We start from the raw sequence: 57671 nt of genomic DNA, 5'->3' as shown, positions 1-57671 counted from the left end.
GCGCGGCGCCACCGTTGACGCGGAGGCGCGCACCGCGCTCGTGCTCGGCGGCTCGCAGTGGAACGACGTGCTCGCCGTCGCTGCGCCGCACGGGCTCACCGCCCTGCACGGCAGCGCCGGCGACGTCTCCGTCGTCGGCTACGCCCTCAGCGGCGGCCTGTCGTTCTACGGCCGCGCCCACGGGCTCGCGGTCGGCAGCGTCCGGGACGTGCAGCTCGTCACCGCCGACGGCACCCTCGTGCGCGCGAGCGCCATGGAGAACCCCGACCTCTTCTGGGCTGTCCGGGGCGGCTCAGGCGCGTTCGGCATCGTCGTCTCCCTCGAGATCGACCTCCTCCCGTATGCCGACGTGTTTGCGGGCATGCTGCTCTGGGACGCCGCGCGCGCGAGCGAGGTCGCGCACGCCTGGGCCCGATGGACGACGGAGCTGCCCGAGAGCGTCAGCACATCGCTGCGCCTCATGCACTTCCCGCCGATCCCCGAGCTTCCGCCGTTCCTCAGCGGTCGGTCCGTGCTCGTGATCGACGGCGCGATCCTCGAGGCGGATGCGGCGGCCGCGGCGATCCTGGACCCCCTCCGTGCCCTCGGGCCCGAGATCGACACGTTCGCCCGGATCCCATCAGCGGCTCTCGTCGCGGTGCACATGGATCCCCCCGAGCCGTCGCCGGCGGTCTCGGGACACGCGATGCTCCGGGCGGTCCCCGCGGAGGCGATCGACGCCTTCGTCTCGGCGGCCGCGACCCAGGGGCCCACGGTGTCCGAGCTGCGGCACGTGGGGGGTGCCGCAGCTCGGCGACCCGACGGCGGGGGAGCGGTCGCGTCGATCAAGGCGGACTACCTCGTCGGCGGCGTCGGCATGGTCCCGGTGCCGGAGCTCGCGGTGCCCGCGGCCGCCGCCGTGCAGAGGCTCGTCGCGGCGCTCGCGCCGTGGCACGCCGACGCGTGCGCGCTCACGTTCATCGACGGCGGCGAGGTGGACCGCGCCCTCGGCTTCGGCGCGTCGGCCGATCGCCTCCGCGATCTGAAGCACCGGTACGACCCTGACGGGCTCTTCGTCGCCGCCCACCCGGTCGGGTAGCGTGCACCCATGTCGTCCGTGATCGCCACCATGTCCATCTCCCTCGACGGCATCGGCGCCGGTGCGGACCAGACCGAGCAGCGGCCGATGGGCGACATCCCCGACGGCTCGCTGCACCGCTGGATGATGGAGACGCCGGAGGAGAGCCCCGAGGAGATCGACGCGATCGTCTCGGCGGGCGCCTACATCATGGGACGCAACATGTTCGGACCCGTCCGCGGCGAGTGGTCCGGCGACTGGCGCGGATGGTGGGGGCCGAACCCGCCGTATCACCGGCCCGTCTTCGTCCTCACCCACCACCCGCGCGAGCCGCTCGAGATGGACGGCGGCACCACCTTCCACTTCGTCACCGACGGCATCGAGGCCGCGCTCGAGCGGGCGCGCGCTGCCGCCGGAGATCTGCCGGTGCACGTCGCGGGCGGAGTCTCGACCACCAACGCCTATCTGAAGGCCGGGCTCATCGACGAGCTGTCCCTGCAGATCGCCCCCGTGGTGCTGGGCCGTGGTCTCCGGCTGCTCGATGGCGTCGGCCCGATCGAGCTCGAGCCGGTGTCGGCGCGCGCCGTCTCGCTCGCCACGCATGTGCGCTTCCGCGTCCTGCGGTGATCTGCGCGGGTTAGCCTGAGGGTTCCCCACCGTCTGGAGAGCCGTGCCCCGCACCATCGTCATCACCGGAGCCAGTGACGGCATCGGCGCCGCATCCGCTCGCCAGCTGCACGACGCGGGGGAGCAGGTCGTCATCGTCGGCCGCAACCAGGAGAAGACGGATGCGGTCGCGCGCAGCCTCGGCGCGGAATCGCTCACCGCGGACTTCAGCGACCTGGCGCAGGTGCGGGAGCTGGCCGCGACGCTGCGCGACCGGTACCCGCGCATCGATGTGCTCGCGAACAACGCCGGCGGCATCTTCGGCGACCGCGTCCTCACGGGCGACGGATTCGAGACGACGTTCCAGGTCAACCACCTGGCCCCGTTCCTGCTCACGAACCTGCTGCTCGACCGGCTCGTCGACAGCGGCGCCACGGTGATCCAGACCTCCAGCGCCGCGGCGCGCCTCTTCGCCCGGTTCGACATCGACGATCTGCAGGGGGAGCGCCGCTACTCGGCGGGTGCCGCATACGGCAACGCCAAGCTCGCGAACGTGCTGTTCACGAAGGAGCTGCAGCGGCGGTTCGACGGGCTGAACCCGGTCGCCTTCCATCCCGGGGTCATCGGGAGCGGGTTCTCGGCGGTGCCGGGAACGGCGATGCACTGGTTCTACTCGAGCCCGCTGACCAGCCCGATGCGCGAGTCGAACGAGGTCGGCGGGTCGCGGCTGACCTGGCTGGCACTCGGCACTCCTGGCGTGGACTGGGAGCCGGGGGAGTTCTACGCGAAGAACCGTGTCGCGCGCACCAATCGGCTCGCCGCCGACCCGGTCATCGCGAAGAAGCTGTGGGACCGCAGCGCGGAGATGGTCGGGCTGTAGCGCCGGGCACAGGTCAGACGAAGCGGACCCAGTTCGCTCCGTTGCCGGTCTCCGCCCGCTGGAGCAGCTCGAGCCGGTCGCCGTCCACCGCGTAGAGCGAGACCGTCGTCGACGTCTCACCCGCCGCGACGAGATGCGCGCCGTCCGGGCTCACCGCGAACCCGCGCGGCTGCGGCTCGGTCACGGTGAAGCGCTCCGCCGCCGACACGGAGCCGTCCTCGGCCACCGCCACCGCGCCGAGGGTGCTCTCGGTGCGCTCCGATGCCCACAGGCGGCGACCGTTGTCGGCGAGGTGCAGGTCGGCGCCCCAGATGAAGTGGTTCGCCCGGGGATCCGCGCCGAACTCGCTGTGCCCCAGGTTCTTCGACGGGTCAACCGCGCTCGCCGCGCCGCGGAGCGTGAGGGCGCCCGTCTTGGTGTCGCGCGCGAAGTGCAGGACCTCGCCGGAGAACTCGGTGAGCACGTACACGGCGTCCTGCGCGTCGTTGAGGACGAGGTGCCTGGGACCGCTGCCCCCGGGTGCGGCGACGGTCGCCGGCTCGAGGGGGACCAGGCCGAGGTCGTCGCCGAGCGCGTACTGGGCGACGAGGTCCGCGCCCAGCGAGACGAAGTACGCGAAGCGCCCGTCGGCGCTCGGAAGCACCGAGTGGAGGTTCGGGAACGCGATCCGCGACACCGGCTCGCCCACGACGCCGTCGATCACGGGGGAGCTGATCCCGTACCCGCCGCCGTACGAGGCGCCGAGCAGGGCGCGGCCGTCCCTGGCCAGCGCGAGGTAGTTCATGCCGCCACCGGGCAGATCGAGGCGGGAGCGCGCGGTGAGCCGACCCGTCTCCCGATCGAGGGAGAGCGTCAGGATGCCGGCGGGCTCGCCCTTCACGCCGGCGTAGACCAGATCACGGGCGGCATCGACGGCGAACGTCGAGCAGCCGGTGAGGCCGTCGGTGACGGCCAGTCGCCGAAGGGCGCCGTCGGCGAAGCGGAACGTGGTCAGGGTGCCGTCAGCGGCATTGGCGACGAGGACGAGCGCGGTATCAGTCACCCTCCGATCGTAGGCGGGCAGGTCACCCGGTGCGCGGGCGAGAGCGTCGCCGCCGGGGCTACGCTTGCGAGCATGCACCGGATCTTCAGCATGAGCGTCGCCAGGGTCTACCCCCTCTACGTCACGAAGCTGGAGAAGAAGGGGCGCACCACCGCCGAGCTCGACCAGGTGATCGAGTGGCTGACCGGCTTCGACGAGGCTGATCTGCGTCAGCACCTCGCCGAGGAGACCACCTTCGAGGACTTCTTCGACGAGGCGACGCTCAACCCGAACGCGCCGCTCATCACGGGCGTGATCTGCGGCATGCGGGTGGAGGAGATCGAGGATCCGCTGATGCAGAAGATCCGCTACCTCGACAAGCTCGTCGATGAGCTCGCGCGCGGCAAGGCCATGGAGAAGGTGCTGCGCACCGCATGACCGCGGATGCCCGGGAACAGCTCGCCGCCGTCGCGCGCGGCGACGGCGAGCATGGATTCGAGCGGGTCGCCGACCTGCCGACCTCTCCGGATGCCCGGCCCGCGGCGGTGCTCATCCTCTTCGGCGTGCTCGATGCGCTTCCGAGCGACCACGACGCCCGCACCAGCGCCGTGTCGGCGGACCTCGACGTCCTGCTGCTCGCACGAGCGGCGACCCTGCGCGCCCACCCCGGACAGGTGGCGTTCCCCGGCGGACGCGTCGATCCGGGTGACGACGGGCCGATCGGCGCGGCGCTGCGCGAAGCGCGAGAGGAGACGGGCCTCGATCCGGCCGGCGTCGACGTGCTCGGGACGCTCGAGAACATCCCGCTCGCCTTCTCGCGTCACCTGGTGACGCCCGTGCTCGGATGGTGGCAGCATCCGTCTCCCGTTCGCGTGGTCGACGAGGCCGAGTCGGCCGATGTGTTCCGCGCCCCGGTCGCCGATCTGCTCGACCCGGCGAATCGCGGCGTGACGGTGATCCGGCGGGACGGGCAGGAATGGCGCGGCCCCGGCTTCCTCGTGCGGCACGCGACCGGCGAGCACCTCGTGTGGGGCTTCACCGGGATGCTGCTCGACGCCCTCTTCGACCGGCTCGGCTGGACGGAGCCATGGGACGACACCCGCGAACTGCCGCTGGTGCTGCCCGAGTGAAGCGACGACCGCCGTCATGACCCACCATCTGACGCGTGACCAGGCCCGCAGGATCGTCGTGCGCGCACAGCTGCTCGACGCGCAGCGGCCGGGCGACGTGGTCGAGGTCGCCGAGCAGCTGGGCGAGATCAAGATCGACCCGACGTCGACGATCGCACCGTGCGAGCACACCGTCCTGTGGTCGCGGATCGGCTGGTCGTACGAGCCGGGTCAGCTGCAGAGGGCGGTGGAGATCGATCGGGTGCTCTTCGAGTTCAGCGGGACCTTCCGGCCGATCAGCCTGCTGCCGCTGATGCTCCCGGGGATGCGCCAATGGCCGAGGCGGGCCAGCACCCGCGAGTGGCTCGCCGCCAACGCAGTATTCCGCGGCGATGTCCTGGCCCGTCTCCGCGCGGAGGGGCCGCTCCTCGCCACCGCGATTCCGGACACCGCTCAGGTGAGCCGTGCACCGGACGGCTGGTCCGGGTCCAACCAGGTGCCGATCATGCTCGATGTGCTCATGCGCCAGGGGGAGGTCGCGGTGGCGCGCCGGCAGGGGCGGCAGCGGGTGTGGGACCTGGCTGAGCGGATCTATCCGGCCGACCTGCCGGAGCTCGACCCCGAGGTCGCGGCGCAGGGGCTGCGGGAGCGCACGCTGCAGGCGGCGGGCATCGCCAGGCAGGGTGACCGCTGGTGGAACGCCGTCGGCACGGCGGGCGAGGCCGCGACGGTCGAGGGCAGCAGGTGGAAGTGGCGGGTCGACCCGGAGGCCCTCGCATCGGTCGACGACGACGACGGCGGGAGGGTCGCGTTCCTGAACCCGTATGACGGTCTGCTCTCGGACCGTCCGCGCCTCACCGAGCTCTTCGAGTTCACCTACGTGCTCGAGCAGTTCAAGCCGAAGCCGCAGCGCAGGTACGGCTACTTCGCGCATCCGATCCTGATGGGCGATCGGTTCGTCGGGATGCTCGACGCCGAGCTCGACAAGACCCGCGAGGCTCTGCGGGTCACCGCGGTGCACGAGTTCCTGCCGTTCGAGCCGGAAGAGCACGAGATGGTCAGAGCGGAGATCGGGGAACTCGGCGAATGGCTCGGCGTCCCTGTGATCGGCATCTGATCGAGGAGCAAAGCCCCGGTCAGGCGGATGTTCTGCGGAGGATAGGGGATTCGAACCCCTGAGAGCTTTCACTCAACACGCTTTCCAAGCGTGCGCCATAGGCCACTAGGCGAATCCTCCAGCAGCCCCGGAGGGCCGTCCGCAAGTCTACCTGGTCGCGACGGGTGCACCGAGCGGGCGCGGGGGACCGCTGCGACGGCGCACGACCGCGACGCCGGCGGCGGCGTACGGCGAGCCGGGACGGATCAGGATCGAGCGGGGCGCCACGGCTGCGAGCAGCCGCAGCCCCGGGTCGACCGCTTCGAGGAGCGCGGCACGGACGCGGGCAGCGGCACCCGCCATCGCCGTGCTGCCCGGGTGAGGGTCCGTCGCTGGTGCGTAGCTCGCCTGCTCGATGCCGCGCACCAGCTCGGCGACATCCTCCGATCGAGCGCCCGCGGCGATCAGCCGCGCACCGAAGAGCCGGGGCGACTCGTGCGCGGGCACGGGCACGCCGACGTCGATCGCCGCCTCCTGGGCGACCAGCCAGGCCGTGGCCGCGTCGCCTCGGCGCGCCGCCGCGAGCAGTCGCCCGCGTCGCAGCCACCGCAGCGCGCCCGGGATCAGCGCGACCAGGACCAGCCCGAGCACCCCGGCGGCCAGCGGCCACAGCATCCCGCCACCGCCCGTGCCGGCAGCGGCCGCAGCCTCGCGCTCCTGGCGCTCCCGCTCCTCGAGCTGCTGCGGGCTGAGGCTCGCACTCGTCGACGGTGTCGCGGTCGCGCCGGGCGTCGCGTCGGCGTTCTCCGACGCGGTCACCGAGGCGAAGGCGGTCGGGATGCCGAGGCCCTTCGTGGGCTCGAACGGGATCCAGCCGATCCGGTCGAAGTACACCTCGGGCCAGGCGTGCAGCTGACTGGACAGCACGCTGAAGACCGGCTCGTCGTCGATCTTCTCGCCGGTGGAGGTTCCGGGGAGGTAGCCGACGACGATGCGCGACGGCATCCCGAGCTCCCTGGCCATCAGCGCGAACGACGCGGCGAAGTGAACGCAGTAGCCCTCCTTCACCTCGAGGAACTGCGCCACGGCGTCCGCGCCAGAGCCGTCGAAGCCGTCGTCGACGGGGGCGTCGAGCGAATACGAGAAGTCCGAGCCGCGGAACCAGCGCTGCAGCGCGATCAGGGCGTCATAGTCGTTGTCGGTGTCGGCAGTGATCTCGCGGGCGAGATCCCCGACGATCGCGGGCATGCCGAGGGGCAGGCGCTTCGTGTCGCGCATGAGCAGGGCGTTGGATGCCTGCGCCGCGCGGATCTGCTCGAGCGTCGGCTTCGGCACTTCCGATCGGACCTCGTACACCTGCCCGGCGGAGGAGCCTGTGGTGGTGCGCACGGTGCGGTTGTACGGCACGACCTCCCATTCGCCGTTCGCGCCCGTCACCGACACCGCGGGATACGTCACCGGCAGCCACTGCGTCGACAGCTCCTTCACTTCCACGTCCGTGCGGATGTCGACCGTCTTGATGCGCGAATGTGCGGGCAGGTCGCCGAACGCGCCCTGCACGTCGATGTCGACCGAGTGCATCCGGTCGGGCTGCCAGATGGCGCCATCGAACTCCGTCAGCGTGGTCACCCGCAGGTAGGGGGCGTTGCTCGAGTCGGTGTGCACCCTGATGACCTCGGCCTCGTACGGACGGCGGAGGTCGTCGCCGAGGCGCAGGTCGGCATCGATGCCGGGGCCGGCCAGCACGCCGCGGCCGGGCGGGGCAGCCAGCGAGGGCAGCACGGGGGCGATCACCATGGCCACGACGACGGCGACGGCGCCGATGCCCAGCGTGGTCGCCGGCACGCCCGGCTGCCGCGCCTCCGGGGTGCCGTCCCTGTCGTGACGCGCGCGCGTCTCCGCCCGGAGCAGGAACAGTATCGCGACGGCGAGCAGCACGAACCCGGTCACGTCCGCGTCGCGGGGAACCGCGATCGAGGGGATCAGCGACACCGCGATGAGGGCGACGCCGGCCAGCAGGGGCATCCGGGCCGTGAGCACGACATGGTCGACGACGATGGTGAGCAGGCCGGTCGCGCCGACGATCAGGAAGGCGATGGATGCGGACACCTCCAGCGGTGCGCTCCCCAGAGTGATCTCCTCCACCGCCGTCGCCACCGCGGTGACGGCTTCGCGGACGGTCGCCGGCGTCGGGATCACCCAGAGCAGCGCGGTGTCGCGGAAGAAGACGCCCGTCAGCAGCGCGAGCCAGGATGCGGCCTCGATGAGGCTCACGGCGACCGCGGGCAGCCGGTACCGTCGCGCCACGTACCCTGCGGTGAGCACGACGGCGCACATGACGAGCGATCCGATGAGCCACGGACCCGCGGCCGCGACCCACAGCACGGGCAGCAGCGCAGCCATGACGGCGGCGAACACCCCGATCGTCAGCGCCCGTTCGCCCCCGCGGCGCGCGGGCGCCGCCCCACGCTCACCAGACATGGGTGGCTCCGCGTGCGACGGCAGCGGCCCAGGCCTCGCCTACGGCGTTCAGGTCGTCGCCGCCGACGGCGCCGGTGTGCCAGCCGAACGATTCCGCCTGCTCGAGCGCGCCCGGCGCCGGCATCACAGCGAGCAGCACGGGCAGGGCGCTGTGGTGGGCGAGCGGGGCCAGCATCGTCACGTCGTCGGCGTCGAGCCGTCCGACGATCAGCACGACGGGCCCGGCGCTTCCTCCGGTGAACATCGGCGCGAGCTGGGCGAGGCGGTCATCGCGGCGGGCCGTCAACGTCGCGCAGTGCACCACGAACTCGTCGACCTCGGACGTGTCGCCCGCGTCGATCTGATCCGTGAGGGGCGTGCCGCCGCTGTCGATCACCTCGACCGCGTACCCGTCGGTCACGAGACGCGCGACGGCCGACACGCACAGCGACACCGCGCGCTCGAACGCGGGGTCGGCGCCGGGTGCCTGCATGGCCGCGGGCGCCCAGCGACGGACCCCCAGGTCGAGCACGACGGTCGCCTCGGGCGTCGACTCCTGCTCCTCCTGCCGCACCATCAGCGCATCGCGATGCGCCGACGCGCGCCAGTGGATGCGGCGCATCGAATCGCCGGGCACGTAGTGGCGGGCGATCAGGTTGTCGGCGCCCTGGCCGAGCTGGCTGGTCACCGCGTGCAGCGCGCCCCCGGCATCGCCGGGGTACTCGATCAGCGGGGGCAGGTCGATGAGCGCTGGGGCGACCGACACCGTCGTCGCTCGTCCCAGCGTGCTCTGACGGCGCGCCAGCCCGAACGGATCGGTCGTGCGCACCGACAGCGGGCCGAGGCTGTGGGTGCCGCGGCGGGTTCCGGTCAGCTCGTAGTGGAACGTCACCGACTGCTCGCCGGCGCGCCAGCCCGAGCGGAGCGCCGGGAACTCGCCCCGTGCGGCGCCGTCGAGCCCCTGCGGGAGCCGATCAGTCCAGGTGCCCGGCGCGGTGGGCAGCGAACTGCGCACCGTCACCTGCATCGACACGCGCGCCGTGTCGCCGACCGCGGCCACCTCGGGGCGCACGGTGCGCACGACCTGCTCGGAGTGGCGCGCGAGGTACAACGAGATCAGCGCCGCGACGACGGCCGCGATCAGCAGCACCCCGAAGTAGAGGAGCTCCTCGACGCCGACTTCGTTGGCCGCGGCGAGGCAGCCGATCGCCAGCACGACGGCGCCCGTCCCGCGGACGGTCAGGGGCCAGATGCGTCTCATGGTCTTACTGGCGCGAGGCGATGGGCACGCGGACGTTCTGCGCGATGCGCTCGAGCACGCTCGTGATCGCCTCGGCCCCCGAACGTGCGCGCGACCCGCTCGCGGTGCGGGTGGGGATGAGCCGGTGCGCGAAGACCTGCACGAGGAGTGCGGTGAGGTCGTCGGGGATGACGAAGCCGCGTCCGTCGAGTGCCGCCCACACCTTGGCGGCCCTGATCAGCTGCAGGGTCGCACGGGGGCTCGCGCCGAGGCGGAGGTCGGCGTGCGTGCGGGTGGCGTGGGCCAGAGCGACGGCGTACTGCTCGATCGCGGGGGCGACGTGCACGCCACGTGCGGTGGCGACGAGCTCCTTGACGTGCTCGGCCGTCACGACAGGCTCCATCGCCTCGAGCGGGTTCGCGGTGTCGCGCTGGCGGAGCATGAGCGCCTCGTTCGCGGCATCCGGATAGCCCATCGAGATGCGCATCATGAAGCGGTCGCGCTGCGCCTCAGGGAGGGCATAGGTCCCCTCCATCTCGAGCGGGTTCTGCGTCGCGACCACGAGGAACGGCTCTGCGAGCGGGTGCGAGCGGCCGTCGACGGTGACCTGGCCCTCCTCCATCGCCTCCAGCAGCGCGGACTGCGTCTTGGGGGAGGAGCGGTTGATCTCGTCGGCGAGCACGATGTTGGCGAAGATCGCGCCCGGCTTGAACTCGAACTCCCGGTCGACGGGGTTGTACACGCTCACGCCGGTGACGTCGCCCGGCAGCAGGTCGGGTGTGAACTGGATGCGGCGCACGGTCGCATCCACCGACGCGGCGAGCGCCCGCGCCAGCATCGTCTTGCCGACGCCCGGCACATCCTCGATGAGCAGGTGCCCTTCGGCGAGGAGGCAGACGAGGGCCGAGCGCACCGCCTCGGGCTTGCCGTCGATGACGCGGCTGACCGACGAGATGATCGCGTCGGTGCTGCGGGCGAACTGGTCGGCCGCGGAGCCGGACATGGTCCCGCTCGCCGCTTCGGTTGCGGTGGAATCCGGCATACGACCCCCTCAGGATCGACGGTCGGGTGTGGCCCGTCGATGCGCCTTCCCCGATGCTAACGCGGCGGGGCGGGCAGCGTGCCGCTTCGTCGGGAAAGTGCCAGGCATCCGATCCGTTAGACTGGACCCAGCTCTCCGCGAGGCGGCATCCAGGCCAACTCCCCCAGGACGGAAACGTAGCAAGGGTAACCGGGCTCTGCCGGGTTCGCGGAGAGTCTTACTTTTCCCCGGCGGCGAAGGGGCCGTCCAGCACCGCCCACTGCAGCAGCATGATCGTCTTCGCGTCCTGGATGCGTCCGTCGCGGATCATGGCCAGCGCCTCGTCGATGCGGACCTCGATCAGCTCGATGTCCTCGCCCTCCGCCACGAGGCCGCCCCGGTCGTGGGTGCGCGCAGCGGCGTCGTAGGGCGCGGCGAAGAAGTGGATGCGCTCGGTGACCGAGCCCGGGCTCATGTACGCGTCGAAGACGTGCACGATCTCGCCGACCTCGACACCGGTCTCCTCCGCGGCCTCGCGGCGGATCGCGGTGACCGGATCGTCGTCGTCCAGCAGCCCGGCCGCGGTCTCGATCAGCATCCCGTCCGGGTGCTCGTTGACGTAGACCGGGTAGCGGAACTGCCGGGTGAGCAGCACCGCCCGTGCGCCCTCGTCGTAGAGCAGCACGGTGGCGCCGTTCCCGCGGTCGTACGTCTCGCGCTGCTGCGTGCTCCACGTTCCCGTCGAGTCCCGGTACTCGAGGGTGGTGCGTCTCAGCACATGCCAGGCCGCCGTGAGCAGCTCCACGTCGACGACCCGCACGTCGGGATTGCGGTCCAGGTCGAGCCCGGTGCGGTCGAGGCCGGTCCGTCCTCGCTGGTCGGGGACGTCGGCGCCTGGGCGGTCAGCAGGGGAGGGGGCCATGATCCCGGAGCCTACCGGTGGACATTTCCCCGGCTCCTTCCTCGACCGGGGTGCCGGCGCGACCGTAGGCTGGGGCCGTGGCTCAGAGCATCTTCATCACGTCGGCGGAAGGCCACTCGGGCAAGTCCACGGTCGCGCTCGGGGTGCTCGACGCGCTCAGCCACGCGACCCCCAAGGTGGGCGTGTTCCGGGCGATCGCCCGGTCCACCGCGGAGCGCGACTACGTCCTGGAGATGCTGCTCGACCATGACGGCGTCGATCTCGACTACGACGAGTGCATCGGCGTCACCTACGACGATGTGCGCGCCGACCCCGAGGCGGCGCTGGCCACGATCGTCGAGCGCTACAAGGCGGTCGAGGCGCAGTGCGACGCCGTCGTCATCGTCGGCAGCGACTACACCGATGTGGGGTCGCCGGCCGAACTCGGCTACAACGGCCGCATCGCGGCGAACCTCGGTGCCCCCGTCCTGCTCGTGCTGAGCGGACGCGCCGGCGAAGGCGAGCAGCTGGGCACCGCGATCGCTCGCACGCCCGACGAGATGGGCCAGATCGCCTCGCTCGCCCTCGCCGAGCTGCAGCACTCCCGTGCGGGGGTGCTCGCCGTCGTCGCGAACAGGGCAGACAGCGATCGGCTCACCGAGGTGGTCACGGCGATCCAGTCCGTGGTCGACGCGGCGTCGCGTGCGGTGCGGGTGAGCCCAGGTCAGCCGGTGTCGGTGTGGGCGCTGCCCGAGGACCGCTTCCTGGTCGCCCCCTCGGTGCGCGGCGTGCTGCGCTCCGTCGACGGCCGGCTCGTGAAAGGTGACGCAGATCTGCTCACCCGCGAGGTGCTGGGCGTCGTCGTCGCGGGCATGTCGATGGTGAACGTCCTGCCGCGCCTCACCGAGAGCGCAGTCGTGGTGATCCCCGCCGACCGCACCGAGGTCGTGCTGGCCGCGCTGCTCGCGCACGCATCCGGAACGTTCCCCTCGCTGGCCGGCATCGTCCTGAACGGTCCGTTCCCGCTGCCGGACGACATCGACCGGCTGATCGACGGGCTCGGGTCGACGCTGCCCATCATCGCCACCGACCTCGGCACCTACGAGACCGCGGTGCGGATCATGTCCACCCGCGGCCGCCTCGCCGCCGACTCGCAGCGCCGGTACGACACGGCGCTCTCCCTGTTCGAGCAGCACGTCGACACCGACGTGCTCATCACCGCGCTCGGCCTCGCCCGGTCCAGCGTCGTGACGCCGCTGATGTTCGAGTACGGCCTGATCGAACGCGCGCGCGCGAACCGCAAGACCATCGTGCTGCCCGAGGGGGACGACGACCGGGTGCTGCGCGCGGCGGCCACCGTGCTCTCCCGCGGCATCGCCGACCTCGTCATCCTCGGCGAGGAGATCGAGGTGCGCTCGCGCGCGCTGGAGCTCGGCATCGACATCAAGGCCGCGCAGGTGCTCTCGCCCTTCGACGCCGTGCACGTCGACAAGTTCGCCCGCGAATACGAGCAGCTCCGCGCGCACAAGGGCATGACCTACCAGCGCGCCGCCGACACGATCACCGACGTCTCCTACTTCGGCACGCTCATGGTGCACCTGGGGCTCGCCGACGGCATGGTCTCGGGCGCCGCCCACACCACGGCCCACACCATCCGTCCCGCGTTCGAGATCATCAAGACGAAGCCCGGTGTCTCGGTCGTCTCCAGCGTCTTCCTGATGGCCCTCGCCGACCGGGTGCTGGTCTACGGAGACTGCGCCGTGATCCCCGATCCGAGCTCCACCCAGCTCGCCGACATCGCCATCTCGTCCGCGGCCACGGCATCCCAGTTCGGAATCGCCCCCCGCGTCGCCATGCTGTCGTACTCGACCGGCGAGTCCGGGTCGGGGGAGGACGTCGAGAAGGTGCGCGCCGCGACCGCGCTCGTGCGGGAGCGGGCGCCCGAGCTCCTCGTCGAGGGCCCGATCCAGTACGACGCGGCCGCCGACGTCGCGGTCGCCGCGGCCAAGATGCCCGACTCCGCCGTCGCGGGCAGGGCCACCGTGTTCGTCTTCCCCGACCTGAACACCGGCAACAACACCTACAAAGCGGTGCAGCGATCGGCCGGGGCCGTCGCGATCGGACCCGTGCTGCAGGGCCTCAACAAGCCGATCAACGACCTCTCGCGCGGCGCGCTCGTCGAAGACATCGTCAACACGATCGCGATCACGGCGATCCAAGCGCAGGGGGAGCAGGCATGAGCGTCGTGCTCGTCGTCAACAGCGGATCGTCGTCGTTCAAGTACCAGCTCATCGACCTCGCCACCGAGCGACCGCTGGCCTCCGGTCTGGTCGAGCGCATCGGCGACCCGTCCGCCGGCGAGTCCACGCACACCGTGCTCTTCGACGCTCCCGCCCCCGGCTCCGGAGAGGGCGGCACCGCGGCCCTCGACGCGACCCATCGCCGTGAGCTGCCCATCCCGGATCACACCGCCGGCTTCCAGGTCATGCTCGACGCGTTCGCCGCCCACGGCCCTTCGCTCGCCGAGAAGGCGCCCGTCGCGGTCGGCCACCGGGTCGTCCATGGCGGGGCCAGGTTCTTCGAGCCCACCCTCATCACCTCGCTCGTCGAGATCAACATCGACGAGCTCTCGCAGCTCGCGCCGCTGCACAACCCCGGCGCGCTGCAGGGCATCCGCGCGGCTCGCGCCGCGTTCCCCGACCTGCCCCATGTGGCCGTCTTCGACACCGCCTTCCACCAGACGCTGCCTCCCGCCGCCTACACCTACGCGATCGACGCGGAGCTCGCCGCCGCCCACCGCATCCGCCGCTACGGTTTCCACGGCACCAGCCACAAGTTCGTCTCCGAAGCCGCCGCCGCCTTCGTCGGGCGTCCGCTCGCCGAGCTCAGGCAGCTCGTCTTCCACCTCGGCAACGGGGCATCGGTCACCGCGATCGACGGCGGCCGCTCCGTCGAGACCTCGATGGGGATGACCCCCCTCGAAGGGCTCGTGATGGGCACGCGATCCGGCGACATCGATCCCGCGGTGCTCTTCCACCTGCACCGGCGGGCGGGCATGTCCGTCCAGGACCTCGACACGCTGCTGAACAAGCGCAGCGGCGTGCTGGGCCTCGCCGGGGTCTCCGACATGCGCGACGTCGAGACGCGCGTCGCGGAGGGGGATGCCGCGGCCACCCTGGCGTTCGAGGTCTACCTCCACCGGCTCCGCGCCTACGCGGGCGCGTACCTCGCGCAGCTCGGCGGGGTCGATGTGATCTCGTTCACCGCAGGTGTCGGCGAGAACTCGGACGCCGTGCGAGCCGGCGCCGTCGCCACCCTCGGATTCGCGGGGGTCGAGCTCGACCAGGAGCGCAACCGGGCGCGGGGCCGCGGCATCCGGGTGATCTCCACCGACGCATCCCCCGTCACGGTGCTGGTGGTGCCGACCGACGAGGAGCTCGAGATCGCGCGGCAGACCCTCGCCGTCGCGGCCGCGTGACCGGAGCCTTCACCCGCGCGTAACACCCCCGGACTACGCTGGCGATGTGCCTGCGGACCAGCTTCCTGACCTGACCGCCTACGACGCGGTCCTCTTCGATCTCGATGGGGTGCTCACTCCGACCGCCGAAGTGCACATGCACGCGTGGCAGACGATGTTCACCGAGCTGTTCGCCGACTGGAGCATCAGTCCGGCGTACACCGAGGCGGATTACTTCCACCACCTCGACGGCAAGAAGCGATACGACGGGGTCGCCAGCCTGCTGCGCAGCCGCGACGTCGAAGTGCCCTGGGGCGAACCGTCCGACCCGCCCACGGCCGACACCGTCTGCGGCATCGGCAACCGGAAGAACGCGTTCTTCGAACGTGTCCTGCGCGACGAGGGCATCGCCCCGTACCCCGGCTCGCTCGCCCTGCTCGACCAGCTGGCCGCGGCAGGCACGACGGTCGCCGTGGTGTCCAGCTCGAAGAACGCCGAAGAGGTGCTGGGCGTGGCAGGCATCCGCGATCGCTTCCCCGTCGTGATGGACGGCGTGATCGCCGAGCGCGACCATCTGGCCAGCAAGCCCGCCCCGGACGTGTTCGTCGAGGCGGCGCGGATGCTGGGGGTCGAGCCTGCCCGCAGTGCCGCCGTCGAAGACGCGATCAGCGGGGTGCAGTCCGCCGTGGCCGGCGGCTTCGGTCTCGTGGTCGGGGTCGACCGCGGCGTCGGCGTCGAGGCGCTGATCGCCGCAGGTGCCCATCTCGTCGTCCAGGACCTGGAGGAGTTCGTCTCATGATCGACCGCGACAAGTTCCCCGTCGACCCGTGGCGCCTGGTCGAGACCAGCTTCGGTCTCGACGACGCCGGGGTCAGCGAGACGATCTTCGCCGTCGGCAACGGCTACCTGGGCCTGCGCGGCAACCACCCGGAGGGGCGGAACGCGCACGAGGACGGCACCTTCATCAACGGGTTCCACGAGACGTTCGCCATCCGCCACGCCGAGCAGGCGTACGGGTTCGCCGAGGTCGGCCAGACGATCGTCAACGCCCCCGACGCGAAGGTCATGCGCGTCTACGTCGACGACGAGCCGCTCTCGCTCGACGAGGCGGAAGTGCGCGGCTACGAGCGCGCCCTCGACCTGCGCTCCGGCGTGCTCACCCGCAGCCTGCTCTGGGTGACGCCCAGCGGGAAAGAGGTGCAGGTCGAGTTCGACCGCATGGTGTCGTTCGAGGAGAAGCACCTCGCGATCATGCGGATGACGGTCACGGTCCTCAACTCGGACGCCCCCGTGACGATCAGCTGCCAGCTCATCAACCGCCAGGACGGCGAGGACGTCTACGGCGGCACCCCGTCCGTGCCGCGGAAGGCCGGATTCGATCCCCGTAAGGCCGACCGCATCACCGAGCGCGTGCTGCAGCCGCAGGAGTACTGGCAGGACGGCGTGCGATCGGCCCTGTCGTACAAGGTGACAGAGTCGGGCATGACCCTCGCGGTCGTCGCCGACCACCTCATCGAGACCGAGAACCAGTACGACGCGCGGCGCCTCATCGAGCCGGACATCGCCAAGAACGTGTTCCGCGTGCAGGCCAAGGCCGGAGTGCCGACCACCGTCACGAAGCTGGTGAGCTACCACACGTCCCGCGGCGTTCCGGCGCGCGAGCTCGTCGACCGCTGCCGCCGCACGCTCGACCGGGCGCGGTCCGAGGGCGTGCAGTCGCAGTACGACCGCCAGCGGGCGTGGCTCGACGGCTTCTGGGAGCGGTCGGATGTCGTCATCGAGGGCCACGACGACCTCCAGCAGGCGGCCAGATGGTGCCTGTACTCGCTCGCGCAGGCGGCCGCACGCGCCGATGGGCTGGGGGTGCCGGCCAAGGGCGTGAGCGGCTCGGGCTACAGCGGCCACTACTTCTGGGACACCGAGATCTACGTCCTCCCGTTCCTGACATACACGACCCCGCTCTGGGCGCGCAACGCCCTGCGGATGCGCGCGATGATGCTGCCGCACGCACGCACCCGCGCGTTCATGCTCAACGAGGCCGGTGCGCTCTTCCCCTGGCGCACGATCAACGGCGAGGAGGCGTCGGCCTACTACGCGGCGGGCACGGCGCAATACCACATCAACGCCGACGTCAGCTTCGCGCTGGCCAAGTACGTCAGGGCGACCGGCGACGTCGACTTCCTCTTCCGCGACGGCGTCGACATCGCCGTCGAGACCGCGCGCCTGTGGTACACGCTCGGGTTCTGGCGCACGAGCGTGCCGGGACACCACGAGGGCGAGACCTTCCACATCCACGGCGTGACCGGGCCGGACGAGTACACCACCGTCGTCAACGACAACCTGTTCACCAACGTGATGGCCCGCTTCAACCTCCGCTTCGCCGCCCGCACGGTGCGCATGATGGCCGATCACGACGGCGAGGTGTACCGGCGGATGGTCGATCGTCTGGGACTCGACGAGAGCGAGCCGGAGGAGTGGGAGCGCGCCGCCGAGGCGATGCACATCCCGTACAGCCCGGCTCTCGGCATCCATCCCCAGGACGAGGTCTTCCTCGAGCGCGAGATCTGGGATCTGGAGAACACGCCGGACGACAAGCGTCCGCTGCTGCTGCACTTCCACCCGCTGGTCATCTACCGGTACCAGGTGCTCAAGCAGGCCGATGTGGTGCTGGCCCTGTTCCTGCAGGGCAACCACTTCACCGCGGAGGAGAAGCTGGCCGACTTCGAGTACTACGACCCGCTGACCACGGGAGACTCGACGCTGTCCGCGGTGGTCCAGTCGATCCTGGCCGCCGAGGTGGGCTACCAGGACCTGGCCGCTGAGTACTTCCGGGAGGCGCTGTTCGTCGACCTCGGCGACCTGCACCACAACGCCGCGGACGGCGTGCACGTCGCCTCGGCCGGCGGCATATGGACGGCCCTGGTCTCGGGCTTCGGCGGCATGCGCGACCACTACGGCGAGCTCACGTTCGATCCGCGCCTGCCCGCGGACTGGCCGTCGCTGACCTACACCCTGCACTGGCACGGCACGCGCCTCACCGTGACGGTCACCCGCGACGCGCTGACGGTGGCGGCCGGAGAGGGCGACCCCGTGCGCTTCGGCGTGCGCGGGGAGGTCTACTCGGTCGAAGGCGGCGACACCGTCGTGGTGCCGCTGATCGGGCAGGGCCCGGTGCGCGCAGGGCGGCCGACGATCAAGCAGTTCGCCGACACCCCTCGCGAGGACGGCACGCTGCTGTCGGCGTCGGTTCCGAACGTCACCTCGGCCATCCCGATCATCGGAGAGGGCGTCGACCCCGACCACAACTGGGATTAGCGCGCGGCGGCCGGATCCCCCGCTCGATGTCGGCCGCACACCGTAGGCTGGAGCCGTGACCACAGCCCTCTACCGCCGCTATCGCCCCGAGTCGTTCGGCGAGATGATCGGGCAGGCGCAGGTCACCGATCCGCTCATGACGGCGCTGCGCGGCGACCGCGTCGGCCACGCGTATCTGTTCTCCGGTCCGCGCGGCTGCGGCAAGACGACCTCGGCGCGCATCCTGGCCCGCTGCCTCAACTGCGCCGCCGGCCCCACCGACACGCCCTGCGGCACGTGCGACAGCTGCGTCGAGCTGGGCCGCGGCGGTGGCGGTTCGCTCGATGTCGTCGAGATCGATGCGGCGAGCCACAACGGCGTCGACGACGCCCGCGATCTGCGTGAGCGGGCCGTGTTCGCCCCCGCGCGCGATCGGTTCAAGATCTTCATCCTCGACGAGGCGCACATGGTCACCCCGCAGGGCTTCAACGCGCTGCTCAAGCTCGTCGAAGAGCCGCCCGATCACGTCAAGTTCATCTTCGCCACGACCGAGCCCGAGAAGGTCATCGGCACCATCCGCTCGCGCACGCACCACTACCCGTTCCGGCTGGTGCCGCCCGCGGCCATGCTCGAGTACGTGCAGTCGCTCTGCGACCAGGAGGGCGTCCAGGTCGAGCCGGGCGTCCTGCCGCTCGTCGTCCGCGCGGGCGGCGGGTCTCCGCGCGACACGCTGTCGCTGCTCGATCAGCTCATCGCCGGTTCCGACCCTTCGACAGGCTCAGGGACCGTGATAGTTCGGTACGAGCGCGCCGTGGCCCTCCTCGGCTACACGCACGCCGCGCTGCTCGACGAGGTCGTCGACGCCTTCGGCGCGGGGGATGCGGGGGCCGCCTTCTCCGCCGTCGACCGGGTCGTGCAGACCGGCCAGGATCCCCGCCGCTTCGTCGACGACCTGCTCGAGCGACTGCGCGACCTCATCGTCGTCGCGGCGACGGGTCAGGGAGCCGCAGCCGTGCTGCGCGGCATCTCGGCGGAAGACCTCGCGCGCATGGAGCGTCAGGCCGGTGCCTTCGGCGCCGCCCGGCTGTCGCACACCGCCGACCTGGTGATCGCCACGCTCGACGAGATGACCGGCGCCACGTCACCCCGCCTCCAGCTCGAGCTGATGGTCGCGCGCGTGCTCGCCGCCACCGCCGCGGCCGCCGCGCCCTCGGCTGCCCCTGCCCCTGCTCACACCGCGGCGCCCGCCCCGGTCGCCGCGGCGGCTCCCGCACCTGCCCCGGTCGCCGCGCCTGCTCCGGCCGCGGCCGCCGCCCCGGAGCCGGCTCCTGCTCCGGTCGTCGAGCGCGCGCCCGAGCCCGACAACGCCCCGCCGGCCGCTGCTCCGACGCCGACCGGTCCGGTCACCCTGCAGCACATGCGCGACGCGTGGCCCGAGGTGCTCGCCAAGCTCGAGGGCATCAGCCGCACCTCCTGGCTGCTCGTCGTCGCCGCGCAGGTCGTCGCGCTCGACGGCGACGTGCTGACGCTGTCGTTCGACAGCCAGTCCGATCTCGGCAAGTTCAAGCAGCGCACGGCCGGCGCCGGCCCCAGCGAAGACCTGCGCCAGGCCATCCTGGCCGTGCTGGGTCTGCGGGTGAAGTACCTCGCGCAGCACGGCGGTGCGCCGACGCCTCCGCCGTCTGCGGCCCAGCCGGCGAAGGAGCCGGCGGGAAAAGTCCCGCCGCCGGCTGACACGCCGGCGGCTGTCCGACCCTCCGCACCCACGACTTCGGCGGCATCCGCCGGCCCGGTCACCGAGTGGGCGGTCGCGGCCATTCCGACGAGCGACCCGACGCCCGCCGCAGTTCCCGTCGATGCGACCTCCGGGCAGTTCCCGGTCGACGACGAGCCGGAAGACGCGGCGGCTCGCGCGCGCATCACGACGCTCGCGCCCCCGCGTGAGGGCGAGGTGCTCCCGGCTGACGACATCGCCCCGTCGCTCGAGCCGGACGACGACGACGCCCCCGAGCCCGACCCCGGTCCTTCCGCCGAAGCGCCGGTCCCGCCCACGGTCGCCCCGCGTCTGCCCGCCATGCCCGGGGGAGTGCAGCGGTACGGCGAGGCCGTTGTCCGCCAGGTGCTCGGCGCCACCTTCGTGCGTGAAGAGCCCTACGAGTCGCCGACGAGGTTCCGCTGATGTACGACGGCATCGTCCAAGACCTGATCGACGAGTTCGGGCGCCTGCCGGGCATCGGCCCGAAGTCGGCCCAGCGCATCACGTTCCACATCCTGCAGACGCCGAACTTCGACGTCTCGCACCTGTCCACGCTGCTCGGCGAGATCCGCGAGCGGGTGCGGTTCTGCGAGGTGTGCGGCAACGTCTCCGAGCAGGAGCGCTGCTCCATCTGCCGCGACCCGCGCCGCAACGAGTCGCTCATCTGCGTCGTCGAGGACGCGAAGGACGTCGCGGCCATCGAGCGCACCAGGGAGTTCCGGGGGCTGTACCACGTGCTCGGCGGGGCGATCAGCCCCATCGCCGGCGTCGGGCCCGACGACCTGCGGATCACGCAGCTCATGCAGCGCCTCGCCGACGGCACCGTGCAGGAGGTGATCCTCGCCACGAACCCCAACCTCGAGGGCGAGGCGACCGCGACCTACCTCAGCCGGCTGCTGCACACGCTCGAGATCACCGTGTCGCGCCTCGCATCTGGACTTCCGGTCGGCGGAGACCTCGAATACGCCGACGAGGTCACCCTCGGCCGCGCATTCGAGGGTCGCAGAACGCTGTGACCGCGCCCGCCACCCAGACGGCGCACGGCTTCAGCACCCGGGGCTGGGTGCTGTTCGCGATCATGTGCGTGCTCTGGGGCATCCCGTATCTGTTCATCAAAGAGGCGGTCGCGTCGTTCTCGCCCGCCGCGGTCGTCGCCGGCCGCACGCTCATCGGCGGCCTGCTGCTGCTGCCGTTCGCGCTGCACCGCGGCGCCCTCCGGCCGGTGCTGAAGGTGTGGCCGTGGGTGCTCGCCTTCGGCGCCATCGAGATGGCCGGACCCTTCCTGCTGCTCGGCCACGCCGAGCAGACCATCCCCTCAGGGCTCACCGGGCTGCTCGTCGCGACGGTTCCGCTGTTCGCCGCCCTGATCGCCGTCATCGGCGGCGATCGCGGCGTCCTCAAGCCCGCGCGTCTCACCGGCCTGCTCGTCGGCTTCGCGGGGGTGGCCGTGATCGTCGCGGGCCCCGGGCTCGCGGCGGGCGGTCCCGGCGCGCTCCTCGCCGTCGGCGAGGTGCTGCTGGTCGCGCTGCTCTACGCGATCGCGCCGTTCATCGTGGCGCGCAAGCTCGCCGACGTCCCCTCGCTCGGCACCATCACGGTCGCGCTGTTCGCGGTCGGGCTCTTCTACCTGCCGATCGGGCTGCTCACCCAGCACCAGGTGCCCACGCTGTCCAGCACCACGGCGCTCGTCGCCCTGGGCGTGCTCTGCACGGCCATCGCGTTCATCGCGTTCTTCGCGCTGATCGGCGAGGTCGGCCCCGTCCGGGCGCCGCTGTTCACCTACGTCAACCCGATCGTGGCGCTGAGCCTCGGCATCCTGATCCTCGGCGAGCCGATCACCACCGGGCTCCTGATCGGCTTCCCGCTGGTCGTGATCGGATGCTGGCTCGCCGCGACGGGCGGAAGTCTCCGCGCGCGCGGACCCGCGAAGGCGGAGCCGCCGACTGCGCCCGCGCCCTGACCGTCACATGCACGGGAGGGAATGGGGTGGGCTCGTAAGATGGGACGTCGGGCGGCAGCATCCGCTCTTCTTCCTCCAGGAGTTTCCACCGTGGCGCTGATCGTCCAGAAGTACGGCGGGTCGTCCGTCGCCGACGCCGAGAGCATCAAGCGCGTCGCCAAGCGCATCGTCGACACACGTCGAGCCGGCCACGACGTCGTCGTCGCCGTGAGCGCGATGGGCGACACGACCGATGAGCTGCTCGAACTCGCCTCGCAGGTCGCGCCGATCCCGGCGCCCCGCGAGCTCGACATGCTGCTGACCAGCGGCGAGCGGATCTCGATGGCGCTGCTGGCCATGGCGATCCATTCGATGGGCTTCGAGGCGCGCTCGTTCACCGGCAGTCAGGCCGGCGTCATCACCGACGCCACCCACGGCGCGGCCCGGATCGTCGACGTCACCCCCATCCGGCTGCGTGAGGCGCTCGACGAGGGCGCGATCGTCATCGTCGCCGGCTTCCAGGGCTTCAACCGCGACACCCGCGACATCACGACGCTCGGCCGCGGCGGCTCTGACACCACCGCCGTCGCCCTGGCCGCAGCGCTCGAGGCCGACGTGTGCGAGATCTACAGCGATGTCGACGGCATCTTCACCGCAGATCCCCGCGTCGTCCCGAAGGCCCGGAAGCTGACCTCGGTCTCGAGCGAGGAGATGCTCGAGATGGCGGCCAACGGCGCCAAGGTCCTCTACATCCGCGCGGTCGAGTACGCGCGGCGTCACGGCGTGCTCATCCACGCCCGATCCACGTTCAGCTCGGGCGAGGGCACCTGGGTGCTCGGCGCCGGGCAGTCCCGCCCGGACGGTGAAGGAGAAGAGATGGAAGAGCCGATCGTCGCGGGAGTCGCGACCGACCTCGGACAGGCCAAGATCACGGTGCTCGGCGTGCCCGACGTGCCAGGCAAGGCCGCCGAGATCTTCAAGATCGTCGCGCGCTCCGGCGCCAACGTCGACATGATCGTGCAGAACGTGTCGGCGGCCGCGACCGGTCGCACCGACATCTCGTTCACCCTTCCGAAGGGGGATGCTGCCGCCGCCCTCCGTGCGCTGGACGCCGTCCACGACGAGGTCGGCTTCGAGAGCCTCATCCACGACGACCAGATCGGCAAGCTGTCGGTCGTCGGGGCCGGCATGCGCACGCACTCCGGCGTCTCCGCGACCCTGTTCGAGGCGCTCAGCGTGTCGGGCATCAACATCGAGATGATCTCGACCTCCGAGATCCGCATCTCGGTCGTGGTGCGCGGCGACGACCTCGCCGAGGCGGCGCGTGTCGTCCACACGGCGTACGGCCTCGACGGCGATGTCGAGGCCGTCGTGCACGCCGGCACCGGCCGCTGATCCCCACCCCCTGAGCCCCGGATAGAATCGGGCAACCCCTTCAGCGATTCCGAGGAACAGTCATGACCCGCATCTCAGATTCCGGACTCTCCGTCGCCGTCGTCGGCGCCACCGGCCAGGTCGGCACCGTGATGCGCGAGATCCTCGCGGAGCGGTCGTTCCCGATCCGCGAGCTGCGGCTGTTCGCCACGGCGCGCTCGGCCGGCACGGCCGTGGAGTTCGCCGGCGAGACCGTGATCGTCGAAGACATCGGGACCGCCGACCCCGCCGGCATCGACATCGCGCTGTTCAGCGCGGGCGCCACCGGCTCGCGCGCGCACGCCCCGCGCTTCGCCGAGGCCGGCGCGACGGTCATCGACAACTCGAGCGCCTGGCGCATGGACCCCGAGGTCCCGCTCGTCGTCAGCGAGGTCAACCCGCACGCGATCGACGAGGCCGTCAAGGGCATCATCGCCAACCCGAACTGCACCACGATGGCCGCCATGCCCGTCCTGAAGGTGCTCGACACCGAGGCAGGGCTCGAGCGCCTCATCGTCAGCACCTTCCAGGCGGTGTCGGGCTCGGGCCTCGCCGGTGCGCAGGAGCTGCTCGGCCAGGTCGAGGGCGTGCTTGCGCAGGGCCACACGCTCGATCTCGTCCACGACGGCTCGTCGGTCGACTTCCCGCAGCCGGAGAAGTACGTCGCGCCCATCGCGTTCGACGTCATCCCGCTCGCCGGGAGCATCGTCGACGACGGCCTCAACGAGACCGACGAGGAGAAGAAGCTCCGCAACGAGAGCCGCAAGATCCTCGAGCTGCCCGGCCTCCGGGTCGCCGGCACCTGCGTGCGCGTCCCGGTCTTCACCGGCCACTCGCTGTCGATCAACGTCGAGTTCGCGCGCGACATCACCCCTGAGCGGGCACGAGAGGTGCTGGCCTCGGCTCCGGGCGTGCAGCTCGAAGAGGTCCCCACGCCCCTGCAGGCCGCCGGTACCGACCCCAGCTACGTCGGACGCATCCGCGCCGACCAGTCCGCGCCGGAGGGCAAGGGCCTCGTGCTGTTCATCAGCAACGACAACCTGCGCAAGGGTGCGGCGCTGAACGCCGTGCAGATCGCCGAGCTCATCGCCGCCCGTGCGCTGAGCGCGCACGCCCCCGCACAGGCGTAGCCCCGGGATCCCCGCCGACGGGGATGCTGCGGCTTGCCGCAGCGGCAAGAAGGCGCATCCTTGCCGACGGGGAAGAGGGCGGGCGGTCAGGCGCACCCGCGGCAAAGCCTAGAATTGTCTGGTGAGTGAACCTGTCGATGTCGTGCTGATCGGCGGTGGCATCATGAGTGCCACGCTGGGCACCCTGATCTCCGAACTGCAGCCCGACTGGAAGATCGTCGTCTACGAGCGACTCTCCGACCTCGCGCAGGAGAGCTCGAACGCCTGGAACAACGCCGGCACCGGCCACGCGGCCCTCTGCGAGCTGAACTACATGCCCGAGGGCAAGGACGGCTCCGTCGACGCCGCGAAGGCCGTGCAGATCAACGAGCAGTTCCAGCAGAGCCGCCAGTTCTGGTCGTCGCTGATCGGCGAAGGCGTGCTGGACGGCCCCGAGACGTTCATCAACTCCACCCCGCACATGACGTTCGTGCGCGGCGAGAAGGATGTCGCCTACCTGAAGAAGCGCTACGAGGCGCTCACCCAGGAGCCGTTGTTCGCCGGCATCCAGTACTCCGAGGACTCCCGCGTCATCAACCAGTGGGCACCGCTGCTGATGCAGAAGCGACGAGCCGGCGAGCCGTTCGCCGCGACCCGCGTGCCCGCGGGCACCGACGTCGACTTCGGTGCGCTCACCCGCCAGCTGTTCGCGAACCTCGAGGCCAAGGGTGCCGAGGTCGTCCTCAATCGCGAGGTGCGTGGCCTCAAGAAGCTCAAGGACGGCACCTGGCGGGTCCGCTGGCGCAACACCATCGGCCGCACGCCGGGTGAGACGCGTGCGCGTTTCGTTTTCGTCGGCGCGGGCGGCTGGGCGCTGAAGCTCCTCCAGTCCTCGCGCATCCCCGAGATCTCGGGCTACGGCGTGTTCCCGATCGGCGGGCAGTTCCTGAAGACCAGCAACCCCGCCGTCGTCGCGCAGCACAAGGCCAAGGTGTACTCCCAGGCCTCCGTCGGCGCTCCGCCGATGTCGGTGCCGCACCTGGACACCCGCGTCGTCGACGGCGAGGCGTCGCTGCTGTTCGGCCCGTTCGCGACGTTCAGCCCGAAGTTCCTCAAGCAGGGCAAGATCACCGACATCGTCGCCCAGGTGCGCCCCGGCAACCTCTGGCCCATGATCAAGGTCGCGGTCGACAATCCCAGCCTGATCACCTACCTCGTCGGCGAGCTCCTGAAGACCCATCGCAAGAAGGTCGACAGCCTGCGCGTGTTCATGCCCACCGCCAAGGACGAGGACTGGACCCTCATCCAGGCCGGCCAGCGCGCGCAGGTCATGAAGAAGGACCCGGAGAAGGGCGGCGTGCTGCAGTTCGGCACCGAGGTCGTCTCGGCCGAGGACGGCTCGATCGCGGGCCTGCTCGGCGCATCCCCCGGTGCCTCGACGGCCGTGTCGATCATGCTCGGGCTGCTCAAGGACTGCTTCCCCGACCGCATCGGCGAGTGGGAGCCGCGCCTGCGCGAGCTCATCCCGAGCTACGGCGACACCCTCAACCCGCGCCCCGAGGCCGCGGCCGAGGTGCTCGCCGAGACCGCTGAGGCCCTCGCCCTCACCGCGTGACCGGCCGATGAGGCTCTGGTCGCTGCACCCGTCGCTCCTGGACCGCGCAGCCCTGGTCGCGTGCTGGCGGGAGGGGCTTCTCGCCCAGGCGGTGCTCTCCGGGAAGACCCGCGGCTACACGCGCCATCCGCAGCTGGAGCGCTTCCGCGCCGCGGACGAGCCGCTCGCGGCCATCGACCACTTCCTCACGCAGCAGCAGATCGAGGCGACGGTGCGCGGCTACCGGTTCGACCGCACCCGCATCCAGATCCCGGATGCTGCGGCCCCCGCGATCCCGGTCACCCAGGGTCAGCTCGACTACGAGTTCGCGCACCTGCGCATGAAGGTGTCCGTGCGGGCGCCGGAGTGGTTCCGGCTGCTTCCGCCCCGCCCGACCGCGGCCGACACCTTCACGGTCGTGCCCGGTGGCATCGAGTCCTGGGAACGGCCCTGAGCCTCACGGGTCCGTCGGACTCCGCGCTCAGAGCGCGGCGGCCTTGCTGCGCAGCACGGCGGCCTGGCGGTCGTTGGCGGTCAGCCCCGCGGCGATGAGCAGCTCGGACCGGGCCTCCGCGGTGCGCCCGAGTCGCGCGAGCAGCTCGCCCCGCACGCTCGGGAGCAGGTACGACCCGCGCAGCGCACCCTCTGCCGCGAGCCGGTCGACGATCTGCAGCGCCGTCGCCGGACCTGTGGCCATCGACACCGCGACGGCGCGGTTCAGCTCGACGACCGGGCTCGGGGCGATCCGGCCGAGCGCCTCGTAGAGCACGACGATCTCGTCCCAGTCCGTCTCTGCGACCGATGCCGCCACCGCGTGGCGCTCGGCGATCGCGGCCTGCAGCGCGTACGGCCCACGGCCGCGCCCGCGGGAATCCGCGGTCGCGAGGGCTGCCCGCCCTCGCGCGATCGCGCCACGGTCCCACCTGCTCCGGTCCTGGTCGGCGAGCAGCACCGGCGCTCCGTCCGCAGTGACCCTGGCGGCGAACCGGGATGCCTGCAGCTCCATCAGCGCGACGAGCGCGTGGGCTTCGGCCTCGCGCGGCATCAGCCCGGCCAGCACGCGGCCCAGCCGGAGCGCCTCCTGGGCGAGGTCGGTGCGCATCCACCGGTCGCCGCTCGTCGCGGCGTAGCCCTCTGTGAAGATCAGGTACACCACCCCGAGCACCCCGCCGAGCCGTGCGGTCCAGTCGGCGGGCCCGGGCGTCTCGAACGGCACCTGCGCGGCGCTGAGCGTCTTCTTCGCCCGCGTGATGCGCGCCTGCACGGTCGCGACGGGCACCAGCAGCATCCGGGCGATCTCGGTGGTCGACAGGCCCGCCACCACCCGCAGCGTCAGCGCCACCTGCGACTCCCGCGAGAGCGCAGGGTGGCAGGCCGTGAACACGAGACGCAGCACGTCGTCGTCGATCGGCTCCCACTCGGCCTCCGTGTACGCGGAGAGGTCGTGCGCCAGCAGGAGCTGCTTCTCCTCCCGCATCGAGCGGCGCCGCCATTCGTCGATCGCCCGGCGCTTCGCGACGGTGGTGAGCCACGCGCCCGGATTGCGCGGGACACCCACCGATGGCCACTGCTCGAGGGCCTCGACGACCGCCGCCTGCGCGAGGTCCTCCGCGAGGCCGACGTCGCCGGTCGCCTTCGCGAGCGTCGCGACGATGCGCGCGCCCTCGATGCGCCAGACGGCGTCGACCGTGCGGTGGATGCCGGCGGTCACCGGGTCACCCCTGGCGCTCGTCTGCGCGCCACACCTTCTCCTTCTGGATGTACTCGTTGTCCTGGTAGTCGGCGAAGTCGGAGTCGTCGGTCATGCGACGCACCTCGATCTTGTTGCCCGCGGTGAGGGGAGCGCGCTTGGCCCACTCGATCGCCTCCTCCTGCGTGGACGCCTGGATGGTCCAGAACCCGTTGAACAGCTCGTGGGTCTCGCCGTAGGGGCCGTCCGAGACGATCGGCGCGTCCGCGGTGAACTCGACGACGGCGCCCTGCGCCGCATCCGTCAGTCCATCGCCGCCCAGCAGCACGCCGGCCTTGATCATCGACTCGTTGTAGGCGCCCATCGCGTTGATGACCGCCTCGAAGTCCATGTCCTCGTAGTTCTCGACGGACCCGCTGTTGCGCATGATGAGCATGTACTTGGCCATGATGTTCCTCCTGAAACGTCGGGACGCTGATCGTCCCTCTACTATCGCGTCGAACGGCGACGGAGGAAATCGACATCCTCCCTAGAATCGACAGGTGGCCAAGCTCTACTTCCGCTTCGGGGCGATGAACTCCGGCAAATCGACGTCCCTGCTGCAGGCCGCGTACAACTACGAGGAGCGCGGTCAGCACGTCCTGCTGGCCAAGCCCGAGATCGACACCAAGGGCGCCGACCAGATCGACAGCCGGCTCGGCGTGAAGCGCGAGGTCGACTTCCTCATCCGCCCGGACGACGACGTGCGCGCCCTGTTCGCCGCCCATCGCGAGCGGGTGCGGATGGATGCTGCCGCCGCCCTCATCCCCGACACCGAGACCCGGCACACCGACGTGGCGTGCCTGCTCATCGACGAGGCGCAGTTCCTCACCCCCGCACAGGTCGACGACCTGCTGCGGATCGTGGTGCTGGACCGCATCCCCGTGCTCGCGTACGGGATCCGCACCGACTTCCAGACGCGGGCGTTCCCCGGCTCCGCGCGGCTGCTCGAGCTGGCGCACAGCCTCGAGGAGCTGAAGACGATCTGCCGGTGCGGACGGAAGGCGCTGTTCAACGCGCGCCTCGTCGGCGGGCGCTTCGTGTTCGACGGCGACCAGGTCGCCATCGACGAACTGTCGGCCGACCGGGTCACCTACGAGTCGATGTGCGCGGAGTGCTATCTGCGCGAATCCAAGGGTCAGCTGGCCTGAGCGCGCGTGCGTGCTCCCTGCCACCGCGGCGGGAGGGGCACCAGCATCGACGTGGACTTCCGGTACCCGGCGTACGCGGGGTACTTCGCGGCCGTCAGCGACTCGGTGAACAGCGTCGATCCGATGAACAGCACCGTCAGCAGGGCGGCACCGACGATCGAGGGGTTCAGCCATTCGCCGGCCGCCACGGCGCCGATCGCGTAGAACGCCCACCACTGCGCCTGCTCGAAGAAGAAGTTCGGGTGGCGACTCCAGGCGAACACGCCCGTCGTCAGGAAGCCCGGCTCGAGGTGTCCCCCCGCCTTCGCCTTCTCCTGATGGAAGTCCCACTGCTGCTGGTCGGCGACGGTCTCGCCCACCAGGAAGGCCGCGAACAGCGCCGCGAAGACGGCATCCCACATGCCGAAGGGCGTCGGGTTCAGCCACGCCACGTAGGCGGGCAGGCTGATCAGGACGAGCAGGGCGTTCTGGTACAGGACGATGAAGAACAGGTTGAACAGCTGGAACTGCCACGGCTTCATCCGCCCGCGCAGGACCGCCCAGCGGTAGTCCTCCATGCCGGTGTAGCCGCCCTTGCGGGCGAAGTTGAACGTCAGCCTGGCGCCCCACGCCGTGACGAGCACCGCCATGACGACGAGGCGGACAGCATCCGCTTCGTCCGTGATCGCGGCGATCGCGAACACCCACACGTAGACGACCGGCGCGATCGACCAGATCCGGTCGACCCAGGACGTGTCCTTCGTGATGAGGGAGGCGATCCAGCAGAAGGCGCATACGGCGCCCGCGATGACGACGACGAGGAGCAGGGGATCCATGTCGATCACAGTAGGCCCGCGGGGAGGATGCGGGCGGCAAGGTTGCATGGTCAGACCACGGTGGGTATCGTGGTCAGGCCACAACGATGAGGAGCACCGTGACCGAAACCCCGCGCGCATGGCGCGTCGTCCTGGAGAAGATCGAGCAGGACCTGCTGGACGGCCGGCTCGGCCCCGGCGACCGTCTCGCGCCAGAGCGCGAACTCGCCACGACGCTCGGCGTGGGCCGCTCGAGCGTCCGTGAAGCGCTGCGCGTGCTCGAGGTGATGGGGCTGATCCGCACCGGCACGGGTTCGGGTCCGACCTCCGGAGCGATCATCATCTCCACGCCGCAGGGCGGGCTCGCGTCGCTCCTGCGCCTGCAGGTCGCCGCCCAGGGGTTCGAGCTGTCCGACGTCGTCGAGACCCGTCTCATCCTCGAGGCGTGGTCGGTGACGCATCTCGCGGAAGCCTCCGATGCCGACCTGGCCGAGGCGCGCGTCACCCTCGACGCGATGCGCGCGCCCGGCCTGACGCCGGAGGAGTTCCTCGCCCTCGACGCGCAGTTCCACCTGCGGCTGTCCGAGGCCGCGGGCAACACCATCGTCGCCGCGACGATGGCGGGCCTGCGCAGCTCCATCGAGGCGTACGTCCAGCGCGGCGCCGAGGCGGTCGAGGACTGGCCGGCGATGGTCGCCACCCTCGTCGCCGAACACGACGGCATTCTCGACGCCATCGAGGCCGGCGACCCCGATCTCGCCCGCACCCGCGTCCACGCGCACATCTCCGGCTATTACGCCGCCACCGGCCTCTCCCGCATCTGATCGAAGGAAGTCCCACCATGGTCCAGCGACAGCTGCCCCAGATCCCCGCCCTGCTCGAGCTCATGCAGTTCAAGACGCCTGAGCTCAACGGCAAGAAGCGCCGCCTCGGCAAGGCCCTCACCATCGGCGACCTGCGCACGATCGCGAAGCGCCGCACGCCGAAGGCCGCGTTCGACTACACCGACGGCGCTGCAGAGGGGGAGCTCTCGCTCGCCCGCGCCAGGCAGGCGTTCCGCGACATCGAGTTCCACCCCGGCATCCTCCGCCCCGCGCCGGACGTCGACACGTCGGTGGAGATCCTCGGCGGCCCGAGCGCGCTGCCGTTCGGCATCGCCCCCACAGGGTTCACCCGTCTCATGCAGACCGAGGGCGAGATCGCGGGCGCCTCGGCGGCCGCGGCCGCCGGCATCCCGTTCACCCTCTCGACGCTCGGCACGACCTCGATCGAGGCGGTGAAGGCGGCGAACCCGCACGGGCGCAACTGGTTCCAGCTGTACGTGATGCGCGAGCGCGAGATCTCCTACGAGCTCACCCGCCGTGCCGCGGCGGCCGGGTTCGACACGCTGATGTTCACGGTCGACACGCCGGTGGCCGGCGCGCGTCTCCGCGACAAGCGCAACGGCTTCTCGATCCCGCCGCAGCTCACCCTCGGCACGATCATCAACGCGATCCCGCGGCCGTGGTGGTGGATCGACTTCCTCACGACGCCGCCGCTCGAGTTCGCCTCGCTGTCGTCGACCGGCGGCACCGTCGGTGAACTGCTCGACGCCGCGATGGATCCGACGATCAGCTACGACGACCTGGCCGTGATCCGCGACCTGTTCCCCGGCAAGATCGTGGTCAAGGGCGTGCAGAACATCGAGGACTCGAAGCGGCTGGTCGACCTCGGCGTCGACGGGATCGTGCTCTCGAACCACGGCGGCCGTCAGCTCGACCGTGCGCCGATCCCGTTCCACCTGCTGCCGGATGTGGTGCGGGAGGTCGGCGCGGACGCGACCGTCATGATCGACACGGGCATCATGAACGGCGCCGACATCGTCGCGTCGATCGCGCTGGGCGCCAAGTTCACGCTCATCGGCCGCGCCTACCTGTACGGCCTGATGGCGGGCGGGCGCGAGGGCGTCGACCGCACGATCGCGATCCTGCGCACCGAGATCGAGCGGACGATGCGCCTGCTCGGGGTGGCGTCCCTCGCCGAGCTCGAGCCGAAGCACGTCACACAGCTGCAGCGACTGGCTCCGATCCCGCGTCCTACAGCGTAGGGATCAGCTCGTCGAGGAAGTCGGCGGTCGCCTCCCAGCCGTCGACGGCCTGGCACCGCACGCCCATCGCCAGGACGGGGTAGTCGTTGCCGTCCGGGTCGAGGCGGTCGCCGACGAAGAGCATGTCGTCCAGCGGGATGCCGGTCTGCTCGGCGAGCTGCGTCATGCCGTATGCCTTGTCGATGCCGCGGTGCGTGATGTCGATCGACGTCGACCCGCCCGAGCGCACCTCGAGGTCGGGGAGGCGCGCGGCGACGGCCTCGCGGAGGGTGTTCTTCTTCTCGCCGGTGGGATCCCACGCCATCTTCGCGGCGAGCGGGGCGACCTGGCCGAGCGCCGAGAACGTGATCTGCGAGCCGCGGTCCTCGAGGATCTCTCCCCAGGGCTCCGCCGCCCAGAGGCCCAGGCGGCGGGCCTCCTCCTCGACGGCGGCGAGGGCGCGGGCCTTCTCGTCGTCGGTCAGAGTGTGCGCGTAGACCGTGGTGATCCCGCCGTGCTGCAGTCGGTAGTACTGGGTTCCGCAGGTGGGCAGCAGGTGGAACTTCTCGAGGACGGATGCAGCGGCATCCGGCAGTCTGTCGACCACCTGCATGCGGAACTGCTGGAGCTGGCCGCCCGAGATGATCGCGACCTGCACGCGGTCGGCGAGAGCGATCAGCAGGTCTCCGATGCGCGGGTCGATCGCGCTCTTGGACGGCGCGAGCGTGTCGTCGAGGTCGAAGGCGACGAGTCGGATGACCACTGCTCTCCTTGGCTGTCTGCGGGCCCCATGGGAAAGGCCCCGCCTTTCGGCGGAGCCTCTCCATCTGGTCGGGGTGACAGGATTTGAACCTGCGGCCTCTTCGTCCCGAACGAAGCGCGCTACCAAGCTGCGCCACACCCCGTTTTGCAACCCTCCGAGTCTACCTGATCCGGACGGATGCCTCGAACGCGGTCACGGCTTCGGCACGAGGGTGATCAGCGACGCCTCGGGCCGGCACCCGAATCTGACCGGCGCGTAGATGGAATGGCCGAGGCCCGCGCTGACGTTGAGCGGCACCGTGCGGCCGTCGTGCGTCCACGTGCTGAGGCCCCGCGCCTGGTCGAGCGGGATGTCGCAGTTGGCGACGATGGCCTTCGGCGAGAACGGGACGCGCACCTGACCGCCGTGCGTGTGACCGGCCCACAGGGTGTCGGCGCCGAGGGAGATGAACTCGTCCAGGACGCGCCGGTAGGGCGCGTGGGTGACCCCGAGCGTCAGGGCGGCCGTGCCGGTGGCGCGCAGCTCGTCGAGCAGGCCGGGGAGCACCGCGAGGTCGTCCCATTCGCGATGCGCGTCGCTGACGCCGAACACGTCGAGGCGCAGACCGAGCAGCTCGAGCGAGCCTGCGGCGTTGTTCAGATCGAGCCAGCCCAGCTCGTCGCGCAGATAGTCGTCGAGGGCCTCGGTGTCGATCGGCTCCGGCTCGTGGGCCACGCGCGACGGTCCGGTGAAGTACTTCAGCGGATTGCGCGGGCTCGGTCCGGCGTGATCGTTCGAGCCGTGCACGAAGACGCCGGGAATCCCGCGCAGCGGGTCGAACGCCGTGCGCAGTCCGCGCAGCCCGTCGGCGTGCCCCATGTTGTCGCCCGTGTTGACGACGAGGTCCGGGCGCAGGCGGGCGAGTCCGGCCATCCACTCCTGCTTGCGGTGCTGCCACGGCGCCATGTGGGCGTCGGAGACGTGCAGCACACGCAGGGGAGGAGCTCCTGCGGGCAGGACGGCGAGCTCGTGACGGCGCACCGTGAACAGGTAGCGCTCGATGCCGATGCCCCACGTCGCGGCGGCTGCGCCGACCGCCCCCACCGCCGCGAGGGCGGTGAGGGCGGACGTCGTCAGGCGTGGGCCCACCGGATCAGTCGTTGTCGTCGCCGCCGCCCTTGCCGCAGTCCTTATGGGCGTAGTTGACGGCGATCTTCGTGTTCCGGCCGACGACGGTCCCCTCTCCCGGCGAGGTGCCGGTGGCGGTACCAGGACCGTCGACCGACGGGTCCACCGTGCAGCGGCCGGGGACGAGGTTGTCCAGGCCGGCAGCGCGCAGGGTGTTCGACGCATCCTGCACCGACAGGCCGGCGACACCGGGCACCGCGACGCCCTTTCCGTTGCTCGGACGGATCGTGACGTTCGATCCGCCGGCGACCTTGCCGGCGCCGGGGCTCTGCTCCACGACCGTGCCCTCAGCCTCCACCGCGTCGACCGGGTCGCCGACGGTGACGCCGAAGCCGAGGCTCTGGAGCCGGCTCCTCGCCTCGTCGACGCTCAGGCCGATGACGCTCGGCAGATCCCTGAGCACGCGCTTGGTGAGCTCCGCCGACGGCGCGGGGAAGGACGACCCGGGATAGATCGAATCCGCAGCGCGCTGGATCACCGGGGCGATCTTGTGTCTCAGCTGCGAGACCTGCCAGCCGTTCGCCCAGCGGTCGAAGATGTTGCCCTCGCCCTCCGAGTTGCCGACCCACACGGCGGTGGCGACGGCGGTCGAGGACTCGACCATCCAGGTCTGGTGGCTCTCGTGCGTTCCGGTCTTGCCGATGACCTCGGTGCCGTCGCCCGGGTTCGAGGTGGCGCCCGTGCCGCCGTAGGCCATCACACCCTTCAGGGCGTACGCGGCGGTGGCGGCGACGTCCTCGTCCAGGACACGGGTGCAGCTGGTCTTGGGCAGCTTCATCTCGTTGCCGTCGGCGTCGAGCACCTTGTCGATGGCCTTCGGCTGGCAGTACACGCCGTTGTTGCCGATCGTGCCGTACGCGGCCGCCATCGCAATCGGCGTCACGTTGTTCGATCCGATGATGTCGAACTGGCGGTCGACCTCGACGGGGGTGCCGTCACCACGGGTGACGCCCATCTTGGTGGCGACCTTCTCGATGTCGCAGAGGTCGAGCTCTTCGGCCATCGCGAAGTAGCCGGAGTTCAGCGAGTCGCGGGTGAACTGCATCGGGGTGCCGTAGTAGCCGCCGACGCTGTTGAAGTTGTTGACCTTCGTCTTGTCGACGTTCACCCAGTCGCCGCCGCACGAGTTGGTCATGCGATCGATGACGCGGACGCGTCCGTTCAGGTACTCGTTGACCGAGTGGCCCTGCTCGAGCCAGTCCACCAGGGTGAAGAGCTTGAACGTCGATCCGACGGGGAAGCCGATGGAGTTGCCGTACTTGGAATCGCCGGCGTAGACGAGCGACGAGTAGTTCGGGTCGTCCTTCCTGGACGACGCCTCGCTGAACTTGGTGTTCTGCGCGATCGAGAGGATGCGGCCCGTCGAGACCTCGATGCTGACCGCCGCGGCGCCGAACTTGCCCGTCTTGATGTTGGTCATCCCGTCGAGCGACGTCGGCGCGGAGTCCTTCATCGCCCGGACGGCGGTCTTCTGGAGGTTGTAGTCCAGCGTCGTGTAGATCTTCAGGCCGCCGCGCTGCAGCGTCGCAAGGCGGTCCTCGTCGTTCTCGCCGAAGGCCTTGTCGTTCTTGATGATGTTCTTGACGTACTGGCAGAAGTACTGGGCGTTCTTGGCCGCCCCGCACCCGGTGGTCGGCTGCGTGATGTGGGGCTTCACGTCCGCTGCCGTCGCCTTGTCGTGCTGCTCCTGCGTGATCTTGCCGTCTGCGAGCATGCGGTCGAGCACGTAGTTGCGGCGCTCCTTGGCGAGCGAATAGCCGTCCTCCGCGCCGTTGAGCGCGTTGCCGTCGGCATCGGTCGTCGAGCCGTCCGGCATGTCGATGCGGTACGTGTTCGGGTTCTGCACCATGCCGGCCAGCGTCGCCGCCTGAGTGAGCTTGAGCTTGGCGGCAGGCACGCCGAAGTAGTAGCGGGCGGCGGCGTCGATGCCGTAGGTCTGACCGCCGAAGTTGGCGATGTTCAGGTACCCGAGCAGGATGTCGTTCTTCGAGTAGTCCTGCTCGAGGGCGATGGCGTAGCGCATCTCCTGCAGCTTGCGCTGGTATCCCACCGTGCCGGTGGACTGGGTCGCCTCGGTCCAGCAGGCGAGGGCTTCCTCGCTGGTCGCGGCCTCCCACTCGCACTTCTGCACGAGCACGTTCTTCACGTACTGCTGGCTGATCGACGAGCCACCGCGGGTGTCGTTGCCGCGGAGGTTGCTCACGAGGGCGCTCACGGTGCCGACGAGGTCGACGCCGCCGTGCTGGTAGTAGTTCTTGTCCTCGCTGGAGAGCACGGCGTCGTAGACGACCGGCTTGATCTGGTCGAACTTCACCGGCGACCGGTTCTGGTCGTAGAAGCGCGTCAGCGTGACCCACTTCTTGCCGTCGGAGCTCTTCGCGTAGATCGTCGACGGCAGCATCAGCTGGTCGATCTTGAGCACGCTCGGCAGGTTCTCGAACAGCGAGATCGCGCTGGTGGTGGCAGCCCCCGTCAGGGCGATGGCAGGCGTGACGGTCGCGGTGATCAGAAGTCCGGCGACAGCGCTCAGGCCGACCAGGCCGAGGAGTCCTCCGAACACGCCGCTGGCCGTGCGTTTCTTGTGGGGCATAGGGTTGATCGTAAGGGAGAATCCTGGGCGATCCCTTGACAGACGTGCCTGTTTGCGCCGATCGACATGGAGCTTCAATGACCACGTGGGAGTACCTCACCACACCTCTCCTCATCCACAACACCGCCGCGATCCTCAACAACTGGGGCAAGCAGGGGTGGGAGCTGGTGCAGGTCGTCCCCGGTCCGGAGGGCGGGCTCGTGGCGTATCTCAAGCGTCCGTCCGGCGGCGGCGTCGCCAACGCAGGACTGGATGCGGCCGCGCAGGCAGCGCAGCAGTTCGAGGCGAGCTGAGCCCCATGACCGTCTCGCAGCGTCTCGCCGAACTCGGCATCGAGCTTCCCGCCGTCGTCCCGCCGGTGGCCTCGTACATCCCCGCGAAGGTGCACGGCGACCTCGTCTACACCTCGGGCCAGCTGCCCATGGTGGCCGGCGCGCTCCCGGCTACGGGGAAGGTGGGCGACGGTGAGGGTCTCGTTCCCGCCGCCGACGCGAACGGCTACGCGCGGCAGAGCGCGCTGAACGCCCTCGCCGCCGCCGCCGCCGCGGTCGGGGACGTCGACCGCATCGCCGGCGTGCTGAAGCTGACCGGCTTCGTCGCCTCGGTGCCGGCGTTCACCGGCCAGCCGGGGGTCATCAACGGCGCGAGCGAGGTGCTCGGCGAGATCTTCGGCGACGCCGGCCGGCACTCCCGCTCCGCCGTCGGCGTCCCGGTCCTGCCCCTGGACAGCCCGGTCGAGGTAGAGGTCATCTTCACCCTGGCCTGAACCAGGGAAGGGCCTCCCCGGTCCAGGCAGCGCCCTACTTCACCTGGGCGGAGATCACGCTCATCACGGCGGTGTCGGCCAGGGTCGTGGTGTCGCCGACCTCTCGACCCTCGGCTACATCGCGCAGCAGACGCCGCATGATCTTGCCCGAACGGGTCTTGGGCAGCTCCTCCACGATGTACACGTCCCGCGGCCGGGCGATCGGGCCGATCTGGTCACCGACCCATGCACGCAGAGTCTGGGCGAGACCCTCGGGCGAGTGCGCGGCGAGGTAGCTCTGCTTGATGATCACGAACGCCGCGACCGCCTGGCCGGTCGTCTCGTCCGAGGCGCCGACGACCGCGGCCTCGGCGACCGCCTCGTTGCCCACGAGCGCCGACTCGATCTCGGTCGTCGACAGGCGGTGGCCCGACACGTTCATCACATCGTCGACCCTGCCGAGGAACCAGACGTCACCGTCGTCGTCGAGACGCGCCCCGTCGCCGGCGAAGTAGAACCCCTGCTTCTGGAACTTCTCCCAGTACGTCTCCACGAACCGCTCGGGGTCGCCCCAGATGCCGCGCAGCATCGACGGCCACGGCTGGGTGACCACGAGCAGGCCGCCGTTGCCGTTGCCGACGTGCGCGCCGTCCTCGTCGACGACGTCGATCGCGATGCCGGGGAGCGGCACCTGGGCGCTGCCCGGCTTGGTCTCCGTGACGCCGGGCAGAGCAGACACCATGATCGCGCCCGTCTCGGTCTGCCACCACGTGTCGACGATCGGCGCGGTCTTCCCGCCGATGATCTTGCGGTACCACATCCACGCCTCGGGGTTGATGGGCTCACCCACCGACCCCAGCAGCCGCAGCGACGACAGGTCGAACTTCTTCGGGATGGCGCGGCCGAGCTTCATGAACGAGCGGATGGCGGTGGGCGCCGTGTACAGCACGGTGACGCCGAACTTCTCCACGATCTCCCACCAGCGGCCGGGATGCGGGGTGTCCGGCGTCCCTTCGTAGAGCACCTGCGTCGCGCCGTTCGAGAGCGGCCCGTAGGCGACGTAGCTGTGCCCGGTGACCCAGCCGATGTCGGCCGTGCACCAGAACACGTCGGACTCGGGGTGCAGGTCGTGCACCACCTTGTTCGTGAACGTCGCCTGCGTGAGGTAGCCGCCTGAGGTGTGCAGGATGCCCTTCGGCTTCCCGGTGGTGCCCGAGGTGTACAGGATGAACAGCGGGTTCTCCGCGGGGAACGGCTGCGCCTCGTGGTCGGCGGAGGACTGCGGCACGACGTCGTGCCACCAGACGTCGCGCCCCTCGGTCCACTCCACCGCGTTGCCGCCGCGCCGCACCACGAGCACGTGCTCGACGGTCTCCTGCTCGCCGGCGCCGCCACGGCCGGCGAGGGCCTGGTCGACGGCGGGCTTGAGCGGCGAGACCTTGCCCTTGCGCCAGCCGCCGTCCGCGGTGATGACGAGCTTGGCGCCGGCGTCGTCGATCCGCGAGCGCAGGCTGTCGGCGGAGAATCCGCCGAACACGACCGAGTGTATGGCGCCGACGCGGGCGACGGCGAGCATCGCGGCGATCGCCTCGGGGATCATCGGCATGTAGATGGCGACCCGGTCGCCGCGGGTGATCCCGAGGTCGCCGAGGACGTTCGCGAGCCGCTTGACCTCGTCGGTGAGCTCGGCGTAGGTGATCTCGCGCTGGTCGTCCGCCGGCTCTCCCTGCCACAGCAGGGCGACCCGATCGCCGTTGCCGGCCTCGACGTGGCGGTCGAGGCAGTTGTAGGCGACGTTGAGCTCGCCGTCGGCGAACCAGGTCGCGAACGGCGGGTTCGACCAGTCCAGCACCTCGGTGAACGGCGTGTGCCAGTGCAGGAGCTCGCGGGCCTGATCGGCCCAGAAGCCCTCGCGGTCGGCAGCCGCCCGCTCGTAGAGGGAGGCGTCCGCCACGGCAGCGGCGGCGAACTCCGGTGAGGGCGCGAAGCGCCGGTCCTCGTTGAGGAGATGGTCGATCTGGCTGCTCATCCGGCACGCTCCTTCGCGGGCGACATCTGTCATCGCGAGACGTCACGCGTCTCGAACTCTCTGCGAGGCTACCCAGCCGCGACGCGCCGACACTACCGCCGATAGTGGGTGCCGACAGTGCCCGTCACGTCGACGACCGGCTCATCTGATATATCGCACAACTCTCTCGCATTCCTTTTGGAAGCTTGCGTCGAACTGCGTAGGATCTTCCACGGCCGAACATCGATTCTGGCATCGCAGCATCGCACGTCACCCCCCCCGAAGTGCGGCGCTGCGCGTGGCGGCATCCCATTCCCCCCATGGGATGCCGCCCCTTTTTCTTCCTGCACGTGTCCTCCCCAGCGCGGCGGACCTCGCACCGCATCCACCGATCCCCGCCTCGCGGCCGGGGCGGGATGCTGCCGCTTCTACCGTCGGAGCATGTCCGAGCCGTTCGTGGTCCGGCCGCGTCCCGCGGCGACCCGCGTCGCGCCCGCGCCGGGCTCCGGTGCCGGCGCGCCGGCCGCGACCGCTGTCGCTGCCCGACCGCTCGGCCGGTCGGGGCTGCAGCATCCCGACATCGCTCCGCTCGCTTCGTTCCTCGACGATCCGGATGTCACCGATGTGTTCGTCAACGGCGAGGCGGGGCTGTTCGTCGACCGCGGCGGCGGAGCGCAGCTCGTCGCGCAGTGGCGCGCCAGCGAGGCGGAGGTCCGCCGCCTCGCGGTCGCGCTGATCGGCCGAGGCGGACGCCACATCGACGACGCCGCGCCGTGCGTCGACGTGCGCCTGGAAGACGGCGTGCGGGTGCACGCCGTGCTTCCTCCGGTCTCGACCGGCGGCACCGTCATCTCGATCCGCGTGCCACGGCTGCAGCGCCCCGACCTCGCCGCCCTCGAAGCCCTCGGCATGTTCGACGCCCCCGCCCGTGCGCGCCTCGAGGGTGCCGTGGCGAGGCGCGAGAACCTCCTCGTCACCGGCGCGGCCGGAGCGGGGAAGACCACGCTGCTCGCGGCGCTCCTCGGCTCAGCGCAGCGGCATGAGCGCATCGTCACGATCGAGGACGTCGCCGAGCTCCGGCTGGATCATCCGCATCACATCAGGCTCGAGGCGCGCCAGCCGAACCTCGAAGGCGCGGGAGCGGTCGGCATGGCGCGGCTGGTGCGCGAGGCGCTGCGGATGCGACCCGACCGGCTGGTGGTGGGGGAGTGTCGAGGCGAGGAGGTGCGCGAGCTGCTGGGCGCCCTCAACACCGGCCACGACGGGGGTGCGGGCACGCTGCACGCGAACGGCCTGCACGACGTCGCGGCACGGCTCGAGGCGCTCGGAGCGCTCGCCGGGCTCGACGACCACGCGCTCGCGCGGCAGGTCGCCAGCGCGATCGACAGGGTGCTGCATGTCGCACGGGGAGCAGACGGCGTCCGCAGGCTCGCCGGCGTCGGCCGCCCGGTGATCGACTCTGCCGGCCGCCTCGCCATCGAGGAGGCGGCATGGCAGGGCTGAGAATGCGGTGGGCTCGCCCGGCGGACGATGCGGCGACCGCCGCCGAGGTCGTGCTGCGTCTGGCCGTCCTGCTCCAGGCGGGCGTCGCTCCCGCCGCCGCGTGGCAGCACCTCGCCGAGACGGGCGACGACATCGCGGCACGAGTCCAGGCGGCGACCGAGGCGGGCACGCCCCTGGACAGGGCGATCGCCGATGCCGGGTCATCCGCGCAGGGAGACCGGGACGCCTGGCCGGATGTCGCGGCCGCCTGGTCGGTCGCCGCGACGGTGGGTGCGCCGCTCGCCGAGACGCTGCGGGGGCTCGCCGCGGCCCTGCGGGACACCCAGGAGGCAGCGGACGAGGTGCGCGTCGCGCTCGCAGAACCCGCGGGCACGGCGCGCCTGATGAGCTGGCTGCCGCTGGTCGCGATCGGGCTCGGACTGGCGCTCGGGTTCGACACGTTCGGCGTGCTCGTGGGCACCCCGCTCGGCATCGGGTGTCTGATCGCCGGCGGCCTGCTGGTCGTGGCCGCGCGACGGTGGAGCGCCGCGCTCGTCGCCCGTGCGAGGGCCGACGGCCTCGTCCCGGGGATGGAGGCCGACCTCCTGGCCATCGCGCTCAGCGGCGGCGTGTCGATCGAACGGGCGAGGGCCATCGTCACCGCGGCGGGCGGTGCCGACCAGGCCGAGCCGGATCCCGACACGACCGCGGTGCTGGCGCTCTCCGGTTCCGCCGGCGTGCCGGCCGTCGAGCTTCTCCGGGCCTCCGCGGCGCTGGCCCGCCACCGTGCGCGCGTCGACGGACGCCTGCGCGCGGCTCGCCTCTCCTCGCACCTGCTGCTGCCGCTCGGCGTCTGCACCCTGCCGGCTTTCCTGCTGCTCGGCGTCGCCCCGATGCTGCTGGGCGTGTTCACCACCATGCCGCTGCAGCTTTGACCCCCGACCGTGCCCACCCATCCCACACCGACACAAGGAGATCGACATGACCCTTCCTCGCCTCACCCGTCGCCGTGCCGCCCGTCTGTTCCGCTCAGACGACACCGGAGCCGCCACCGCCGAGTACGCCATCGCCACGATGGCGGCCGTGGCGTTCGCCGGGCTCCTGGTCGTCATCATGCGCTCGGACGAGGTGCGCGGCATCCTCACCGACCTCGTGCGCCGCGCGCTGACGGTGGCATGAGGCGGCGCCGGCTCGGCGACGACCGTGGCTCGGTCGTCGCCGAGTTCGCGGTCGCGCTGCCGGCGGTCGTCCTGGTCCTCGCGCTCGGAGCCGGCGCGCTCGCCGCCTCCGGGCGGCAGGTGCGGATGCAGGACGCCGCCGCAGACGCCGCGCGCCTCGCCGCGCGCGGCGAGAGCGACGCGCGCGTGCGGGCGGCCGCGCCGGGTGCGGCGACCGTGATCTCGACCGAGGGCGACCTCGTCTGCGTGAGGCTCACCGCACCCGGACCCCTCCCAGGGCTCACGCTCAGCGCGTCGTCCTGCGCGCTGGCCGGCGGTCTCTGATGCCCGGGGCGGTCCTCTCCCTCGGGGTGGTCGGGTGCGCGGCAGTCCTGGCCGTCGGCCTCGCCGCCGCGGGAGGTGCGGCGGTGTTCAGCCAGCGGCTGGCCGGTGCAGCCGACGCTGCCGCGCTCGCGGCGGCCGATGCCGCATCGGGGGCGGCGACCGGCTCGCCGTGCGAGCGCGCGGCGCAGGTGGCGGCAGCATCCGGGGCATCTGTGGACGCCTGCGAACTGGCCGGACTCGTCGCCACCGTCACCGTGTCAGCGGCATTCGGCCGCTTCCCCGCGTCGGCCTCGGCGCGCGCAGGACCACCGCCCTGACCTCGACGCTCACAGCCCACTCATGGTTGAGCGGTGTGTATGGTGTGCAACGACGAAAGGACGCCCCCGTTGGCAACAGGCAAGAAGCTCGTCATCGTCGAGTCACCGACGAAGATGAAGTCGATCCAGGGCTACCTCGGCGACGGATATGTCGTGAAGAGCTCGGTCGGTCACATCCGTGACCTGGCCAGCAAGAAGGACATCCCGGCCGACAAGAAGGCCGCGTACGGCAAGTACTCGATCGACATCGACAACGACTTCGACCCCCTGTACGTCCCCAGCGACCGCGGCAAGAAGACGGTCACCGAGCTCAAGCAGGCGCTGAAGGGAGTCGACGAGCTCCTCCTCGCGACCGATGAGGACCGCGAGGGCGAAGCCATCGCGTGGCACCTGCTCGAAGCGCTCAAGCCGAAGGTCCCCGTCAAGCGGATGGTCTTCCACGAGATCACCAAGGACGCCATCCAGGCGGCCGTCGGCAACACCCGCGAGCTCGACACGGCGCTCGTCGACGCGCAGGAGACCCGCCGCATCCTCGACCGTCTGTACGGGTGGGACGTCTCGCCCGTGCTGTGGCGCAAGATCGGCAGCGGCTCGGAGGGGCAGGCGCTGAGCGCCGGCCGCGTGCAGTCCGCCGCGACCCGCCTGGTCGTCGACCGCGAGCGCGAGCGTATGGCGTTCGTGAGCGCGGGCTACTGGGACATCGAGACGCACGCCGTGAAGGACGCCGCGTCGTTCACCGCGCGACTCGCCCGTCTCGACGGCGCTGGCCTCGCCCGCGGCACCGACTTCGACGACAAGGGCCAGCTCAAGAAGGCCGTCGTCGTGCTCGACGAGGAGACCGCGCGCACCCTGGCCGCCGCCATCGAGGCTGTGGCGACGGCATCCGTCATCGCCCTCGAGGCGAAGCCGGGCACCCGCAGCCCCAAGCCGCCGTTCACCACCTCGACGCTGCAGCAGGAGGCCGGCCGCAAGCTCTCGATGAGCGCGAAGCACGCGATGAGCGTCGCGCAGAGCCTGTACGAGCAGGGCTACATCACCTATATGCGCACCGACTCGGTCGCGCTGAGCGCCCAGGCGATCCGGGCCGCGCGCGAGCAGGCGGTCGCGCTCTACGGAGACAAGGCCGTTCCGGCCAACCCGCGCGCGTACAAGGGCAAGAGCAAGAACGCGCAGGAGGCGCACGAGGCGATCCGCCCGTCGGGCGAGGAGTTCCGCACGCCGTCGCAGGTGTCCGGTTCGCTCAACCGCGACGAGCTGCGCCTGTACGAGATGATCTGGATGCGCACGATCGCCAGCCAGATGTCCGACGCGAAGTACGAGACCACCACCGTCACGCTCGAGGTCGCCGCTGCGGAGCGCCGCGCCGAGTTCACCGCGTCGGGCACCGTGTACACCTTCAAGGGCTTCCTCGAGGCGTACGAGGAAGGCCGCGACGAGAAGCGCAGCGACGCCGACAAGGCCGACGACCAGGCGCTGCCGAGCATGGCGGTCGGCGACACGCTGCGTCTGCGCGACGTGGAGCCGAAGGGCCACAGCACGAGCCCGAAGCCCCGCTACACCGAGGCCTCGCTCGTCAAGGCGCTCGAGGAGAAGGGCATCGGGCGCCCGTCGACGTTCGCCAGCATCATCGACGTGATCCTGAACCGCGGCTACGTCACCAAACGTGGCCAGGCCCTGGTGCCGAGCTGGCTCGCGTTCAGTGTCGTGCGCCTGCTCGAAGAGCACTTCGCCGACCTCGTCGACTACGACTTCACGGCGGCACTCGAGGACGACCTCGACGCCATCGCCCGCGGCGAGCAGGAGCGCAGCGCCTGGCTGCGCGACTTCTACTTCGGCTCCGACGCGCACGCGGGGCTGCGCAACATCGTCGACAACCTCGGCGACATCGACGCGCGCGAGCTGAACGCCACCCGGATCACCGATTCGGCCACTCTGCGCTTCGGCAAGTACGGCCCGTACCTCGACATCGTCGACCCGGCGAATCCGGACGCCGAGCCGCGCCGAGTGAACATCCCCGACGACCTGGCTCCGGACGAGCTCACGGCCGAGAAGACCCAGGAGCTCATCGACGCTCCCGTCGCCGGCGACCGCGTCCTCGGCGAGAACCCCGAGAACGGCAAGCTCATCGTCGTCAAGGACGGTCGCTACGGGCCCTACGTCCAGGAGGTCGAGGCCACCGAGGCGGAGGAGGTCGACGAGGCCACCGGCGAGGTGCGACAGGCTCCGGAAGCGGTCGAAGCGCCGAAGAAGCGCGGCGCGAAGAAGGATGCTGCGCCGAAACCCCGGACCGCCTCGCTGTTCAAGAGCATGTCGGTCGACACGATCGACCTCGACACGGCCCTCCAGCTGCTCTCGCTGCCGCGGACCCTCGGAGCCGACCCCGAGTCGGGCGAGGAGATCACGGCGCAGAACGGCCGCTACGGTCCGTACCTGAAGAAGGGCACGGATTCGCGGTCGCTCGACACCGAGCAGCAGCTGTTCGACATCACGCTCGCCGAGGCCCTCGAACGGTACGCGCAGCCCAAGTACGGCGCCCGCCGCGCATCGAGCGCCCTGAAGGAGTTCGACGCCGACCCGGTCAGCGGCAAGCCCATCCGCGTCCGCGACGGCCGGTTCGGCCCGTACGTCACCGACGGCGAGACGAACGTCACGATCCCGCGCGGTCAGAGCGTCGACGACATCACGTTCGAGCGGGCGGTCGAGATGATCGCCGAGAAGCGCGCGAAGGGACCCGCGCCCAAGCGCGCCACGACCCGCAAGCCGGCCGCGCGCAAGCCGGCGGCCAAGAAGAAGTGAGCGACGGCGCCGCTGAGGCCGCGCCTGCCGGCGGGCTGTGGGTGACCTTCGAAGGCGGTGACGGCTCGGGCAAGACGACCCAGGCGGCACTCCTGCAGGACTGGCTCGAGACGCAGGGGCGCACGGTGGTGCGCACCCGCGAGCCCGGCGGCACCGAGGTGGGCGTCCTCATCCGCGACATCGTGCTGCACCACCGCGGCGACATCGCGCCGCGCGCCGAGGCGCTGCTCTACGCCGCAGACCGCGCGCACCACATCGAGACCCTCGTGCGCCCGGCGCTCGCGCGCGGCGAGGTGGTCATCCAGGACCGCTATCTCGACTCGTCCGTGGCCTACCAGGGCGCCGGCCGTGTGCTCGACGCCGATGAGATCCGCAACCTCTCGCTGTGGGCGACCGACGGTGCGCTGCCGCACGTGACGGTGCTGCTCGATCTCGATCCGGCCGACGCGCGTGAGCGGCTCGACGCCGACGACAAGCCGTTCGACCGCCTCGAGGCGGAGAAGGCGGAGTTCCACGCGCGCGTGCGCGAGGCGTACCTCGCCCTCGCGGCCGCCGAGCCGGGTCGGTTCGTCGTCCTCGATGCGACGCTCCCGGTGGAGGAGATCGCCGCCGCCGTGCGGGAGCGGGTCGGCCGCACGCTCTGATCACGGCTTCCGCATATAGTGGTCCCACATCGCCGCGGCTGGGGTCCGGCGGAGCGCGCACCGTCGCGCGCGAGAACACCGCGAGGGAGCCCGTCCATGCACGAAGCACCAGCTGTCCGCACGCCCGTGGCCGCGCGCCGTTCCCGGCGGCGTCGCGTCGCCTCGGGCGCAGGCGTCGCCGCAGCGACCGCACTCGTCCTGTCGCTGCTGGGTGCGGCGCCGGCGCAGGCGGCCGACGAGATCGCGCCGCCGACGGATCCGCTGGTCTTCGCGGGCGACACCTCCTATGTCGGCGACACGATCGAGATCCCCTCGGTCGGCTGGACGCCGGCGGAGGGCTTGGCGTTCGACGTCGTCTGGGTCGTCGACGACACCGAGCTGACGTTCGCAGAAGACGACCCGGAGGCGGTTGACCCGCTCGATCTGACGCTGCTGCCCGAATGGGCGGGCTCATCGGTCGCGGCGACCGTCCACGCCTCCGCGGGCGATGTCTCCGCTTCCTTCACCGTGTCGGAGGTGACCGTCGCTCTGCCGCCGGTGTCGCTCGGCACGCCCACCCTGTCCGCGCCGCCGACGGTCGACGCGCCGGTCGCGGCCGTCATCCCGGGGGCGGAGTCCGGTGACGATATCGCGTACTCCTGGCTCATCGCCGCTGCGGTGGTCGGAACGCAGCCCACCTTCACGCCGGCGCCCGAGCAGCTCGGCCAGAGCCTGTCCGTGACCGTGTCCGTCTCGCGCGACGGCTTCGAGACGGCACAGGCCACGAGCGCCGCCGCGACGATCGGCGCGGCCGCCTTCACGACCGCGCCCGCTCCGCTGGTGAGCGGCGCCGTGCGCGTCGCCAGCAAGCTGACCGCGGTCCCCGGCACCTGGGCGCCCGGAGCCACGTTCACCTACGCGTGGAAGCTCGACGGCACGACGGCGGGAACGGCGTCCACGTTCACCCCGGCGTCGACGGCCCGCGGCAAGAAGCTGACCCTCTCGGTCACCGGAACCCGCCCCGGCTACACCAAGGTCACGAAGACCACGCCCGCCGTCACCGTCGGGTACGGCGTGTTCACCGCGCCCACCCCGAAGATCTCCGGCACGCCGGTGATCGGCGGCACCCTCAAGGCGAGCGTCGGCACGTGGTCGCCCGCGCCGAGCACCGTGACTTACCGGTGGCTGCGCGACGGCGCCGCGATCAAGGGCGCGACGAAGTCGAGCTACACCCTCACCGCCGGCGACTGGAAGACGAAGATCTCCGTCAAGGTGACCGGCGCGCGCACCGCCTGGGCCACGAAGTCCGTCGTCAGCGCCGCCGTCATCGCTGTGAAGCCCTTCACGGTCGTCAAGGCGCCGACCATCTCCGGCACCACCCGTGTCGGCTCCACGCTGACCGCCAAGGTCGCGCCGTGGACCCCCACCGCGACGTTCACGTACCAGTGGAAGCGGGCCGGCGTCAGCATCCCGGGTGCGACGAAGAGCACCTACAAGCTCGTCGCCGCCGACTACCGCAAGGCGATCACCGTGACGGTCACCGGCACGCGGTCGGGATACCTCACCCGCGCGGTCACCAGCAAGGCGACCGCGGCGATCGCCGCGCCGGCTCCGATCATCACGGCCGACGGCGCCTACACGATCGGCACGGCGAACAAGAACGCGACGGCCACCACACCCGGCACGATCAAGCCGGGCACCTACGTGACGACGGCGACCGACCAGTGCGTGTGGTTCCGCGGGGAGCCCGGGGACGCCGACCCGCTGGGCTTCGGATGGACCCGCGAGGGGACCCGCATGATCGTCACCATCACGTCCGCAGATCCCGGATTCGAGACGTACGGATGCGGTGGCTGGGCGCCATACTACGGCCTCGGCACGCCGGCGTCCTCGTTCGGCGACGGCGCGCACGCGGTCGGCGTCCACGTCAAGCCGGGTCTGTACGAGATGGGGGGCGACGCGACGATCTGCTACTGGGAGACGTTCAGCGACTTCAGCGGCAGCGACGGTGCTCTGCTCGGGATGGCCGACGAGGACGCACCGGTCACCACGCTGCGCATCGGAGGCGACGTCAGGATGGTGTTCTCGCAGGACTGCGGGACCTGGACGCGCATCGGCGATTGAGGCCGTCGGACGGCGCCGTCCGCGCGACGGCGCCGTCCGACCCCGCCGGTAGGCTGGAGCGCATGACATCCGCCCCTGCGCCGACGGTGAGCGACGCCGTCCCCTGGGGTGCGGTGTGGGGGCAGGACGCCGCGGTCGCGACACTGCAGGCAGCAGCATCCGACCCCGCGTCGATGACGCACGCGTGGCTGATCACCGGCCCGCCCGGGTCGGGCAGGTCCACCCTCGCCGCCGCCTTCGCGGCCTCGCTGATCGCCGAGCCGGGTGACGACGCCGCCATGCGCCAGGTGCTCGCCGGCACCCACCCCGACCTGACGGCGCTGCGCACCGAGCAGGTGATCATCCGCATCGAAGAGGCGCGCAAGCTCGTGGAGCGGGCCTACTTCGCTCCGTCGCTCGGTCGGCATCGCGTCATCATCGTCGAGGACGCCGACCGCATGACCGAGCGCACCTCGAACGTGCTGCTCAAAGCGCTGGAAGAGCCCCCCGAGCACACGGTCTGGGTGCTCTGCGCGCCCAGCGACGCCGACCTGCTCCCGACGATCCGTTCCCGGGTGCGCACGCTGCGCCTGCGCGAGCCCGACATCGACGACGTCGCCCGCCTCATCGCCGCGCGGACCGGCGTCGATCTGACCACCGCCGAGCAGGCTGCCCGCCATGCGCAGCGCCACATCGGCATGGCGCAGCGGCTGGCGATGGACGCCGACGCCCGCCGGCGACGCGACGAGACGCTCCGTGGCGTGCTCGGCGTGCGGGGTGTGGGTGACGCCGTCGAGGTCGCCGGCCGCGTCGTGGTGGCTGCGACCGACGACGCGAAGGCGCTGACCGCCGAGCGCGACGAGGAGGAGCGCGCCGCCCTCAAGCGCACGCTGGGCATCGCCGAGGGCGCCGCCGTGCCGCCATCGGTGCGCTCCCAGCTCTCCGCCCTCGAAGACGACCAGAAGCGCCGCGCCACGCGCAGCCTCCGCGACGGCATCGACCGTGTCCTCACCGACCTGCAGTCGCTGTTCCGCGACGTGGTGATGCTCCAGTTCGGCCGCGAGGTCGAGCTCATCAACCGCGAGCTCGAGGCTGATCTGCGTGCGCTCGCCGCCGCCTGGACGCCCGAGCGCACCCTCACCGTGCTCGATCGCATCGCCGAGACGCGACGCAACCTCGAAGGAAACGTGGCGCCCACCCTCGCCATCGAAAGCATGCTCGTGACCGTCGCGAGCGGGAGAACCCTGTGACCCACCCCCTCGCCGGCCGCGCGCGCCGCGGCCTGATCGCCGTGTCCGCTCTGGTGGCCGCATCCCTCGCCCTGAGCGCCTGTGTTCCGATCGCCGATCCGGTCTCCACGAGCAGTCCCACACCGGACGTCACGGGCGTGGCGGAAGAGCTGCTGCCCTTCTACGGGCAGGACATCGCGTGGGCGGACTGCGACGACGAGTTCGACTGCGCGACCGTCACCGCGCCGCTGGACTGGGACGACCCGTCCGCCGGCGCGATCGAGCTGTCGGTGATCCGGCACCGCCCAGAATCCGGCGAGCCGATCGGGTCGCTGCTGACCAACCCGGGCGGGCCGGGCGCGAGCGGCGTCTCGCTGGTGCGCGACAGCCTGAGCACCGCCGTCGGCGAGCGCCTCGCCGCCGCCTACGACGTCATCGGCTTCGACCCGCGCGGGGTGGGGGAGTCCACGGGGGTGCGCTGCTACGACGCCGCCGACATGGATTCCTACCTCTTCGATGTCCCCGAGAACACGCGGGGCACGTCCGCATGGGAGGACGAGCTGGCCGCGCGTCACCAGGGCTTCGCCGACGCCTGCGACGCGAACAGCGACGGCATCCTGCCCTTCATCACTACCGTCAACGCCGCACGCGACATGGATCTGCTCCGCGCCGTCCTCGGCGACACCGCCCTCAACTACCTCGGCTACTCCTACGGCACCTTCCTGGGTGCCACGTACGCGGAGCTCTACCCCGACCGCGTCGGCCGTCTCGTGCTCGACGGCGCGATCGACCCCGCCGTCTCGGGTCCGGACGTCGGAGCGACGCAGGCGATCGGGTTCGAGTCTGCGCTGCGGGCCTACATGGCGGACTGCCTCGCCGGCGACGACTGCCCGTTCCGCGGCACCGTCGACGAGGGCATGGCGGACCTCGGCTCGCTGCTGGCCTCGGTCGACCGCTCGCCGCTGCCGTCGTCGGACGGCCGTGAACTCGGCGCCGACTCGCTGATGACGACGATCGTCACGGCGCTGTACTCGGAGGACAGCTGGCCGTATCTGACCCAGGCGCTGACCGAGGTGCTCCAGGGCGACCCGAGCACGGCGTTCGTCATCGCCGACTTCTATTACAACAGGGAGGACGGCACGTACCTCGACAACCAGACCGAGGCGTTCCGTGCCTACAACTGCATGGACTACCCGGCCGAGGAATCGGATGCCGCCACCGCCCTCATCGCCGAGAAGGCCCCGACCATCGCCCCCTACTGGGACGGACCGGACTCGTGCGCCGACTGGCCGTACCCGCCGACCGGCACCCGCGGCCCGATCGCGGCAGAGGGCGCGGCGCCGATCGTCGTCGTCGGCACGACCAACGACCCGGCCACGCCGTACGAGTGGGCGGTCTCGCTGGCCGACCAGCTCAGCTCGGGCGTGCTGATCACCCGCGTCGGCGAAGGCCACACCGGGTACAACAAGGGCAACGACTGCGTCGACGCCGCGGTCGAGGACTATCTGATCGACGGCACCGTGCCCGAGGACGGACTCCGCTGCGAGTAGCTCAGCGCCGCATCACCCTGCGCGCCAGCGCGTTGCCGAGGAACTGCACCGCCTGCACGATCACGATGATGACGAGCACGGCTGCCCAGGTCACGGCGGGGTTGAACTGCTTGAAGCCGTAGACGATCGCGAACTCTCCGAGGCCGCCCGCCGCGACCGCGCCCGCGATCGCGGTCATGTCGACCAGCGCGACGACGATGAACGTGTAGCCGAGGATGAGCGGGCCCAGGGCCTCACGGGGGATGAGGCGGAACAGGATCCGGCCGCGGCTGGCGCCGGCGGCGCGTGCCGCCTCGATGATCCCCGGGCGCACGGTGAGCAGGTTCTGCTCGACGATGCGGCTGATCGCGAACATCGACGCGAGGGTGATCGCGAAGATCCCGAATTCCGGGCCGATGCCCGGGATCCCGAGGCTGCGGGCGATCGGCTGCACCGCGGCGAGCAGGATCACGAACGGGATCGGCCGGAAGAAGTTCACCACCACGTTGAGCACGCCGAACACGGCACGCTGCGGGAACAGGCTCCCCGGTCGGGTGGCGTACAGCGCCAGTCCGAGCAGCAGACCGGCGATGCCGCCGAAGATGAGGCTGAGCGAGACGACGTACAGCGTCTCGAAGGTCGCCGCCCACAGCTCGGGCAGGAGGTCGATGAGCCTATCCACGGACGTCCTCCTCGATCAGGGGGGCGAACCTCGACGCCGCGTCGATCGCACGCTGCACCGCATCCGCTCGTCCGTCCAGCACCAGCGTGAGATGCCCGAACACGCGGCCCCGGATGTCGTTGATGCCGCCGTGGATCAGCTCGAAGCGGACCCCCTCCGAGGCCAGCGCGGAGAAGACATCCGCCTGGGTCACGTCGCCGTCGCGGATCGTGAAGGTCACGATGCGGCCGGGATGGCGTCCGCGCAGGGTCTCCAGCTGCGCGCCCGCCGGGACGTCCTCGATGATGCTCGCGACGAAACGCTTCGTGGCGGCGTGCTGTGGAGCGGAGAGCACGTCGAAGACGTCGCCGCTCTCGATGATCCGTCCGTGCTCCATGACGATGACGCGATCGGCGAGGGTGCGGATCACATCCATCTCGTGCGTGATGACGAGGATCGTGATCCCGAGCTCGCGGTTCACACGACGCAGGAGCTCGAGGACCTCCTGCGTCGTGTCGGGGTCGAGGGCGCTGGTGGCCTCGTCGGCGAGGAGGATGCGGGGGCTCGTCGCCAGGGCCCGCGCGATGCCGACGCGCTGCTTCTGACCGCCGGAGAGCTGCTCGGGGTAGCTCTTCGCCTTCGCGGCCAGGCCGACGAAGTCGAGCAGCTCGGCCACGCGGGCTGCGGTCTCAGCGCGGGTGCGTCCGGCCACCTCCAGCGGGTAGGCGACGTTGCCGGCGACGGTGCGGGACTCGAACAGGTTGAACTGCTGGAAGATCATGCCGATGTCGCCGCGCAGGGCGCGCAGGTCGCGCTCGCGCAGGCGGGTGATGTCGCGGCCGTCGATCTCCACGGCACCGGCGGTCGGCGCTTCGAGTGCGTTGACGAGCCGCAGGACGGTGCTCTTGCCGGCGCCCGAGTAGCCGATGATGCCGCAGATCTCGCCGGAGGCGATGTCCAAAGACACGTCGTCGACGGCGACGACGGGCTCACCGCCCTTGGCGGGGGCGGGGTACGCCTTGGTCACGCCGGTGAGGCGGATGAGTGTCATGGGCTGCTCCTCGAGACACGCGTGTGCGGCCCGTTCAGAAGAGCGGGCCGCACACGAAGGGTATTACTGGTTGGCGCGGATGTCGTCCTCGACGTCGGTGAGCGACGCGACGAGCTCGTCGACCGGGGTCTTCACGATCACAGCCGTCCCGCCGGAGGCCTCGACGACCCCGTCCAGCACGTCCTGCGAGTTCTGGAAGATCTCGATCAGCTTGAGGTAGGTCGGGTTGTCCGCATCCTCTGCCTTGGCGGCGAAGATGTTGATGTAGGGCACCGCGTTCGGGTCGGACGGGTCGTCCTGGGCGATCGCGTCGTCGGCGGTCAGTCCAGCGTCCTCGAGGAAGTCATTGTTCACGATCGCGGCGGCGACGTCCGGGAGCGAGGTGGCGGTGAACGCCGCATCCAATGCCTCGACCTTGACCTTGGACGTCGACTCGTCGATGTCGGCGACGGTCGAGAAGATCGATCCGCCGTCGGTGAGCTCGATGAGACCGGCCGACTGGAGCACGAGAAGCCCGCGTGCCTGGTTGCTCTCGTCGTTCGGCACGGCCACCGTGGCACCGGCGGGGATGTCCTCGACCGCGTCGTACTGCGTCGAGTACAGGCCCAGCGGGTAGATGGCGGTGGATCCGATCGGCTGCAGGTCGTCGTCGCTGGCCACGTTGTAGGTGGCGAGGTAGATCACGTGCTGGAACTGGTTGAGGTCGAGCTCGCCGGCCGACAGTGCGGGGTTCGGCTGCGCGTACTCGGTGAAGTTGACCAGTTCGACCTCGATGTCCTCGGCGGCCGCTTCCTTCGTGAAGGTGTCCCAGTACGGGTCGCCGGAGTTGACGACGCCGATGCGCACCGGCTCGTCCGACGCGGCGGCGTCGCCGCTCGTGGCGGGCTCGCTGCTGCCGGCGCAGCCGGACACGAGCAGCGCGAGGGGGAGGGCCAGGGCGGCCGCGGAGAGGAAACGCTTGGACATGGTGATGGTGCTCCTTGGTGGTCATCGGCCCCGCGTGGCGGGTGAGGATGAACCGCCGGATGCGGCCCTGTGGACCGCGTCGCGTCGTCGCGGTGCCAGATCGAGCGTATGTCGCGACCGGGGGGAGTGGCCAATCCGCCGTAACACCCCGCAACGACCCCGGACGCCTCGGCCCGGTTCGCGAGCGCCCCGGCGACACTGTAAGATCGTTGCTTGTGCATCGCGCGAGCGAGGCGCGCCACCTTAGCTCAGTGGTAGAGCATCCCACTCGTAATGGGAAGGCCGTCAGTTCAATCCTGACAGGTGGCTCCATAACCCCCTAGACTCCGAGACGCATCGGACCGATCGGGCGTGAGTGATGAGTGCAGCGGTCGACGCGATCGTCGAGATCTTCACCTGGGTGGGTCTCGGAGCGGGTGCCCTGCTCGCATTGTCCGGCGTGATCATGCTGATCGCGGACGGCTCGTGGGCCCCGGTGCACGTGCTCATCGACGACGGCCCGGAGGGCCGGGTGGCCCGGTGGATCGATCACGCGGGCGGGGTGAACGAGTCGGCCCTCACCGCCGAGCAGGATGCGGCCCTCGCGCACCGCGATCAGGCCGACGCCTACGCGCGGGTCGGTGTTCCCGGCCGGCTGCGTCTGACCAAGGGTGCGCCGGGGGTGCGCTTCGTGCTGCGCCTCGCCGCCGGGTTCGCCGCGATCGGCGCGCTGGCCTTCATCCTCTCGCTCGTGCTCCTCTTCGCCGAGGGCTGAGGCTGCTCAGGCCAGCGCCAGCATCCCTCCCGCAGCGAGGGCGAGCGCCAGTCCCGCCCACTGCACCCCGGCGATCCGCTCCCGCAGCACGACCGCGGCGAGGAGGATCGTGCCGATCGGGTACATCGCGGTCAGCGCCGACACGATCGACAGATCGCCCAGTCGCAGTGCGATGAGGGTCAGGGCGTTGGCGACCGCGTCGACGAGCCCGCACGACACCGCCAGCCACCATGCCGCGGCGGGGATGCGGCCGGCGGTCACGGTGATCGGAGCTGTCGCGTGCTCGACGTCGGCGTGACCCGTCGGCGTCGCGCCGATGCTGGTGCCCTGGGGCTGCAGCGCGCTCACGATCGGCCGGGAGCGGCGGACTGCGGCCAGGATGAGCACCCCGACGATGACGAGGGTGATCAGCGTGTTCGTCGCGCGGTTCACCACGAGCGGCAGCACGCCGCTCTCGTCGCTGGTGAAGTCCATGACGATGAGGAACCCGCCGATCGCGAGCCCCGAGCCCACGGCCATCGTGATGCCGCGCAGGCTCGGCCGCACGACAGCGGCACCGGGGATGAACCCGACCAGCACGACCGCGAGCAGCGCGACGGCCAGTCCCGCCCACCCGATCGGGGCGAGGCGCTCGCCGTTCACGATCAGGCCCCAGAGCATCGGCGCGATCGCCGAGACGACCGCCGTCAAGGGAGAGAGGATGCTCATCGGCCCGAGCGCGAGGCACGCGTACAGCAGGGCGATCGCCGCGACGCCGAAGAACCCAGAGAGCACGCCCCAGCCGACGTCGGCGGCGCTCCAGGCGCCCCCGATGAACGGATACGCGGCGAGCAGGGCGACGAAGCCGGCGGCCGCGGCGACACAGGTCGCCACGATGGATCTGAGCTGCTTGGCGGCGAGTCCGCCGAGGAAGTCCGCGGCGCCGTACACGACGGCTCCAGCGAAGGCGAGCACGGCGGGGAGCATGGTCGCACCAGCCTATTGCCGGTGTCGCGCTGGCGGATATTGCTAGATAAGCTAGCGATATGTCATCCCGTCAATCCTCCCGGTCCGGTCCGACGCGCTGGCTGCGCATCGGCATCCCCGCCCTCCTGGTCCTCATCTGGGTCGCCGGCGGCTCGATCGGCGGCCCGTACTTCGGCAAGGTCGACGAGGTGTCCACCAACGACCAGTCGTCGTTCCTGCCGGAGAGCGCCGACGCCACCCAGGTGAACGAGCGGCTCGGGGATTTCGTCGGGGCGGACAGCATCCCGGCCGTCGTCGTCGTCACGGGCGACGGCGAGCTCACCGACGCACAGGTGGCGGATCTGCAGGATCTGGCCGACGCGCTCGCCGAGGTAGAGGGCGTCGACGAGGACGGCGTCTCGCCTCCCGTCCCGTCCGACGATGGGGAAGCGGTCCAGATCTTCGTGCCGATCGATTCGACCGGCGATGTCGCAGACACGGTCGAGCTGCTGCGCCAGACCATCGACAGCGAGCTGCCGGATGGGCTCGAGGCCTGGGTGACCGGCCCAGCCGGATTCACCGCTGACCTCGTCGAGGGCTTCCTCGGCATCGACGGACTGCTGCTGCTGGTGGCGCTGCTCGCGGTCTTCGTGATCCTCATCATCGTCTACCGCTCGCCGCTGCTGCCGGTGCTCGTGCTGATGACCTCGACGTTCGCCCTGTGCGTCGCGCTGCTCACGGTGTGGTGGCTCGCCAAGGCAGAGATCGTCGTGCTGAACGGGCAGGTGCAGGGCATCCTGTTCATCCTCGTGATCGGTGCGGCGACGGACTACGCGCTTCTCTACGTCGCGCGGTTCCGCGAGGCGATCGGTGAAGGACGACGACGGTGGGATGCGGCGACCCACGCGTGGCGCGGCGCGTTCGAGCCCATCGTCGCCTCGGGCGGGACGGTCATCGCCGGCCTGCTCTGCCTGCTGCTGAGCGATCTCGCCAGCAACCGCGCGCTCGGCCCGATCGCGTCGATCGGCATCGCGTTCTCGGTGCTCTCCGCGCTCACCTTCCTCCCCGCGCTGATGGCGCTGGTCGGCAGGGCGGCCTTCTGGCCCTTCTTCCCGAAGCCGGCCGAGCCGCTCACGGTCGTCGACGACCCCGAGCGGCCGGTCCGGGGGCTCTGGCCGCGTCAGGCGCGCCTGGTCGCGCGGCGTGCGCGGCCGGTGTGGATCATCTGCACCGTCGTGCTGCTGGCCGCATCCGTCGGCATCACGCAGCTGAAGGCGGACGGCGTGCCGTCCAGCGACCTGGTCCTCGGGGCGTCTGAGGCCCGCGACGGACAGGATGTGCTGGCCGATCACTTCCCGGCCGGCTCTGGCAGCCCCGTCTACGTCATCGTCCCCGAGGACGAGCTGGCCGCGGCCGTGGGCGTCCTCGACGACAGCGACGGCATCGACTCGGTCTCGGTCGCCTCGGACGACTCGCCCACCGGCCAGGCAGCGGTCGAGCTCGAGGGCGGTGAGCCGGTTCTCACGGCCGTGGGTCCGCCCGGATCGCCCGAACCCGAGGCCACCGTCTCGGACGGCGACGTGCTGCTGATCGCGACCCTGACCGACACGGCCGACTCCGCCGCGGCCGAAGACACCGTGCGGGAGCTGCGGGCGAGCTTCGACGAGGAGCTCGGTGCGGGGGTCGCGCTCGTCGGCGGCACCACCGCGACCGACGTCGACACCAACGACACCTCGATCCGCGACCGCACGGTGATCATCCCGGTCGTGCTGGTGGTCATCCTGCTGATCCTCATGCTGCTCCTGCGGGCGGTCCTCGCACCGGTGCTGCTGATCCTGTCGGTGATCGTGTCGTTCGCCGCGGCGCTCGGCGTCAGCGCGCTCGTCTTCAACCAGGTGTTCGGATTCCCGGGGGCAGACCCCGCCGTGCCGCTGTACGGGTTCGTGTTCCTCGTCGCGCTCGGCGTGGACTACAACATCTTCCTGATGTCGCGCGTGCGCGAGGAGTCGCTCGTGCACGGCACCCGCCCCGGCATCCTGCGCGGACTCGTCGCCACCGGGGGTGTGATCACCTCGGCGGGACTCGTGCTGGCCGCGACGTTCGCCGCGCTCGGGGTCATCCCGATCCTGTTCCTCGCGCAGATCGCCTTCATCGTCGCCTTCGGCGTGCTGGTCGACACGTTCATCGTGCGCTCGCTGCTCGTCCCGGCCGTGACGTACGACATCGGCCGGGCGATCTGGTGGCCCTCGGCTCTCGCTCGCGCGCAGCAGCCCGTTCCCGGCGGCGCGGGCGATGACGAGGACGAGGCGCCGATGACCAGGGCGGAGTACCGGGCTACCCTCGAGTCATGAGCACCGCACTGTTCATCGTGGATGTCCAGAACGACTTCACCGAGGGCGGCGCGCTCGGCGTCGACGGCGGAGACGCCGTCGCCGAGGCGATCACGCGCCACCTCGCCGCGCACGCGGCCGACTACGCCGTGATCGTCGCCTCCCGCGACTGGCATGACGCCACCGGCGACAACGGAGGACATTTCGCGACCGGCGATCCCGATTTCGTGGACACGTGGCCCGTGCACTGCGTGGCCGGCACGGAGGGCGCGGAGTACGACCCTGGACTGCAGACGGATGCTGTCACCCACCACGTGAAGAAGGGGCAGGGCAGGCCCGCCTACTCCCTGTTCGAGGGGACCACAGACGACGGCGAGACCGTCGCGCAGCTGCTCGACGAGCACGGCGTCGTCGATGT

51 protein-coding genes, 3 tRNA genes and 1 other RNA gene (2 of these 55 running past the window's edge) are annotated in these 57671 nt (G+C 70.8%); 37 read left to right on the top strand and 18 right to left on the bottom strand.

Going from position 1 to position 57671, the window contains the following annotated elements; all coding sequences use genetic code 11:
* The 3 genes in view from Microterr_RS10430 to Microterr_RS10420 are tightly spaced (at most 43 nt apart) and all read left to right on the top strand, a layout consistent with a single transcriptional unit that may run on beyond the window.
* Positions 1–1078 carry the 3' portion of an FAD-binding oxidoreductase gene (locus tag Microterr_RS10430; protein WP_263798009.1) on the top strand. 299 nt of this gene lie to the left of the window's left edge, so only the last 1078 of its 1377 coding nucleotides appear in the window; its start codon lies beyond the left edge, outside the window; the stop codon is at positions 1076–1078.
* A gap of 9 nt (positions 1079–1087) precedes the next feature.
* Positions 1088–1684, top strand: coding sequence for a dihydrofolate reductase family protein (locus Microterr_RS10425; RefSeq protein WP_263798010.1), 597 nt, complete (start codon positions 1088–1090; stop codon positions 1682–1684).
* Between the two features lie 43 nt (positions 1685–1727).
* Positions 1728–2543, top strand: coding sequence for an SDR family NAD(P)-dependent oxidoreductase (locus Microterr_RS10420; RefSeq protein WP_263798011.1), 816 nt, complete (start codon positions 1728–1730; stop codon positions 2541–2543).
* Between the two features lie 13 nt (positions 2544–2556).
* On the opposite strand, the gene Microterr_RS10415 is transcribed toward Microterr_RS10420, so the two are convergent.
* A complete protein-coding gene (locus Microterr_RS10415; RefSeq protein ID WP_263798012.1) occupies positions 2557–3585 on the bottom strand; it encodes a lactonase family protein in 1029 nt (342 codons plus the stop codon).
* A 72-nt stretch (positions 3586–3657) separates the two neighbouring features.
* On the opposite strand from Microterr_RS10415, the gene Microterr_RS10410 reads away from it, so the two are divergent.
* Genes Microterr_RS10410 through Microterr_RS10400 form a run of 3 tightly spaced genes read left to right on the top strand, consistent with a single transcriptional unit; the run spans position 3658 to position 5790 of the window.
* Complete coding sequence (locus tag Microterr_RS10410; protein WP_263798013.1) at positions 3658–4002, top strand: DUF2200 domain-containing protein; 345 nt, start codon at positions 3658–3660, stop codon at positions 4000–4002.
* Positions 3999–4694 (top strand): NUDIX hydrolase, encoded by a 696-nt coding sequence (locus tag Microterr_RS10405; RefSeq protein WP_263798014.1) that lies wholly within the window; start codon positions 3999–4001, stop codon positions 4692–4694. Before Microterr_RS10410 ends, Microterr_RS10405 begins: the two co-directional genes overlap by 4 nt.
* A 16-nt stretch (positions 4695–4710) precedes the next feature.
* Positions 4711–5790 carry a DNA glycosylase AlkZ-like family protein gene (locus Microterr_RS10400; protein WP_263798015.1) on the top strand — a complete coding sequence of 360 codons (1080 nt, stop codon included), beginning with the start codon at positions 4711–4713 and terminating at the stop codon, positions 5788–5790.
* Positions 5791–5825: 35 nt separating this feature from the next.
* Here Microterr_RS10400 and Microterr_RS10395 read toward each other — a convergent pair.
* From Microterr_RS10395 to Microterr_RS10380, 4 genes are all read right to left on the bottom strand, one after another.
* A tRNA-Ser gene (locus Microterr_RS10395) sits at positions 5826–5910 on the bottom strand.
* A gap of 27 nt (positions 5911–5937) precedes the next feature.
* Positions 5938–8250: a transglutaminase TgpA family protein gene (locus Microterr_RS10390; protein WP_263798016.1), complete on the bottom strand. Its 2313-nt coding sequence runs from the start codon at positions 8248–8250 to the stop codon at positions 5938–5940.
* Positions 8240–9490, bottom strand: a complete 1251-nt coding sequence (locus Microterr_RS10385) for a DUF58 domain-containing protein (protein WP_263798017.1) — start codon at positions 9488–9490, stop codon at positions 8240–8242. Before Microterr_RS10385 ends, Microterr_RS10390 begins: the two co-directional genes overlap by 11 nt.
* Positions 9491–9494: 4 nt before the next feature.
* Positions 9495–10511: an AAA family ATPase gene (locus Microterr_RS10380; RefSeq protein ID WP_263798018.1), complete on the bottom strand. Its 1017-nt coding sequence runs from the start codon at positions 10509–10511 to the stop codon at positions 9495–9497.
* Between the two features lie 126 nt (positions 10512–10637).
* Here Microterr_RS10380 and ffs point away from each other — a divergent pair.
* Positions 10638–10734, top strand: an RNA gene (gene ffs, locus Microterr_RS10375) — signal recognition particle sRNA small type.
* On the opposite strand, the gene Microterr_RS10370 is transcribed toward ffs, so the two are convergent.
* A complete protein-coding gene (locus Microterr_RS10370; RefSeq protein ID WP_263798019.1) occupies positions 10729–11412 on the bottom strand; it encodes an NUDIX domain-containing protein in 684 nt (227 codons plus the stop codon). The two genes, ffs and Microterr_RS10370, sit on opposite strands and share 6 nt — an antisense overlap.
* A 77-nt stretch (positions 11413–11489) precedes the next feature.
* On the opposite strand from Microterr_RS10370, the gene pta reads away from it, so the two are divergent.
* From pta to Microterr_RS10315, 11 genes are all read left to right on the top strand, one after another.
* A complete protein-coding gene (gene pta, locus Microterr_RS10365) occupies positions 11490–13631 on the top strand; it encodes a phosphate acetyltransferase (protein ID WP_263798020.1) in 2142 nt (713 codons plus the stop codon).
* Positions 13628–14869: an acetate/propionate family kinase gene (locus Microterr_RS10360; protein WP_263798021.1), complete on the top strand. Its 1242-nt coding sequence runs from the start codon at positions 13628–13630 to the stop codon at positions 14867–14869. Before pta ends, Microterr_RS10360 begins: the two co-directional genes overlap by 4 nt.
* 46 nt (positions 14870–14915) lie before the next feature.
* The gene (locus Microterr_RS10355; RefSeq protein WP_263798022.1) at positions 14916–15647 is read left to right on the top strand and encodes an HAD family hydrolase; all 732 of its coding nucleotides are present in this window, start codon (positions 14916–14918) and stop codon (positions 15645–15647) included.
* The gene (locus tag Microterr_RS10350; protein WP_263798023.1) at positions 15644–18163 is read left to right on the top strand and encodes a glycoside hydrolase family 65 protein; all 2520 of its coding nucleotides are present in this window, start codon (positions 15644–15646) and stop codon (positions 18161–18163) included. Before Microterr_RS10355 ends, Microterr_RS10350 begins: the two co-directional genes overlap by 4 nt.
* A gap of 55 nt (positions 18164–18218) precedes the next feature.
* Entirely contained in the window at positions 18219–20321 is a 2103-nt protein-coding gene (locus Microterr_RS10345; protein WP_263798024.1) for a DNA polymerase III subunit gamma and tau, read from the top strand.
* Entirely contained in the window at positions 20321–20914 is a 594-nt protein-coding gene (recR, locus tag Microterr_RS10340) for a recombination mediator RecR (RefSeq protein ID WP_263798025.1), read from the top strand. Before Microterr_RS10345 ends, recR begins: the two co-directional genes overlap by 1 nt.
* Complete coding sequence (locus Microterr_RS10335) at positions 20911–21858, top strand: DMT family transporter (protein WP_263798026.1); 948 nt, start codon at positions 20911–20913, stop codon at positions 21856–21858. Before recR ends, Microterr_RS10335 begins: the two co-directional genes overlap by 4 nt.
* A 90-nt stretch (positions 21859–21948) precedes the next feature.
* Positions 21949–23232 (top strand): aspartate kinase, encoded by a 1284-nt coding sequence (locus tag Microterr_RS10330; protein WP_263798027.1) that lies wholly within the window; start codon positions 21949–21951, stop codon positions 23230–23232.
* A 62-nt stretch (positions 23233–23294) separates the two neighbouring features.
* Positions 23295–24380, top strand: a complete 1086-nt coding sequence (locus tag Microterr_RS10325; protein WP_263798028.1) for an aspartate-semialdehyde dehydrogenase — start codon at positions 23295–23297, stop codon at positions 24378–24380.
* Positions 24381–24501: 121 nt separating this feature from the next.
* Positions 24502–25974, top strand: coding sequence for a malate:quinone oxidoreductase (locus Microterr_RS10320; protein WP_263798029.1), 1473 nt, complete (start codon positions 24502–24504; stop codon positions 25972–25974).
* 7 nt (positions 25975–25981) lie between these two features.
* A complete protein-coding gene (locus Microterr_RS10315; protein ID WP_263798031.1) occupies positions 25982–26407 on the top strand; it encodes a pyrimidine dimer DNA glycosylase/endonuclease V in 426 nt (141 codons plus the stop codon).
* 27 nt (positions 26408–26434) lie between these two features.
* Here the strand turns inward: Microterr_RS10315 and Microterr_RS10310 are convergent, their stop codons facing one another.
* Together Microterr_RS10310 and Microterr_RS10305 are read right to left on the bottom strand one after the other, a co-directional pair.
* Positions 26435–27664: an RNA polymerase sigma factor gene (locus Microterr_RS10310; protein ID WP_263798032.1), complete on the bottom strand. Its 1230-nt coding sequence runs from the start codon at positions 27662–27664 to the stop codon at positions 26435–26437.
* 4 nt (positions 27665–27668) lie between these two features.
* The gene (locus tag Microterr_RS10305) at positions 27669–28091 is read right to left on the bottom strand and encodes a YciI family protein (RefSeq protein ID WP_263798033.1); all 423 of its coding nucleotides are present in this window, start codon (positions 28089–28091) and stop codon (positions 27669–27671) included.
* Between the two features lie 94 nt (positions 28092–28185).
* On the opposite strand from Microterr_RS10305, the gene Microterr_RS10300 reads away from it, so the two are divergent.
* Positions 28186–28833, top strand: coding sequence for a thymidine kinase (locus Microterr_RS10300; RefSeq protein ID WP_263798034.1), 648 nt, complete (start codon positions 28186–28188; stop codon positions 28831–28833).
* Here Microterr_RS10300 and Microterr_RS10295 read toward each other — a convergent pair.
* Positions 28821–29648, bottom strand: a complete 828-nt coding sequence (locus tag Microterr_RS10295; RefSeq protein ID WP_263798036.1) for a DUF1295 domain-containing protein — start codon at positions 29646–29648, stop codon at positions 28821–28823. The genes Microterr_RS10300 and Microterr_RS10295 overlap by 13 nt on opposite strands.
* 98 nt (positions 29649–29746) lie before the next feature.
* On the opposite strand from Microterr_RS10295, the gene Microterr_RS10290 reads away from it, so the two are divergent.
* Together Microterr_RS10290 and Microterr_RS10285 are read left to right on the top strand one after the other, a co-directional pair.
* Positions 29747–30451 (top strand): FadR/GntR family transcriptional regulator, encoded by a 705-nt coding sequence (locus tag Microterr_RS10290; RefSeq protein WP_263798037.1) that lies wholly within the window; start codon positions 29747–29749, stop codon positions 30449–30451.
* A 17-nt stretch (positions 30452–30468) separates the two neighbouring features.
* Positions 30469–31713, top strand: coding sequence for an alpha-hydroxy acid oxidase (locus Microterr_RS10285; RefSeq protein WP_263798038.1), 1245 nt, complete (start codon positions 30469–30471; stop codon positions 31711–31713).
* Here the strand turns inward: Microterr_RS10285 and Microterr_RS10280 are convergent.
* The 4 genes from Microterr_RS10280 to Microterr_RS10265 all read right to left on the bottom strand — a co-directional run bounded on the left by Microterr_RS10280 (position 31703) and on the right by Microterr_RS10265 (position 36212).
* Positions 31703–32455: an HAD-IIB family hydrolase gene (locus Microterr_RS10280; RefSeq protein ID WP_263798039.1), complete on the bottom strand. Its 753-nt coding sequence runs from the start codon at positions 32453–32455 to the stop codon at positions 31703–31705. The genes Microterr_RS10285 and Microterr_RS10280 overlap by 11 nt on opposite strands.
* Before the next feature lie 65 nt (positions 32456–32520).
* Positions 32521–32597 (bottom strand) — tRNA-Pro (locus Microterr_RS10275).
* 50 nt (positions 32598–32647) lie between these two features.
* Positions 32648–33583, bottom strand: a complete 936-nt coding sequence (locus Microterr_RS10270) for a metallophosphoesterase (RefSeq protein WP_263798040.1) — start codon at positions 33581–33583, stop codon at positions 32648–32650.
* Between the two features lie 4 nt (positions 33584–33587).
* On the bottom strand, positions 33588–36212 hold the full coding sequence (locus Microterr_RS10265) for a transglycosylase domain-containing protein (protein ID WP_263798041.1): 2625 nt from the start codon (positions 36210–36212) through the stop codon (positions 33588–33590).
* A gap of 77 nt (positions 36213–36289) precedes the next feature.
* Here Microterr_RS10265 and sp36 point away from each other — a divergent pair, with 77 nt between their 5' ends.
* Both sp36 and Microterr_RS10255 read left to right on the top strand, forming a co-directional pair.
* Positions 36290–36505, top strand: coding sequence for a Sp36 family protein (gene sp36 / locus Microterr_RS10260; RefSeq protein ID WP_263798042.1), 216 nt, complete (start codon positions 36290–36292; stop codon positions 36503–36505).
* A gap of 5 nt (positions 36506–36510) precedes the next feature.
* Positions 36511–36978, top strand: a complete 468-nt coding sequence (locus Microterr_RS10255; RefSeq protein ID WP_263798043.1) for a RidA family protein — start codon at positions 36511–36513, stop codon at positions 36976–36978.
* A 34-nt stretch (positions 36979–37012) separates the two neighbouring features.
* Here the strand turns inward: Microterr_RS10255 and acs are convergent, their stop codons facing one another.
* Positions 37013–38986 (bottom strand): acetate--CoA ligase, encoded by a 1974-nt coding sequence (acs, locus tag Microterr_RS10250; protein ID WP_263798044.1) that lies wholly within the window; start codon positions 38984–38986, stop codon positions 37013–37015.
* 420 nt (positions 38987–39406) lie between these two features.
* Between acs and Microterr_RS10245 the strand changes: the two genes are divergently transcribed.
* The 10 genes from Microterr_RS10245 to Microterr_RS10200 all read left to right on the top strand — a co-directional run bounded on the left by Microterr_RS10245 (position 39407) and on the right by Microterr_RS10200 (position 50567).
* On the top strand, positions 39407–40468 hold the full coding sequence (locus Microterr_RS10245; RefSeq protein ID WP_263798045.1) for a TadA family conjugal transfer-associated ATPase: 1062 nt from the start codon (positions 39407–39409) through the stop codon (positions 40466–40468).
* On the top strand, positions 40456–41382 hold the full coding sequence (locus tag Microterr_RS10240) for a type II secretion system F family protein (protein ID WP_263798046.1): 927 nt from the start codon (positions 40456–40458) through the stop codon (positions 41380–41382). Before Microterr_RS10245 ends, Microterr_RS10240 begins: the two co-directional genes overlap by 13 nt.
* A 46-nt stretch (positions 41383–41428) precedes the next feature.
* A complete protein-coding gene (locus tag Microterr_RS10235) occupies positions 41429–41626 on the top strand; it encodes a DUF4244 domain-containing protein (RefSeq protein WP_263798047.1) in 198 nt (65 codons plus the stop codon).
* Positions 41623–41949, top strand: a complete 327-nt coding sequence (locus Microterr_RS10230; protein WP_263798048.1) for a TadE family type IV pilus minor pilin — start codon at positions 41623–41625, stop codon at positions 41947–41949. Before Microterr_RS10235 ends, Microterr_RS10230 begins: the two co-directional genes overlap by 4 nt.
* Positions 41949–42266 (top strand): helicase, encoded by a 318-nt coding sequence (locus Microterr_RS10225; RefSeq protein WP_263798049.1) that lies wholly within the window; start codon positions 41949–41951, stop codon positions 42264–42266. The genes Microterr_RS10230 and Microterr_RS10225 overlap by 1 nt, the downstream gene beginning before the upstream one ends.
* A 69-nt stretch (positions 42267–42335) precedes the next feature.
* The gene (gene topA, locus Microterr_RS10220; protein WP_263798050.1) at positions 42336–45062 is read left to right on the top strand and encodes a type I DNA topoisomerase; all 2727 of its coding nucleotides are present in this window, start codon (positions 42336–42338) and stop codon (positions 45060–45062) included.
* Positions 45059–45706, top strand: a complete 648-nt coding sequence (tmk, locus tag Microterr_RS10215; protein ID WP_263798051.1) for a dTMP kinase — start codon at positions 45059–45061, stop codon at positions 45704–45706. The genes topA and tmk overlap by 4 nt, the downstream gene beginning before the upstream one ends.
* A 96-nt stretch (positions 45707–45802) precedes the next feature.
* Positions 45803–47809, top strand: a complete 2007-nt coding sequence (locus Microterr_RS10210; protein ID WP_263798053.1) for an Rv1352/Rv1906c domain-containing protein — start codon at positions 45803–45805, stop codon at positions 47807–47809.
* Positions 47810–47871: 62 nt separating this feature from the next.
* The gene (locus Microterr_RS10205; RefSeq protein WP_263798054.1) at positions 47872–49038 is read left to right on the top strand and encodes a DNA polymerase III subunit delta'; all 1167 of its coding nucleotides are present in this window, start codon (positions 47872–47874) and stop codon (positions 49036–49038) included.
* Positions 49035–50567 (top strand): alpha/beta hydrolase, encoded by a 1533-nt coding sequence (locus Microterr_RS10200; protein ID WP_263798055.1) that lies wholly within the window; start codon positions 49035–49037, stop codon positions 50565–50567. Before Microterr_RS10205 ends, Microterr_RS10200 begins: the two co-directional genes overlap by 4 nt.
* A gap of 1 nt (position 50568) precedes the next feature.
* On the opposite strand, the gene Microterr_RS10195 is transcribed toward Microterr_RS10200, so the two are convergent.
* From Microterr_RS10195 to Microterr_RS10185, 3 genes are all read right to left on the bottom strand, one after another.
* A complete protein-coding gene (locus tag Microterr_RS10195; RefSeq protein ID WP_263798056.1) occupies positions 50569–51228 on the bottom strand; it encodes a methionine ABC transporter permease in 660 nt (219 codons plus the stop codon).
* Complete coding sequence (locus Microterr_RS10190; RefSeq protein WP_263798057.1) at positions 51221–52258, bottom strand: methionine ABC transporter ATP-binding protein; 1038 nt, start codon at positions 52256–52258, stop codon at positions 51221–51223. Before Microterr_RS10190 ends, Microterr_RS10195 begins: the two co-directional genes overlap by 8 nt.
* A 63-nt stretch (positions 52259–52321) precedes the next feature.
* Positions 52322–53224 carry a MetQ/NlpA family ABC transporter substrate-binding protein gene (locus Microterr_RS10185; RefSeq protein WP_263798058.1) on the bottom strand — a complete coding sequence of 301 codons (903 nt, stop codon included), beginning with the start codon at positions 53222–53224 and terminating at the stop codon, positions 52322–52324.
* Between the two features lie 237 nt (positions 53225–53461).
* Between Microterr_RS10185 and Microterr_RS10180 the strand changes: the two genes are divergently transcribed.
* Together Microterr_RS10180 and Microterr_RS10175 are read left to right on the top strand one after the other, a co-directional pair.
* A tRNA-Thr gene (locus Microterr_RS10180) sits at positions 53462–53536 on the top strand.
* Between the two features lie 46 nt (positions 53537–53582).
* Positions 53583–53978, top strand: a complete 396-nt coding sequence (locus Microterr_RS10175) for a hypothetical protein (protein ID WP_263798059.1) — start codon at positions 53583–53585, stop codon at positions 53976–53978.
* A gap of 6 nt (positions 53979–53984) precedes the next feature.
* Here Microterr_RS10175 and Microterr_RS10170 read toward each other — a convergent pair whose 3' ends face one another.
* A complete protein-coding gene (locus tag Microterr_RS10170; protein WP_263798060.1) occupies positions 53985–54944 on the bottom strand; it encodes an EamA family transporter in 960 nt (319 codons plus the stop codon).
* A 59-nt stretch (positions 54945–55003) separates the two neighbouring features.
* Here Microterr_RS10170 and Microterr_RS10165 point away from each other — a divergent pair, with 59 nt between their 5' ends.
* Both Microterr_RS10165 and Microterr_RS10160 read left to right on the top strand, forming a co-directional pair.
* Positions 55004–57274 carry an MMPL family transporter gene (locus Microterr_RS10165; protein ID WP_263798061.1) on the top strand — a complete coding sequence of 757 codons (2271 nt, stop codon included), beginning with the start codon at positions 55004–55006 and terminating at the stop codon, positions 57272–57274.
* On the top strand, positions 57271–57671 hold the 5' portion of the coding sequence (locus Microterr_RS10160) for an isochorismatase family protein (RefSeq protein ID WP_263798062.1). Its footprint extends 181 nt past the window's final position; 401 of the gene's 582 nt are visible here — the first part of the coding sequence; it begins with the start codon at positions 57271–57273; its stop codon lies off the right edge, out of view. The genes Microterr_RS10165 and Microterr_RS10160 overlap by 4 nt, the downstream gene beginning before the upstream one ends.

It is taken from the genome of Microbacterium terricola, from assembly GCF_027943945.1.
In the GTDB taxonomy this organism is placed as follows: domain Bacteria; phylum Actinomycetota; class Actinomycetes; order Actinomycetales; family Microbacteriaceae; genus Microbacterium; species Microbacterium terricola.
The sequence above is the reverse complement of the archived record's forward strand: the minus strand, read 5'-3'. Positions and strand labels throughout refer to the sequence as shown.

Bases quoted from the DNA above. Each gene is read 5' to 3' on its own strand.
- Microterr_RS10425 (WP_263798010.1), top strand. From the start codon at position 1,088: ATGTCGTCCGTGATCGCCACCATGTCCATCTCCCTCGACGGCATCGGC.
- Microterr_RS10410 (WP_263798013.1), top strand. From the start codon at position 3,658: ATGCACCGGATCTTCAGCATGAGCGTCGCCAGGGTCTACCCCCTCTAC.
- Microterr_RS10405 (WP_263798014.1), top strand. From the start codon at position 3,999: ATGACCGCGGATGCCCGGGAACAGCTCGCCGCCGTCGCGCGCGGCGAC.
- Microterr_RS10400 (WP_263798015.1), top strand. From the start codon at position 4,711: ATGACCCACCATCTGACGCGTGACCAGGCCCGCAGGATCGTCGTGCGC.
- Microterr_RS10390 (WP_263798016.1), bottom strand. From the start codon at position 8,250: ATGTCTGGTGAGCGTGGGGCGGCGCCCGCGCGCCGCGGGGGCGAACGG.
- Microterr_RS10385 (WP_263798017.1), bottom strand. From the start codon at position 9,490: ATGAGACGCATCTGGCCCCTGACCGTCCGCGGGACGGGCGCCGTCGTG.
- Microterr_RS10380 (WP_263798018.1), bottom strand. From the start codon at position 10,511: ATGCCGGATTCCACCGCAACCGAAGCGGCGAGCGGGACCATGTCCGGC.
- Microterr_RS10370 (WP_263798019.1), bottom strand. From the start codon at position 11,412: ATGGCCCCCTCCCCTGCTGACCGCCCAGGCGCCGACGTCCCCGACCAG.
- Microterr_RS10360 (WP_263798021.1), top strand. From the start codon at position 13,628: ATGAGCGTCGTGCTCGTCGTCAACAGCGGATCGTCGTCGTTCAAGTAC.
- Microterr_RS10350 (WP_263798023.1), top strand. From the start codon at position 15,644: ATGATCGACCGCGACAAGTTCCCCGTCGACCCGTGGCGCCTGGTCGAG.
- recR (WP_263798025.1), top strand. From the start codon at position 20,321: ATGTACGACGGCATCGTCCAAGACCTGATCGACGAGTTCGGGCGCCTG.
- Microterr_RS10325 (WP_263798028.1), top strand. From the start codon at position 23,295: ATGACCCGCATCTCAGATTCCGGACTCTCCGTCGCCGTCGTCGGCGCC.
- Microterr_RS10315 (WP_263798031.1), top strand. From the start codon at position 25,982: ATGAGGCTCTGGTCGCTGCACCCGTCGCTCCTGGACCGCGCAGCCCTG.
- Microterr_RS10305 (WP_263798033.1), bottom strand. From the start codon at position 28,091: ATGGCCAAGTACATGCTCATCATGCGCAACAGCGGGTCCGTCGAGAAC.
- Microterr_RS10295 (WP_263798036.1), bottom strand. From the start codon at position 29,648: ATGGATCCCCTGCTCCTCGTCGTCGTCATCGCGGGCGCCGTATGCGCC.
- Microterr_RS10285 (WP_263798038.1), top strand. From the start codon at position 30,469: ATGGTCCAGCGACAGCTGCCCCAGATCCCCGCCCTGCTCGAGCTCATG.
- Microterr_RS10265 (WP_263798041.1), bottom strand. From the start codon at position 36,212: ATGCCCCACAAGAAACGCACGGCCAGCGGCGTGTTCGGAGGACTCCTC.
- sp36 (WP_263798042.1), top strand. From the start codon at position 36,290: ATGACCACGTGGGAGTACCTCACCACACCTCTCCTCATCCACAACACC.
- Microterr_RS10255 (WP_263798043.1), top strand. From the start codon at position 36,511: ATGACCGTCTCGCAGCGTCTCGCCGAACTCGGCATCGAGCTTCCCGCC.
- acs (WP_263798044.1), bottom strand. From the start codon at position 38,986: ATGAGCAGCCAGATCGACCATCTCCTCAACGAGGACCGGCGCTTCGCG.
- Microterr_RS10245 (WP_263798045.1), top strand. From the start codon at position 39,407: ATGTCCGAGCCGTTCGTGGTCCGGCCGCGTCCCGCGGCGACCCGCGTC.
- Microterr_RS10240 (WP_263798046.1), top strand. From the start codon at position 40,456: ATGGCAGGGCTGAGAATGCGGTGGGCTCGCCCGGCGGACGATGCGGCG.
- Microterr_RS10235 (WP_263798047.1), top strand. From the start codon at position 41,429: ATGACCCTTCCTCGCCTCACCCGTCGCCGTGCCGCCCGTCTGTTCCGC.
- Microterr_RS10230 (WP_263798048.1), top strand. From the start codon at position 41,623: ATGAGGCGGCGCCGGCTCGGCGACGACCGTGGCTCGGTCGTCGCCGAG.
- Microterr_RS10225 (WP_263798049.1), top strand. From the start codon at position 41,949: ATGCCCGGGGCGGTCCTCTCCCTCGGGGTGGTCGGGTGCGCGGCAGTC.
- Microterr_RS10210 (WP_263798053.1), top strand. From the start codon at position 45,803: ATGCACGAAGCACCAGCTGTCCGCACGCCCGTGGCCGCGCGCCGTTCC.
- Microterr_RS10205 (WP_263798054.1), top strand. From the start codon at position 47,872: ATGACATCCGCCCCTGCGCCGACGGTGAGCGACGCCGTCCCCTGGGGT.
- Microterr_RS10190 (WP_263798057.1), bottom strand. From the start codon at position 52,258: ATGACACTCATCCGCCTCACCGGCGTGACCAAGGCGTACCCCGCCCCC.
- Microterr_RS10185 (WP_263798058.1), bottom strand. From the start codon at position 53,224: ATGTCCAAGCGTTTCCTCTCCGCGGCCGCCCTGGCCCTCCCCCTCGCG.
- Microterr_RS10175 (WP_263798059.1), top strand. From the start codon at position 53,583: ATGAGTGCAGCGGTCGACGCGATCGTCGAGATCTTCACCTGGGTGGGT.
- Microterr_RS10170 (WP_263798060.1), bottom strand. From the start codon at position 54,944: ATGCTCCCCGCCGTGCTCGCCTTCGCTGGAGCCGTCGTGTACGGCGCC.
- Microterr_RS10165 (WP_263798061.1), top strand. From the start codon at position 55,004: ATGTCATCCCGTCAATCCTCCCGGTCCGGTCCGACGCGCTGGCTGCGC.